We start from the raw sequence: 57,671 nt of genomic DNA, 5'->3' as shown, positions 1-57,671 counted from the left end.
TTCTTCTCCACCTGCCAGCAGACAATTGATGACTCCTTTTTCAATGCCATAAGTGTTGGGAAGTTCAACCTTATCGAGAACAGAAAGACGACCGCCGCTGCCTGCACCAAGATAAAACAGGCGTCCGCCCGATCGTAATTGTTCTTCAATGGCAGTAATAAGCTTACTGATCTGAGGCAGCTCTTTTTCAATAGCCAGGGCTACTTTCTGGTCTTCATGATTGATATTGGTAATCAATTCGTCCACCGTCATATTCTCTAAATGACGATATAAAGATGGTTGTTCGGTAATTTTATTCATACTTGGAATTAACTTGTTTTACTTTTATTTTAGATTTCATAACTTATTCGGATTGAACGTATTTTCATAAATCACCATTGACATCTAAAGCATTATAAATCGGAATCGACGAAAAATCTATTTTAATCACCTCTGCCTTACGAGGACTCTCTTCTTTCGGCTTTTCAGTTCTAATTGATGAGACTTGTTTTGGACGGACTGAATATCCCTATCCACCGTATCCCAAAGCTCTCTACATCCTCTGATAAAGGTTTCCTGTTGATTACAATCAAATAATAAAAAATGCTGAAATCGACTTTTCGTTGGCTACAAAAGTTGAAAGCCCATCATTCATGCTTGTAGCAATTTTTTGGTCGCGTTCCCGAATCACTACATTCATTTCAGACATAAGCTTGTTGAATACATCAAAGACTGTTTTTTTTACAGTATTTAGCCGTATAGACTTCTCCGTATTTTTCTTTTCGTCTTTTGCACTGGAAAATCCGATGTTCTTTTCCGGTTCTGTAAAAATGTCGTTTATGGCTTCGTTTTTAGTTGAAATTATTGAAGCCCTTGAGTGCGAATAGCTTTTAGCGTAACTAATATTAATTTTCCAACTCAGGAAATAATATATCAATCCTATTGATAATAAACCCCGTTTATTATTGCTATTTTTATAGTACATTTGCGATGCTTTTAAGTTAAGATTTCTTAATTTAATTTAAGCTGTCCGATATTAACGGTATCGGGCAGCTTTCTTTTGATTACTACTGTACCTTTTCCATAGGCGTTTAAGTTTATTGTTCTTCTTATTACATATTTTTATGTTGAAAAATAAGACTCAGTAATTTATAGGTTGACACTATAAGATATTCAAATTGTTAAAATTATCTTTGAATGGTTTTAATAATTGATCATCAGGAGACAACTCGGTCACCAAAAAATCCACTGACGATAATTCTGCAACCTGGTATCTTTTTTCCACATTTAGTTTTTCAGAGATCGAAATAAAAACTGTTTTATTGGAAGCGTCGAGCATAGCTCTATTTACTTCAACAACATCAATATCGATATCTGTAAGTCCCCGGTCAACAGATAATGCATTTACGCCCATAAAACACATGTCATATTGCACTCTGCGAAGCACATTGATGGTACGGGTACCTACGTGAATGTTGCTATTTCTATTCAGTTTTCCACCAATGGTATACACATCAATGTTTTTATGCTCCGATAAGGCAATTGCTATTTGAGGACTGATAGTAAAAACAGTGAGGTTAAGGTTATCCGGAATACTTTTTGCCACTTCAAACATAGTTGTCCCCCCTTCAAAGAGCAGAACCATATCGTTTTTTAAAAGTTTTATAGCTTTTGAAGCGATCTTTATTTTTTCTTCCAGCGAGTAAATATTTTGATCTGCAATAAACGGCCTGACCATTGACTTATTTACTGCACCGCCATGGACTCGCTTTATTAACTGGGCATCAGCTAACTCTTTTAAATCCCTTCTGATGGTATCCTCCGATACATTAAGCAATGTGCTAAGATCAACAGATAAAACCTTATTGTGAAGATTTATCTGTCTCATTATTATTTTAAAACGTTCTTCTTTTAACATAATATAATAATTAGCAGCTTAATTTATAACCAATAGCCTGTTGTTTTATGAATAAAACATTCAGCATATCTTCAACTACATCAAAATAACTTTTATATGAACACGCTAAACAGTAAACTGAAATAGTATCCTTAGTGGGCAATGATTCATAATTTCTACTATCCGATTCCATTATTTGCGTATTTGAATATTTTATAAACGCAAAAATACGCAAAAAATTATAAAAACAAAATAAAAACACATAAAATATTGAAATAAAAATACAATATATTTATTTCTAGTTTCTTGTGTAAAAAAATGAAAGATAATTTAGACTCTTTTTAAATTAGTAAAGCACTCAAAATAGGATCAGTAGACCTAAGCTCGAATGGGGCAATTTTATGTCAGTATGGTTTCTGATGATTACTTGATGTGTGATATATTAATGTTCTAAAAAATGAGTAAAATATACGGTTTTTGGAAAACCTGTTTATCCATGTTTTAATGGCTTGAAAAAGCAAAAGGAGATTATCCCGTAAAACCGGGTAACCTCCTTCCTGATAATCTCCTTTCTTATGATCAAATATCAAATGGAATTGACATAGTGAATGACTTTCCAAAAGATGGATCATCGGGGTCAATACACCAATAACGAAAACTTTTTCCTGTGGAAGTGGAGTAGCCTACGTATTTGCCAAATGTTTTTTCATTTTTCCTGACGAACACAATCAATTTGTAGCTACCATCCGGGAAAGCTATTTTTTTGTATACTTCTTCGGTGATTCCGTCGTTGTTTGCCAGAGCTCTTAGATTACTTAAGGATGTAAATACGCTCGAACCCGAAAAGCTTCCGAAATAAGACATGATGATACCCGGGTCATTATCATAATTATACGTATTATTCATAAGCGCTGACAATGCCTGCCGTCCATAATCAATATCTCCCGCCCTGAAAGTTAACATAGGTCGATCGTAGTAATAAATAACTTTATAAACGTAAAGGTAAAAGTAAAGATAATCCATAGTTCCATTAGGATTATAATTAACCCTCACTATTGTTTCTCCCTCTTCATTTTCAATGTACGATGGTTTTAGACCTTTTTTGTACTGTTCAGTTATATTTATGGTATATGCCAGATAATAACCAGCAAGCCTCAGATCATTGTCGGTTTTATGTGGCTCGTCAGGATCACCCGGGTCTGTCTCTGTGATCCACCTGGCATACAGTGTGAAATTTTCTGTAAGGTTGTTTACATTGTAGGGGAAGGTTACTTTGTTGGTTAAAACTGATTCCTTATACCAACCATCAAACGTATAACTGCTTTTTGTCGGTGCGGCAGGTTCGGCAAGTGTTCCACCTTTTACGACTTGTGTAGCGTGGTTGTCGTCTGAGGGCCATGATCCTTCGTTCAGATTCCACGACACCTGCCAGTATTCAACAGTTGTTTCGTCCTGCCATCTGGCAAACAGTGTGATGTCGTTATTTACAGGCGACTGAAAGTTATAGGCAGAGCTTGCACCCTTCAGGTACCAATACATAAAAGCATAACCGGTTTTAGTGGGATTAGTAGCGGGTGCAGTCACTGTACTTCCGGATTTTATCTTTTGGATAGCAGGAACAGGATCTCCTCCATCAGTATCGAAAGTAACAGTATAAACAGTAGTTTCCTTATTGTCATCTTTTGAACAGGATGTGATACCTAATGCAATGCTTATCAAAGTAATCAACCAAATATTCTTCATAATCAATAATTTAAGTTATTAGATTTATTGGGTCATTTTTTTAGTTTTGTTACCTTACAAATCTAACCAGAGTTTAACTTTGAGGATTACCCTATAAGTGGGGTATTTGTGTGAGGAAATAAAAAATCCCACTTATGGGGTATTAAAATATATATATCAATATATAAGTTTGCAAGCACTTTGTGCTATTTATTCTTTTTTAAGTTGCATTGATCAAGATGATTACGTTTATTAATTTATCGGTACATTATTTATATGGATTCCAAAAAAATATTTCATTTACATAATTATTAGCTGATGCTCATGAGATCACTTACGCTAAGTTCATAAAATGAGTGACTTAAAAATATTCAATTATCAATTATCAATTACATATGTACGTAATATTTCTCATCTGTTTTATATGTCTGTTTTCTAATAGTCTTTTTAGTCAGACACAGGATGTTGACTCTCTGCTTCATGTATTGAATACACAAGGGCAGGAGTTGACTTCTGAAAAAAGAATGCAATTATATTGGGATATACTACTTTGTTACTGGAGTACGGATCTGGATAAAAATATTTTATATGCCGAAGAGGCCATACAATTTGCTGAGAAAAACAACAATAACCCGTGGGCAGCCAGATTCTACCGTGCAATATGTATATCTTACTACCGTAAAGACCAATTCGACCTGGCATTGCAAGCAGGTGAAAAAGCGGTCAAATATGCTGTGAAAGCGGGAAATAAGAAAGAGGAAAATGCCGCTTATCTGGAAATTGCGAATACATATATGACTGCCGGAAACAGGGAAATGGCGTTGAAGTCGTATATTGATATACTACCGGCACTTGAAAGTGCACAACAATATGACCTACAGGCATACGCACTCATTAATGTAGCAAATCTTCATTATAACAACGACGAACGTGCATTCAATTACTTAAAAAAAGCCCGGACAATAGCTGAAAAACACAACATAATCGGAGCAATGAATTCGATTTACTCATCCATAGGCGGTATATACAACGAAAGAGGACAACAGGATAGTGCCATCATCAGTATATTGAAATCCTATGAGATCAGCAAAGAGATAAACGATAAAGGAGATATAATTATTTCTACACAAATGCTCGCAGGACTGTACGGCGATATGAATGATCTGGAAAATGCCGGGAAATTTGCCAACGAATGTCTGGATAATGCAATTATATATGGAGATCAACAGAAATTGCGTGTGGCATGGGTGGTAATGGCAAAAGCAAACATGGATATGAAGCGCTATAAAGAAGCAGATACATACGCTTACAAAGCATGGATGGCTGATTCGACAGACCTGCAACAAGCCGGAAATGCAAGTATTTTATTATGCCAATCCAATATATTTTTAGGCAATCATGAAAAAGCCGATTACTTTTTAAGGCAATATAAGTTAATACGTGATCGGCTAAGTGATAAAAGTCTCCACAACAGCTTAGCTGATATGGAAATAAAATATGAAACCGAAAAGAAAGAGATACGTATCCTGAGTTTGGAAAAAGAGAAACAGCTTTATACTTGGTTGAGTATAGCGGGAGGCCTTGCTATACTCATGTCTTTGGGGGTATTATTCTACCGGAAAAGATTGGATATCCAGAAACAAAAAACAATGGAACAGGAACGTGAGATTGCCCGTCAAAAGGTAGAACGATTGGAACAGGAAAAGCAACTCGTTGCTACCCAGGCTATCCTGGATGGAGAAACCGCTGAACGTTCCAGGCTTGCCCGTGACCTGCACGATGGACTGGGCGGGATGTTATCTGTGGTAAAACTTAATTTAGAAAAAGAACTTGATCCTGTTGCTATAAGTGAACAAACCCCGGATCAATATGGTAAGGCTATGAAAATGTTAGACGAATCAATCGTTGAGCTCCGCCGTATAGCCCATCATATGATGCCGGAATCCCTGATGCATTCCGGTCTGAAAGTATCGCTTGAAGATTTTTGCCGGTCCATTCCCAATGCTCATTTCCAGTTTATAGGAGAAGACTCCCGTTTAGATCCACGTTTGGAAGTGGTGCTATACCGTTGTGCGTATGAACTGATCAACAACGCTGTTAAATATGCTAATGCCTCTAATATAAATGTCCAGTTGCTGATAGAAAAAAAAATAATAGCTTTGACTGTAGATGATGACGGGATAGGTTTCGACCCGGATAAGGTGATCACAGGTACAGGTTTGGAAAATATACGGGCACGGGTACTGACTTATCATGGTAAAATGACTGTCCGTTCGGCCTCAGGAGAAGGAACAGAAATCATCTTAGAAATAGAATCGATATGATAAAGGTACATATAACTGACGACCATAGAATGTTTGTAGAAGGTTTAACTGCTTCTATCAATGGATCCGGCATTGCCCAGGTAACAGGTGTTTCTTACTCGCTCGAAGAGTGCCGCAGGCTGTTGTCACCCGAAACAGCAGATGTATTACTTCTTGATATTAGTTTACCGGACGGAAATGGTATTGATTTTTGTGTGGAGATTCATCAGGAATATCCTGATATGAAAATTTTAGTTCTTACTTCCCACGATGAGTATTCTATTGTCAAACGTGTGATGGCGAATGGAGCATCGGGCTATATCCTTAAAAATTCTTTGTCGGAAGAGGTGATTGCCGGTATTGAAACTGTAATGAATAACGAGATCTTTCTTTGTGACGAAGTGGATATCCTTCTGGAAGAACATACGGATAAACCGGTCTGGTTATCTTCCAGAGAGCAGGAACTACTTAAACTTATTGTGGATGGGTATAGTAATCAGGAAATGGCGGAGAAACTTTTTTTAGGTATCGAAACGATAAAAACGTACCGTAAAAACCTTATTCAGAAACTTGGAGCTAAAAACTCCATGATTCTGGTAAAAATGGCTATCGAAAAGAAATTGATTTAAATTTCTAATATATCAATCAAACGGAGCAAATAATTCCCTTATCTTTTTCCGATAAAACGCCCCCAACATATTGTTCATCTCTTACAGTTATATTTTTTTAATTAGATGATCATCCCTTGGAATAGATTAAAATAACTCCATTAAAAGTAGCTAATCTCACGTATCATTGCGGACGCCACACATATGTAGCTAAAGTCTTCATCTAACAGGGGGGCAATTGAAATGCTGTACAAAATGGATGGGGTTATCATTTCACTAAAATCACATGATATTACGCCAAAATTAATAACCAAAAGGTGAATGAGGATATGAAATTGTTGTCGTCCCGTATTAAAAACAAGTATGAGTTACTAAAGGATGATATGCCAGAGTCTTGTCATAATTAATAATAAATTAAAAGGGGTCAACGACATGAACTTATATGTGTTTTTTGTCTAACAGCCAAATTCTTTAGTATCTTTGTAAAAATGTGTCTTTCTGTAAATAGACTGCTGATAATATAAAATTTTAAATAAGGTATGGAAGTTCTTAATTGGGTATTTTTTATTTCTGCATCTTTGGGATGCATCTTTTCTATAATTGGATGTTTGGTAAATGTTAGTGATGACGATGATGGACAAGGTTTGGGGCTTAATATCTTTACTTTTTTGAGTGTAGGGTTGATTTTCTATTCAACAGCAAATTTATTCAATGAAAAAATTGTTTTGATAATATTTTGGATCCTTCTAGGAATTACATTAGCACTTTCTTTATATGTGACCTACAAATGTTTCACTCGAGATGATAAAGAATGGTCTAATATATCTGTTAGTATCCTTTTAAATGCTATTCTAGGATTTTGTATTTATACTTCGTTTAATATTAATACAAATCACACAGTGGTGGGTTCTGAGATCGTATTCAATGGATATAAATCGGTTCTCCCTATTTTTGATATCATACTTGTCTTTTGGATCCCATTATTTATATTATTGTTTTTCTATTGGAAGTTTAAGAATAGAAAAGAAAAACAGATCATTGTCGAGTCTAAAGTACATCATGATAATATGATGGAAGAAATACTTGAAAGGTTATATTTTATGTTTCGAGAATATTATTCTTATAGAAAGAATAATGATTCATGGTATATGTTTATGGATGAAGCCGAGTCTTTATTGCAATTTTCAAAAATAGATGATGAATTGAAATATCGGATAATTAAAAATATTCGCAAGTTAGAAAATCGTAAAATAAATAGTAAAAATATATCAAGAGAAACTTTCCGAGATATATTATTATATGGTTACAATAATGATAGTAATGATATTTATACATCTAGAATTGATAATTCTGAATATTTGATGGAGAATATAACAGAACGAATTCAAAGTATCATAAAACAAGAGCTTAGAGTCTCAAACAAGGGGAATACCGCTGATTTAAAGGACGTTATAGATGGATTGAGTAAGATTAGAGATTCATTAGATAACCATCAACCCCAGAGTTATTCACATCAACAAAATTTTATCAGAGAAATTTTTCATTGCTTAATGACCCCTATTTCTCAAATGGATGCTGCTTTAATGAATGTTGAAGCATCCATTTTGATTAAAGAGCCTATAGTTGAGCGGAATCTTAAATCAATAAAAGCAGGAATAGAGTTGTCAAAATCTTTTTTGGTTGCTTACAGACAGTTGGCGTTTTTCGCATATAACAATCAAGATGAAGATCGTATAAATATTGTGGATGGTATAAACTCAGCAGAATTATTATATCAAGAAGTTAACAAAAAAGAAGTTGAGTATGAGCATATAAATATACCAAAAACTATTGATGGGTATAGTAGTAATTTTATTCTTGCGATTCTTTTACCATTAATTGAAAACGCTATTTGTGCAGCAAAAGATAAAAGCGTTTTAAAGATACAGTTTATTGAGGACAGTAATGAGTGGCTATTAAAAATCACAAATTCTACTGCCATTTCAATTAATAAAGAAAATTTATATAAAGTAGGCTATTCATCTAAAGCAGGTCATACAGGAACTGGACTTTCAATTGTAAGAAATTTGATTGCAAATATTGAAAACTCTTCTGTGAACTTTGATGTGATTGAAGGTTTAGTAATAACAACTTTAATAATTCCCAAAAATGATAAATAATATTGAGATTCTAATAATAGACGATCATATTGAAACAGCTAAAGCATATGCTGATTTGATAGAAATAAAATGCCAATTATCATCAAAAGCAGTTTCAAATATTGAGGAAGCAATAAGTTATGTTACTAAATGCCCTATTAAAGTGATAGTAATTGATCAAGTAATGCCTATACCGGGAACTGATATGTTTGAGAGGTTGAAGAAACTAAATCCATATTTGAAAGCCATTATGGTCAGCGGTGAAGCCACATTTCAAGATTCGATCAAGGCTCAAAAACTAGGTTATATGGATTTTTTACACAAAAAAGATATAAAAGAGTTGCCGGAACGTATTTTTACATTATATACAGAATATGAAGCAGGATTAACTCAAAACAAAACAATCCCTGTAGATAAAATCATTTTTTCAAAGAAAGATTATACTTTATTTAAAGTTATAAAAACAGAATATATTCTTATTGATTACAAAGTGATTAATGAAAATTTTGTTTTTGAAAGTTCTTGGAAAACAAAAGAAAAAATAAATAAAGGAGAAAGTAAAACTACAACTATTGAGCTTCAAACAATTGAAAAATCTATCATATCAGAAGAAGCTTATTCTAAGTCAAAAACTAAATTTGGAACTAATGATAAACTTCTCAGTGGAATTAACATAGTGTTGGAAGACTCTTTATCGACTTCCTATAAAATAGAAATAGAAAAAGAGAAGAAAGAATCTCACTCGCAGTCGATAATATTAGAATTGGATGGAGAAGAAATTGATGGAAAGCCTGTTATCTCAAAAAACTATGAAGTTGCACAAGTTTATATGCAATTATTATTACATATAAAAAAAATATGTAATTCTTGTGGTGATTTTAAGACTTTTCCTATGATTATTTACAAGCCAATCAATAAAATAGCATTTAGACAAATTAATTACACGGAATGTAAATCTCAAAAAGTAGATACTGGCTTTTTGTCTTGGTAAAGCATCAATAAATATTTATTGTTATTTTTGTTATCATTATACAAATTTAGAACAAATGCATCAAGTTTATTTCTGAAAACTTCAACATTTCCGATTCCTTATACAAAATCTTTCCCTTAATCTGAATAAAAGGATTTTTTCGTAACCCGCCAATCCTGTAAAGTACGGGACGAGATATGAAGTATTCGGCAAACATCACGGTTTGATAGGAATTTTTCGCCATTCAGGCGTGGATTCCGATTTCTGAAGGCTTGTTGTATAGTGTCCAGTGCTTTTGGTTATTTATTGTGGGTAAAAGAAAATAATGCTCTAAAAATAGCTTTTCGGACAGTCCGTTTTTCACTGATTCAGGTATTCATCCTGCTTACGCTTGGATAGTTTTTTTATCACCTCATCTACCGAATGTTGGATTAATTCTTTGATCAGATCATCCGGTACATCGCTTTCCAAAGTAACCAGGTTCCATGATGGGGTTTTAAAATCAGTTTCAGTTATTCCCCAAAACCTTTCCCGTAGTTCCATCGACTTTTCAGGATCACACTTGAGATTCACTCTGAATACGCCGTCTTTAGGTTCCAATGTAATATAAGCAAACATTTTATCCATTACCTTAAGGGCTAAGATATTATCTGCCCGGAAGGGAAGCGATTCTGTACTGCCCTTTATGGATAAACAATATTCCCTGAATTCTTCAATATTCATACTTTATTTCATAAAGTCGAACGCTCCTTTGCAGAGATTGATACCGTATTCCATCCATGCTTTCAGGCAGGCAAGGAAATTCGCCCATCCTTCGGTTATATTTTGCAATTCCTGTATCGGTCGGACGGGTAATTTGATTGATCCTAATCCTTCCCAAATCATGTATCATTATCAGATTTAAGTAATATAAAACAATTAATGTCATATTTTCTGAACGTAATCCATTTGATCAATGTGACTTAAGAAAACAATAAATAGCACTGAGTGCTTAAATAACTACCGAAATATTATTTAACCGATATTTTACTATCTACCTTGAAATAATCGAAATCAACATATCCACCCATCTTTTTTGTCGCATAATTGAACAGAGCAAAGCGGTATCCCATAAAATGAGGCATACTATAAGCCATTTTTAAAGGCTTCCCGATCGATCTCCAATTCTTCCCATCAAGGCTGTAATAGAAATACCCGATGTCTGCCATTTCTTTAAAATCGGCTTCCACCTTAAGGTAAATTGTTTTCCCTTGAAAAGGTATAGATGCTACTTCATTGTAATTTTCGTTTTCCTTATCGGCTTCCTGCGAATTTCCTGCAAAGATATACTTTTTCCCATTTATCATTTTCACACCAACCAGTCCGTATTTCCTTTGAAAGAGGCTTAACCCGGCTAAATCCCCATCTTTCATTTTGCTGACATCCATAGCTACTATTCCTGAACATTCGGGACCAAAAGTCCTTTGGGTCAATGTGTTTTTAGCATTCAAGAAACTTTCGTCTATTCTGAATGTGGTAAGCCGAAGGAATCCCGGGCGTTTTTTTACAGACCAATAGTCATTATTAGGATGATGATTCCATTGCCACACCAGTGGCAAATCAGGTTCTCCCGTTTTTCGTGCGAAATCGTCAGAAGCGATGATAGCTGGTATTGCAGGCTGTTTCGCATTAATATCCAAATATTCAGGAACGATGCCGTTATCTCCAAATGCAGGCCAGTCATCTACCCATTTCATTGGTACAAGATATGGTATACGTCCCACTGAGCCGTAATCCCTAAAGAAATAACCATACCATTTGCCATCTGGCGTATCGATGAAACCTCCCTGGGCAACACCTTTATCTTCAAGAACCACTTTACCTTCGTAAGGCCCCATAATATGATCGGCACGGTAGAGCAGTACTGTACGCATGCCCCCTTTCGGCCAGGTTATAAGAAAAATAAAATATTTCCCGTTTACTTTAAACATTTGAGCTCCTTCAGCCGGAAGGCCCCGCTCTTTTCCGGTAACTGCATCAGCATTCTCAACGACTATTGTATTTTCATAGTCTTTGATTCCGCTTAAATCGCTTTTCATTTCACGGATTCCAATATTACCTCCACAACTGACAATATAAATTCTTCCATCATCATCGAAAAAAAGTGAATGGTCATGCACCATAGGCCTGAATGATCGTACTTCCCATGGTGTTTTGTCCGGGTCCTTTGTTGAAAAAATATAATTCATCCCACTGTTATTGGAAAACGTAGAGACATAAAACTTTCCGTTGTGATAACGCAAACTGCTTGCCCATGTACCTCCGGCATAGGCATTTTTACTGTTTTCTAACTCATATGCATCTAATGTTCCAAGAGTTTCGTATGTATAACTTGCCATCTCCCAATCCACTAAATTCTTCGACTTCATAAAGGGAGTACCGGGATTCATATGCATTGTTGTACTGCTCATATAATAGGTATCACCTACCCTTATCATCGACATATCGGGAACATCTGCCCATATAATAGGATTATGGGCCTTTTGGGCATACATATTTATTGCTAAGGCACTTATAGTAAATAATATGCTTGCTGTTTTTATGGATTTTTTTGTTTTCATAGCTCAATATCATTTGACGAAGTTGTATGTAGACCTATCAGATTACCGGTGAATCCTCCTGCAACATTCGTTGAAAGAATGTCTCCTGATACTGTCCCTAAGTTTTTAAAATCCGGGTTATTGATAGAATAATTGAATTTGTAATCGTCACCATTTGCTTCAACCTGTAGTTGTATCGGCTTATTCGTATCTATCTTTTGTTTTGCCAATATTATAGATTTACCATTTTCAGTTCTTTGTAAAACTAAATAATAATCCTTATCCTTTTTCGTTACCCCAAACAAATAATTGAAGCTTTCTTTTTGATAACATACAATGCCTGCTAAATCTTTTTCCGACACAGGTGTATAGTCCATGGTCACTGTGGCGGAGAATATATTGTGCTGTTGGCGGAAAAAAAGTGTCGATGTGGGTTTTATCTCTTTTATATTCGTATCAAACGGTTTTATTTTCAACCCGTTTTTCGTTAAGTCGACAAAGTCTTCGCGAGGACCTCTTATACCAATCCATCTGTAATCTAACTGTTTATTGTTGAAATTGTCGGTATATGTGAAATTTCCATTTGGAATAAATCCCTCTTTACCATTTTTATTTTCTATTCCTTTAGGCATTATCAACTTGGGAGATATCGGAATAAGTCCATTTTCGAATACAGGAAATTCTCCGCTCCAGTCCACAGGCAAAATAAAAGTCTCTCTACCCGTATTCACCCTGTCTTTTTCATTTGGCCGGATGGCTAAAAATACTCCATAGTACTTGCCGTCAGGTCCTTCAATAAGATCAGCATGCCCCGCCCAATCCACTTTATTCTTCCTGTTTGACGAAAAGTATCTTTGAGTAAGTATCGGGTTGTTTGGTGCGGGCATATAAGGTCCTTTGGGATTATCGCTTACAAATATTACCTCGCTGTGCCATCCCCCTGTACCGCCTTCGGCACACATCAGATAATAACGTTCGTTTTTCTTATAGATATGGGGAGCTTCGATCCATATAGGCTTTTGTGTTATATCCACACCTCCATTTACTATTATCTTATCAGTTCCCGCAATTACCTGGTCTTTATATAAATCATATTCCCAGATTTTGATCACCCTATGCCCGTTGTAAAGTTCCTTTCCTGTGTCGGGGGCGTCGTTGTGTACAACATAGGCCTTCCCATCATCATCGAAAAAAAACGCAGGATCTATTCCTCCAAAATTCAACTTGTACGGGTCGCTCCATCCTTTTGCGGGATCTTTTGTCTTTACGGCTATATTTCCGAATCCTCCTGCAAACTGGGTTGTAATCATATAAAAGGTGTCGTTATGAGGGTTGTAGCGTATATCGGGCGCATATACACCTGCGGACATACCCGCGTCATGCACTTTAAGTTGCGAACTGCGATTCAGGACATGCCCTATCTGCTTCCAGTTTACTAGATCATTGGAATGGAAAATAGGTACTCCGGGAAAAAAAGCGAATGATGAACATACCAGATAATAGTCATTCCCCTTGCGTGTGATAGCAGGATCGGGATAACAGCCCTGTAGTATCGGATTATAAAACTCATTTGGTTCTAAGGGATTTTCTTTATATACCTTATCATTACCCTGATAGATAAATCCGCTAAAAATCGGTCCGTTCCCGGATGTTTTATTACCTGCTGTAACATGAGTATCGAAAAATAAGGAAAAGAGAACAGTTAATGCCAGTACGGAAGACATTCGTCGCAAAGCTGAATAAGGTTTAATAATTTTCATGATGGATAGATTTTATTTTTTTAAGCACTCAGTGCTATTAGTCGTTTTCTTAAGTCGCATCGATCAGGTTGATTACGTTCAGAAAGTGTAACATTTACTGTTTTATATTACTTATATCCTGCCAGGTTATTGAAAGATTCTTCTGGCAAAATTATACAATCCGTTTTTCCACACAATAAAATCATGCCCGCCGTCTATCGTATAATAGATGTGTTCCACTCCGTTCTGTCTTAATGTCCTGCTATATTTCAAAGGCCAGTCTTCGACTACACCGTCACTATTCCCTTTCAGTATCATTATTATTGTATTTTTCCTGTATTTGTTTGGAAGGGTTAAGGTTTTCTCGGTGAACAGCCCGTCTTCTAAATTGTAAGGTAAAATACCTACTGCAGGTGTAAATGCTCCGATGTAAGCAAAATCCTCAATCATGTTGATGCCGACATGAAGGGCCGACCTTCCACCCATGGAAAGACCTGCAACTGCCCTGTTGTCCCGGTCGGAAAATACGGAATAGTTCTTTTCTATATAAGGAATAAGATCGACTCGCAAATCATTCAGAAAATTATCGAATTCACGAAAATGTTCCACCGAATAAAATTCGGGAGCAGTCGTCACATTTTTATGTCTTGCCCGTATATTAGGAATAACTATAACCATCTCTTTCGCTTTACCCTCTGCAACCAGATTATAGATGACTTCGTTTGGGTTTCCTCCCAGCCATTCCGATTCATTGCCTCCTATCCCATGAAGAAGAAAGAGTAACGGATACTTTTTACCTTTATTATAGTTGGGAGGTAAAATGATTTTCGCATTTCTATCATTCTCCGTCGTTGTCGAATAATAGTTTATATCTTGAATTTCGCCATATGATACGCCATTTTTTTTCGAATCAAAATTCGCAGGCGTCACGTATTCATTATCTACGAATTTCTTCATCTTAGAGCTCTTACAAGCCATAAGTAAACATGGTGTCAAAAGCAGAAGAAAAAATATTTTTTTCATATCTTTTAGAAGTTGTCTAAAAATAAGATTTCAATAAAGGGATTACGGTGACTATCAGTTGATTAATGGGCCTGTTTTCATATCTTTATGGTTGCCAATCATATAAATCATGAAAATTTTTACAGGCAATCAGTGGAACGCAATAGTAAACATAATTCCTGACAGACGCAAACGCAAACATAATTTGAGATTGATTTTCACTATCCTGATGTATCTGGCAAAGATCTGTTGTTAGTGGCGGATGTTGACCATATGTTATCCTTAATGGAATTTGGTCTATTATTACTTAAACAAATAGAAAAATAGATGGGACATTAGATTTGATAATGAACAATTTAAATAGCAGCCTTTCCAAAACATGTATTATCGACAGTCAATCTGTTAGATCCGCCAACAGGGCCAAAAGAAAGGTTATGAAGGCCATAAGAAGGTAAAAAGAAGAAAACGGCATATCATTGTAAATACAGATGGCCATTTGTTGTGGTGAAAGTAAATAATACCCTTATTGTATTTTTTAAGAGTGGTTTTTTTATTGAGTGACGTTTTAAGTGATTGACATATTTGTACTTTATACAATAAGCAGGCATATACTTATTGTATAAAGTACATCTTGTAATTAATTGTTAATTAATAAATTATGTTAAATAGTTGTGGGTTTTTTGAAAAAATAAATTAACTTGCCTGCGGTTTTTACGAGAAACGTCATAATTATATTAATATAACTATAATTTATTGGCCTGATTTAAAAAATATCTGATCATAGGTCTGATTTACATAAAGATAACAATTAATGGCTGTACACTATCATAAAGAACAATTCATGCGAACCTTCGTTTCCGTGGATTGTGTTATTTACGGGTTCGATGGGAATCAGTTGAATGTCTTGTTGGTACAACGTCAGGATCCTACAAAAAAGAATAATGGCTTGAAATTACCTGGAAGCCTGATCTTCCAGGGAGAAGATGCAGACCTGGCGGCACATCGTGTCTTACATGAGCTGACAGGTATCCGGAAAATGACTTTGAGGCAATATAAAAGTTTTACTTCTCCGAAGAGGGCCGCAGACCCCAATGATGTAAAATGGCTCGAATTTGAATATAAAAAACAGGTCGATCGCCTGATCACGATTTCTTACCTTTCATTATGTAAGATAAACCGGAGATTCAATGTTGTCTCAAAATACAAGACTGTTGAATGGTGTCCGGTAAATAGTTTGCCCGAAATGCCATTTGATCATAACCAGATCGTTGAAGAATCATTGAGGGAAATAACAAGATGGGTAGGTTATGACCAGGCTGTCTTTTTTGAATTGCTTCCTTCAAAATTTACCGCTTCCGAATTACAACGACTGTATGAAGCCATTCATCGGAAAAAGTATGATGTACGGAATTTCCGTAAGAAAATAGCAGGTATGGAATACCTCATTTCACTGGATGAGATGCAGGAAGGTGTGCCTCATCGCGCCGCACGTTTATATAAATTTGATAAAGCTTTGTATAAGAAAAAAATAGCCACTATTTAAAATAATTGATGATGTATTTATTAGGATATGATATAGGTAGTTCTTCGGTAAAAGCATGCCTGGTAGAAGCTGATACCGGACAGATCATAGCATCGGATTTTTTCCCGAAGACAGAGATGCCCATTTTTGCAGAAAAACCGGGATGGGCGGAACAGGACCCTGATTGGTGGTGGAGCAACCTGAAACTGGCCCATCTTTCGGTAATGAAACAATCGGGTGTATCGAACGAAGACATTAAAGCAATCGGTATTTCATGGCAGATGCATGGTCTGGTATTGGTAGATAAAGACCGGCAGGTCCTTCGTCCCGCCATTATATGGTGCGATAGTCGCGCTGTTCCGTATGGGGAAAAGGCCTTCGAGGCTATCGGAAAGGAAAGATGTTTGTCGCACTTATTGAATTCTCCAGGAAATTTTACTGCAGCAAAGCTGGCATGGGTGAAAGAGAACGAACCGCATATCTATGAAAAGATCGATAAGCTGATGCTTCCCGGAGACTATATCGGGATGAAGCTGACCGGTGATGCCGTGGTTACTGTTGAAGGACTGTCGGAAGGAATATTCTGGGATTTCAAAACCAATAGTATATCGGATGATGTGATGAATTATTTCGGGTTTGACAGGTCATTTATACCCCAGGTAAAACCTACTTTCGGTATTCAAGGGATTGTGTCGGCGGCGGCAGCGAAAGAATTGGGGTTAAAAGCCGGTATTCCTGTTGCTTACCGTGCAGGAGACCAGCCGAATAATGCACTTTCCCTGAATGTCTTTAACCCCGGGGAAATAGCATCCACAGCAGGAACATCGGGAGTCGTTTACGGTGTATTGGGAAATGTAAACTATGATCCGCTGTCGCGTGTCAACACTTTTGCCCATGTGAACCATACAGCAGAACAGACAAGGCTGGGTGTATTGTTGTGTATCAACGGTACCGGCATCCTTAATTCATGGGTGCGAAAAAATATCATGCCGGAAAATATCTCTTATGAAGATATGAATGTTCTGGCCGGAAAATCACCGGTCGGGGCCAGGGGGATCTCCATCATTCCTTTCGGAAACGGCGCCGAACGTATTCTTGAAAACAGGGAACCCGGATGTTCTGTCCATGGGATCAATTTTAATATTCATGATCAGCAGGATCTGGTAAGGGCAGCACAGGAGGGGATTGTATATTCTTTCCAGTACGGTATGGAGATTATGAAGGGTATGGGAATGGATATCAGGGTAATTCGTGCAGGGAACGCCAATATGTTCTTAAGTCCGTTATTCCGGCAGGCACTAGCCGATGTAAGTGGTGCAGTTATCGAATTATATGATACGGACGGTGCCGCGGGGGCTGCTAAAGGTGCAGGGATTGGTGCAGGGATATATTCAAATCCTGAAGAAGCGATGTCAAGCCTGAAAAAGATCCGGACCATTGATCCGGACGTATCACAGACAGGAGCATATGGGGAGGCATATTTGAGATGGAAAAATATCTTGCGTAAGTATATCCCATAAGTAATATAAAACAATTAATGCCATGTTTTATGAACATAATCCATTTGATCAATGCGACTTAAGAAAACAATAAATAGCACTGAGTGCTTATATGATTCATAATATTCCAAATCAATTATACCATGAAAAGAAAACAGTTCAACCGCAGCAGACGTGCATTTTTATCTAATGCTGCTGTGATAGGTGCCTCCGGTGCATTAGGAACAGGTGCTATCCTGGCTTCCTGTTCAGGAAGTCAGGAAAATAAATTGATACCGCTACGTCCGGCAAGTGAAGTGTATATTCCCGATCTTCCCGATAAAGCAATCGATGGGAAGCCTATAAAGGCAGCGCTTATCGGGTGCGGTTCAAGGGGAACCGGGGCAGCCTTTAATTTCCTTGATGCAGGTGATGGGCTTTCTATCGTAGCTCTTGCCGATATTTTTGCGGATAGGATGACCGGATGCCGGAACCGGTTGAAAGAAAAAAATAATGAGGTAGCAGACGATATGTGTTTCCTGGGGTTCGATGCTTATAAAAAGGCTTGCGAAGCGCCGGTGGATATGGTCATCATAGCTACTCCTTCCTTGTTTCACCCGGATCAGTTGAAATATGCCATCGATCAGGGAAAACATGTCTTCGTAGAGAAAGCTGCTGCTATTGATGCGGTAGGTTACCGGACATTTATGGTTGCCTTAAAGCAGGCGAAAGCAAAAGGGTTAAACATCGTTACCGGCACACAACGTCACCATAACAGGGCATATGTCGAATCGTACCGGAAAGTACAGGAAGGATATATCGGGCGCATTACTTCCGGTAATGTATACTGGAATCAGGGGCATATGAATTTTGCACGCCGTCGTCCGGAGTGGACCGATATGGAGTATATGTTCCGGGATTTTTTCAGCTGGAACTGGCTTTGCGGCGATCATATCATCGACCAGGGCGTCCATAATATAGATGTGTTCGTATGGTTTTCGCACCTGAAACCCAAGAGGGTCGTTTGTATGGGTTCGCGACTCCGCAGGACCACGGGAGATATTTATGATAATTTTAGTGCGGATATTGAATTCGAAGGCGGGGTTCATCTCCATGCCATGGCCCGTCAGATAGACAATTGCGCCAATTTTGTCGGGGAGATCATCCAGGGAACGAAAGGCTCATGGCACAGTTCGGATATGAGCATCCGCGATCTGGACGGAAATGTCATATGGCAATATGATAACGAAGCTGCGAAAGAGAAATACAAACAACACAATGACTATGTGCTGGAACATCTTAACCTGGTTAACCATATCAGAAGCGGTAAAGTGATCAACATTGCGGAAATTACGGCTATTTCGTCTATGACAGGTATTATGGCCCGCGAGTCGGCATATTCCGGCAAAGCGATCACATGGGATGAAATGACCAATTCGGATCTTAATCTGATGCCGGAACAATTGACTCTGGGAAATGTAGATATGAAAAAGTATGAAGCTATTCCTCTTCCCGGGACACCTGTAAAAGCTTAAATAAATCACTTAATTTTTTGGATCATGGAAAAGAAAAATAATATATCCAGGCGCAGGTTTCTGGGAACAGGCCTGGTTGCCGCAACCGCATTTACCATTATTCCCCGCCATGTATTGGGCGGAGCCGGTTTTACAGCCCCGAGCGATCAGATTACACTAGGGTTTATAGGTACGGGAAAGCAATCGAGGTACCTGATTACCGAGTTTGCCAAACGGGCAAGGGTAATTGCCGGCTGCGACGTCGAATCCCGTAAACTGGAGCGCTTCAAGGCTATTACGGAAGACCTGTATTCCAAAGCCGGTTCTTCAGCGAAAGGCTTTAAAACCTATAAGGATTTCAGGAAATTACTGGCCAATAAAGATATTGATGCGGTAGTTATCGCTACACCCGACCATTGGCACGCCATTAACGTAATTGAAGCAGCAAAAGCCGGGAAAGATGTTTTTTGTGAGAAGCCATATTCGCACAGTATCGAAGAAGGACGGTTAATGGTTGAGGCGATCAACAAATATAATCGTGTAAATCAGACAGGAAATATGCAACGGTCGTGGAAAAATTTCAGGAATGCCTGTCAGCTTGTAAGAAACGGTCATATCGGGGACGTCATAGAAGTGAAGGTGAGTTGCGGGCCACCTCCTAAAAAATATGATCTTCCCACTGAGCCCAAACCCGATCATATTGATTGGGAAATGTGGATAGGACCGGCTGAATATCATGGATTCAATGCTGAACTTTCACCGCCGCTTGAAAAGGATATCTACCCTAACTGGCGGGATTATAAGGAATACGGAAACGGTATGACTGCCGACTGGGGGGCGCATATGTACGATATAGCCCAGTGGGGTCTTGGAAAAGACGACAGTGGCCCGGTAGCTGTTTATCCTCCGGGGAAGGACCACAAATACCTGACCTTTGAATATGACAACGGGGTATTGATGACCCATGAAGACTTCGGACGCGGTTATGCGGTACGGTTCATCGGAACCAAAGGGATCATCGATATAAGCAGGGGATTCTTTGAAGCGTTGCCTGCAAAATTGATCAGCCATGATTTTGGAAGTGATCCTGTCAAACTTTATGAAAGTAATGATCATTACCAAAACTGGCTGGATTGTATCAAATCAAGGCAACAGCCTATCAGTACGGCAGAAATCGGGCATCGTACCGCAACAGTTTGTTTCCTGACCAATATATGTTATGAATTACAACGTCCCCTGAAATGGGATCCGGTAAAGGAAGAATTTGTGAATGACAGCGAGGCCAATAAGTTGCGTTCGGGTTATCTGCGTAAGCCATGGACCATGAAAATTTAAATGAAACTACAAAGACAAATATATTATCAGAAATTATAAATTAAAAAAAGAAATATTATGAGTATCACATTAGGCAACAAGGAATTTTTTCCGGGTATAGGAAAAATTAAATTTGAAGGGAAGGAAAACAAGAATCCCTTAGCTTTCCGTTGGTATGATGAAAACCAAAAGGTAATGGGTAAGAGTATGAAAGACTGGTTCCGCTTTTCCATGGCATACTGGCATACGTTGTGCGCCGAAGGAGGTGACCCGTTTGGTGGAGGAACCAAAACATTCCCATGGAATGCCGGAAATGATGCCATCAGTCGTGCTAAATACAAGATGGATGCAGCTTTTGAATTCATGACCAAAATCGGTATCCCGTTCTATTGTTTTCACGATGTGGATCTGATTGATGAAGGAAATTCTGTTATGGAATATGAAAGCAATCTTTCGAAAATAGTGGATTATGCCAGGGAAAAACAAGCAGCTTCGGGGATCAAACTGCTTTGGGGCACAGCAAATGTATTCGGTCATACCCGTTATATGAACGGAGCTGCCACCAATCCGAATTTCGAATCGGTAGCCTATGCCGGTGCACAGATCAAAAATGCCATTGATGCGACGATCGCATTAGGTGGAGCCAATTATGTATTCTGGGGTGGCCGTGAAGGATATATGACTTTGCTCAATACCAATATGAAGCGGGAAAAAGAACATCTGGCCATGATGTTATCCATAGCCCGCGATTATGCGCGTAAACAAGGATTTAAAGGTACTTTTCTGATCGAGCCTAAACCCATGGAACCGACCAAACATCAATATGATGCGGACACTGAAACGGTTATCGGCTTCCTTCGTCATTTCGGTCTGGATAAGGATTTCAAGATCAATATCGAAGTGAACCATGCCACATTGGCCGGCCATACTTTCGAGCATGAATTGCAGACAGCTGCCGATGCCGGTTTATTGGGATCTATTGATGCAAACCGTGGCGATTACCAGAATGGATGGGATACCGACCAGTTTCCGATCGATATCTATGAACTGGTCCAGGCAATGCTGGTAATTGTGGAAGCCGGAGGCTTAGGTACCGGAGGTACCAATTTCGATGCGAAGACCCGTCGTAATTCTACGGATCTGGAGGATATTTTCATCGCACATATTTCGGGAATGGATGTATTTGCAAGAGCTTTGCTGGTTGCTGCCGATGTACTTGAAAAGTCGGATTACAAGAAAATGCGTGCTGCCCGTTATGCATCCTTTGATAATGGAGATGGTAAAAAGTTTGAAGACGGCAAGCTGACACTTGAAGATTTGCGGGATATTGCTTCCAGGAACGGTGAACCTGCACAGATCAGCGGGAAACAGGAGTTATACGAATCCATTATTAATTTATATATTTAATATTCATAAGGGTCGGTATATCAGCTATTACCGACCCTTCTTACCTATTAATTATGAAGCAATACAATTCAGCTTATGTTTTCGGCATCACCTTGGTAGCTACCATTGGCGGATTACTTTTCGGATATGATACTGCTGTAATCTCCGGTGCGGAAAAATCCATTCAGGAATTCCTGATCAAACCTTTGGAATTAAGTACATTTATTCATGGTGCTACCGTGTCGAGTGCATTGATCGGCTGCATCATCGGTGGGGCATTATCCGGCTTCTTTTCTTCAAGACTGGGAAGAAAGAATTCACTCTCCATTGCAGCCCTGTTGTTTTTTCTTTCGGCGTTGGGATCGGCTTTTCCGGAAACTTTTTTCTTTACAAAAGGAGAGCCGTCCATATCATTGCTGATCACATTCAATATTTACCGTATAATAGGAGGAGTAGGAGTGGGGCTGGCTTCAGCTATCTGTCCTATGTATATCGGGGAAATTGCTCCGGCAGAGATCCGTGGACGTTTGGTCTCATTCAACCAGTTCGCGATCATCTTTGGTATGCTGGTGGTTTATTTTGTAAACTGGGGTATTGCCCGCGGACAATCCATAGAATGGGTCAACTCAACAGGTTGGCGTTATATGTTTGCTTCCGAAGCCATTCCTGCAGCATTATTCGGTATACTATTGTTTCTGGTGCCTGAAACACCGCGTTACCTTGCTTTGTCCAACAGATCCGAAAAGGCATTACAGGTATTGTCGAAGATCAACGGAAAAGAAAGAGCGGGGAAGATCATGGAAGAGATATCCGCTTCTGTAAAACAATCATCGGCCAGGCTATTCTCTTATGGAAAGAAGGTGATCGTTATTGGAATTTTACTTTCCGTATTTCAGCAATTTGTCGGCATAAATGTAGCCTTGTATTATGCACCCCGCATTTTCGAAAGTATGGGAGCGGCAAAAGATGCATCTATGTTACAGACCATCATCATGGGACTGGTCAATGTTATTTTTACAGTGATAGCCATCATAACTGTTGATAAGTGGGGGCGCAAGCCATTACTTATCACAGGATCGATAGGAATGGCGATAGGAATGTTTGCCATATCGGCCCTGGCCTTTAATGATGTTATCGGTATCAGTACATTGGTTTTCATTATTATATATACAGCCTCGTTTATGATGTCATGGGGGCCGATCTGCTGGGTACTGATCGCTGAAATATTCCCGAACAAAATTCGTGGACAAGCCGTGGCTATTGCTGTTGCAGCACAATGGTTTGCCAATTACCTCATTTCATCCACTTATCCGCCTATGATGGAATTCAGTGGAGGAATGACCTACGCTTTCTACGGATCCATGGCGGTACTTTCAGCATTATTTGTCTGGAAGATGATTCCCGAAACGAAAGGAAAGTCATTGGAAGAGATGGAAAAAGTATGGAAGAAAAATTGAAAATGGAGAATTGAGAATGGAGTCATTTTTAATGCCCCATTCTCAATTTTTGTGTTGGATGATGAATTGGGAGTTGGTCTTTAAGATATTTTATCTGGAAAATAGTAGGGATCATTGTCAGGTATGCTTTTTTTATTGATATGATTATGAAAAGAATAGTGGCGATTTGTAGTATTAAGTCTGTTATACGTAGGAAGGTAAGTAATATTAAACAATTAATGTTATATTTTCTGATCGTAATTCGCTTAATCAATGAGACTTAATAAAATAATAAATAGCACTGAATGCTTAATGCGACTGACATGGCGGTTTAATCCATGTATATTGTTCATAAATATTACGATTTTTATTTGTCTTAAATGGCATAAATTGAGGGAGAAAAATCTATTTTTGTCTGGATAAAAATACGAATACGATCATCAATTATGAATATGAATCGCAGATCTTTCATTAAAAAGTCATGTGGCGGGATGATCCTATTGGCCGGTTTAGATTTCTCCGGCAGTGTACCTGAAGAAAATACCCGTTTCGGCCTGCTTACGGATATTCATTTTGCCCGCAGGAAGGTGAACGGAACCCGTTATTTTGACCAATCCATCACTAAACTGACAGAAGCTATTCAGGTATATAACAGGGAACATATGGATTTCCTTATTGAACTGGGCGATCTGAAAGATCAGGGGATCGATCCGGTTAAAACGGAAACATTGTCATTCCTGGATGAAATAGAAAGCACCCTGAAGAAATATAAAGGACCTTTATATCATGTGCTTGGAAACCACGATATGGACAGCATTTCTAAAAAGGATTTTCTTCAGCATACCCGGAATCATGGTAAAGCCAGGAACAAAACATATTATTCTTTTATCCGGAATCATCTGAAATTTATTGTACTGGATGCCAACTATAATGAAGACGGATCAGATTATGATTCCGGAAAATTCAACTGGACCAAAGCTTTTATTCCTGCAGAACAAAAGGATTGGTTGCAAAAAGAATTATCAGGCCATACCTATCCGGTGATCATCTTTCTGCATCAGCTGTTGGATTCTTTTTCAGGGATCAATAAGAATGTGTGTGTAGGCAATGCTGGTGAGATAGTAGATATTCTTGAGCAGAGTAAAAAGGTCATTGCTGTATTTCAGGGACATCATCATGCAGGACACCACAGTTTCCGTAATGGTATTCATTACTATACGATGAAAGGTATGATAGAAGGTAGTTTGCCGGATAACAACAGTTTCGCCATTGTGGAGGTAGATAAAGGGTTGAATATTCATATCCGGGGTTTTTATAATTGTAAGGACCAGAAGATGGATTATGCTAACAATAAATAGAATAAAAATAAACTTATTATGAAATGTCCATGAACATAGCGGTATACACACCGTAATGAACAAAATTGGACATTTAGTTTCACTGAGCCCTTCGGGGTTCATCTAACCATTAATAATAATTTTATACAGATGAAAAACTTATGGATCTTTTTAGTTGTATTTTCTTCGATAGGAGGGAGTATTTTTGCTCAAAATACCTATAAATACAAGGTTGGAGATATGGAAGTGATCTTACTATCGGAAAATCAGTCTGAAGGTAAGCCCGGTATTTTGATCGGGGCTACGCCGGAAATGATTCGGAAAACATTGCCTGATGGGAATTTTTCCAATGCAGTGAATGCTTTTTTAGTAAAGATGCCGGGAAAAAATGTGTTGATCGATGCAGGATTTGGCAACAAATTGTTTGATAACCTCGAGGCTTTCAATGTTACTGCGGAACAGATAGACATCGTACTGCTCACACATATGCATGGCGATCATATTGGGGGTATGATGAAAGACAAGCAGATCAACTTCCCGAATGCAGACATTTACATTGCCCAACAGGAATATGATTACTGGATGAGCGATGACGCCATGAATCGATTACCGGAAAACCGTCGGGGAGGTTTCCATGCTCCACGCAAGGTGATCGCGGCATATAAGGATAAGATACATCTGTTCCCTGCTCCGGATTTGAAAGACGCATCCAAAGAGATACTTCCGGGTATCCGGGGAATCGCGGCATTTGGGCATACACCGGGACATACGATGTTCCTCTTGGAGTCGGGAAAGAAAAAAATGTTGGTGTGGGGAGATCTGACACATGCTATGGCTATACAAATGCCTTATCCGCAGGTAGCGGTCACTTATGATGTGGACCCTGAAACAGCAGTTACCAGCAGGAAGGAAGTTTTGGAATATGTAACCAAAAATAAAATTCCTATTGCAGGAATGCATATCGCTTTTCCCGGCATGGGAGAAGTGAGAAAGGAAAAATCAGGAGGTTACAGGTTTATACCTATGAAATAACAGGGATTTAAATAAATATATAGGCTAAACTATTTGCTGTTGATTCTTTTCTGGATGGAAAGAACCTGACAAAGTTTTATATTTGCAGTTCTTTTTTACAGAAAAACCTAATGAATGCTATTTTCATTGTTCTTCCGATTCTTACGGTATTGATGTTCCAGTTAGGTCTGGAACTTCGGCTGAACGATTTCCGGCAGCTTATTAAACGTCCTAAACCGTTAATAGCGGGGTTGACCGGACAGATGCTGTTATTGCCTGCTTTAGGGTTTTTATGGGCCTGGGTTTTTCAGTTAGACGAATTGTTTTTTATCGGTTTGATACTGATCACCTGTTCACCTGGAGGAAGTTCGTCCAACATATTCTCATTACTGGCAAAAGGTGACGTAGCGCTCTCTGTCGGCTTAACTACCATCAGTAGTATCCTGACTCTTTTTACGATTCCTTTTATTATGTCTTTTACAGTAGGATTATTCGGAGGAGGTGATGGTACAATCAATCTACCGGTCGGTGCACTGATTATTCAGAATGTTTTGTTGATGCTTGTACCTATTTTGTTGGGCCAGCTCTTTAAATTCAGATATCCGGAACAAGCCGGGAAACTAAAAAGAATTTTGGGAAAAATAGCCTTTCCAGCGTTGATACTCTTGGTGTCGATCTTTTTCATTCAACATTATGCCACCATTTTCCGTTATATCGGAAAGCTGGGGTTATGCATTCTCCTGCTCATTATCACTGCTCTTCTGGGAGGATACTTGTTGTCAATGTTATTAAAGCTGCGTGAGAAAAAGAAAAGAACGATTGTTATCGAAGTAGGCATGCAAAATGCAGCCCAGGCAATTGCTGTCGCTTCCGGGCCTTTTATATTCAATAACGATGTAATGGCTATTCCGGCTATTATTTATGCGCTTCTGATGAATGTCATCCTGTTGGTTTATATAAAGATAAAAGGAAAAAAAGATGTGATTGATGAGTAAATTAAAATATTATATTAAAAGTTTCCGGTTAAGGACTTTACCGCTCTCTGTTTCAGGTATTCTGACTGGTATTTTCCTGGCTTCTGCTTCAGGTAATTTCAATATATGGATCTTTGTAACAGCCATTACAACAACTCTTTGTTTACAAATATTGTCCAATGTGTCCAATGAATACGGGGATAGTATGAATGGGGTGGATAATGATTCCCGCATCGGTCCGGTAAGGGCACTGCAGCCTGGGGGATTGACGCTGAAAAACCTGAAACAGATGATCATATTATTCATAATATTGTCTCTGGTATCCGGTATCTGTTTGATCATATCGTCCTTTGGTACATTGTTTTGTGTTGGAGGATGGACCATGCTGGCACTTGGTATTTTGGCCATCATCGCCGCCGTCAAATATACGGTTGGAAAGAATAACTACGGGTATAAAGGGTTGGGTGATATCGCTGTTTTTATCTTTTTTGGTTGGGTAAGTACAGCCGGAGTCTATTATTTGGCGACCCATACATTGGTATTGAGTGTATTTCTGCCTGCCTCAGCGATAGGCATGTTAAGTATGGGGGTACTAAATGTGAATAATATCCGGGACAGGGAAAATGATAAAGAATACGGGAAGAACACATTGGTTGTAAAAATGGGTGAACATAAAGCCAAAATCTATCACCTTTTTCTCATATCAGGAGCCTGGTGTCTTCTGTTTTTGTATTCATTACTACACAATAAGGGTGTTACCAGTTGGATTTATTTACTGGTACTACCTATGTTTGTGTTTCATTTGATTGCTGTGTATCGTTCATCCGGACGTAAGCTGGATGTACAACTACGTAATCTGTCTCTGATGACCCTGCTATTAACCGTCCTTTTCGGAATATCCCTGATTATTTAAAACCGGTATATATCCTGGCAATACCGAATGTAAGGCTTTTCATAGATGTGTTGTTATAACCGCACCTGTGCATGATCTGAAGAAAATCTTTTCCCTGTGGAAAATGTGCTACCGAATCGGGTAAATATTGATATGCCTGCTTGTTTTTTGATACGGTGCCCCCTATTACCGGAAGGATATGTTTGAAATAGAAAGCGTATAACTGTTTCATAGGAAAAGTAGAAGGTGTCGAAAATTCAAGGATGACAACTTTTCCCTCCTTTTTTAGTACCCGGTTCATTTCTTTAAGTCCTGTTTCCAGATGTTCGAAATTACGGACGCCGAAAGCGACAGTTACCGCATCAAATATGTTATCATCGAAGCTTATATTTTCACTATCTCCTTTTTGTAAATGTATTTTTTCCTGCCAGCCTGATTTTATTATTTTTTCTTTTCCGATTTCCAGCATCTTTTCAGAAATGTCAATGCCATATACTTCAGATATTCCCCTTTTTACAGCTGCGATAGCCAGATCACCTGTGCCGCAGGCAACATCAAGAACCTTTTTAGTATGTTTATCAAGTTGTTTTATCGCTTTTTTCCGCCATGTCTTATCGATATTAAACGAAAGCAGGTGGTTTAATTTATCATAATTGGGGGCTATATCGTCGAATAAGTCCCTGACATCTTCCTTATCAGCCATATTGTTTATGTAATTAACTTTAAGGATACAAAGTTAATTTATATTTTTGTTACGGATCAGCTGTGTTTGGATTTATATCCCTGATCAGGAAGGATGTGACCGGAAAGGCTCATTCATTCGAATTATACCTGTAATTATTTGGTAAGTAGCGGGGTTAAAAGGGTTGCTTTTTGGGATGTCACCTAAAGTAAGTTGCTGTTATAGCAAATGATATGTATGTGCCACAGCAGATGTGGAAAAATATTCGTAAAAAATAAATGTTGGTAAGAAATGAAGAAAATTGAGATAGCTTTAGGATGTATATTTGTTTTGGCCAGGATATTTCAGATTTGTAGTATTCCTGGTTATGCTCTTTTACAGTTAGCAGTGATAACAGGATTATTCATCATATACATACTATACCCATTATTGAAGGTAAAACGTACAGGATGGGCAACAGCACTTGCAGCTATAGGTATAGGAATGGCTATAACCACTTACATAATAGGTGTGGTATTTATAGCATTGCATTACGGAGTGAGCGGATGGAATATCTTTTTTGGAGGATTAGTATTCATGTTACTTGCCTTGGCTCTTTTATGGCGTAAACGTAATAAAATACCCAATTTTACAAAGGAAAATCTTATTCGTATCGGGATTGTTTTTGGGATAGGATTATTGTCCGTAATGTTGCCTTAATAGTGTAGGTTAGTTGTATAGTAATTTGATATAATTCAAAGACATCCGGCAAGGCCGGATGTCTTTTCTACCTAAATTTATTTAAATGATAAAGAGACTCTCTGCGAAGTGCTGACATTGATGCTTGGTCCACCGTCGAGGACGGTTCCTTCAAGGCTTTTTGTTTCCATACTGCCGTTGAAATTCCTAAGATTATTCGTTTCAATTTTTGATCCTCTTATTTTTAACTGATACCCTGTACCCGAAGGAAGAGAAACTTCTATTCTTCCACTGTTTGATAGTTGTACATATTCGCTGACCAACGACATTTCTACCGTCATACTCCCTCCTGATGTACGGGCATCCAGATTGCCGGATATACTTTTCAGGTTCATGCTTCCGCCGGATGTCCCGGCTTTTAAAGTCCCGGTAATATCATTTGCCGTAACGCTTCCTCCGCTGGTAGCCGCATTGATTTTTCCATTAAGGTTTTTTAAGTTGAGACTGCCTCCTGAGGTATTCAGGGATATATCACCTGTACAATCGGTAGCTGTAATGCTTCCTCCACTGGTCGAGAGATCAATTTTATCACTTGATCCTGAAACCTGGATGCTTCCTCCTGATGTTCTTCCTGATGTAGTACCCGACAGATTCTTGATATTCAAAGAGCCTCCGCTGGTTCTGAAATTTTGAGTTCCTGATAAATCGCTGATCCGGATACTTCCTCCACTGGTGCTTAATTCACAATTTGTATTTCCGGGAACCTTGATTCTAAACGAAATACTCAATGAAGAGCCAAATGACGGGCCTTTTCTTTTGGCGATAACATATAATTTTCCGTTTTTTACCTCCAGTTCCAAAGTGTGATTTTTTTCAAATTCGTCCTTTATTTTCTCTTCCGACCAGTTACTATGGGTGACAAATACATCAACGACAGCTTCGCCGGAAGCATTACCATCTACGGTGATACTTCCCCCTGCTGTGGATGCTTCTACATTTTTAATACTTGAGGCCGGAAAGGTACGGGTCAGGTATGGGTCTTTCTGTTCAATATCCGATGTAGCGGAGACATTTGCACTCAACAGGATACTTATCAGAACAATATATATTCTTTTCATGATGGATTGATTTAATGGATTAGTTTATTTTTTTTATCTTGGAAGAATTACCGGTATTGAATTCGGTGATAGAAGGCGAACCTTTATAATTGATTTTGGAAAACCCGGATGAATTGACTTTCAGTGAATTGGAGCTGTAAATCGTAGCCTTGCTTACGCCGGAAGCTTCCACCACCATTGATTTAACCATAAAATCCGGTGCATCGACATTAGATGTTCCTGAAATATCAATCTCTACATTATCGGCAGATCCGGTCAATTCCGTATTACTTGCTCCACTGATATGGAAAGTACTTTTGGGAGTATTCAATTGTATTTTCAGTTTTGATGCTCCGGAGATATCTATATTGGCTTGTTCGCTCGCTTTCGTATTTAAGTTGATATTACTGGCGCCACTTGCATTGATTTCCAATTGCTTGGTATTTATCTGTAAATTCAATCCTGAGGCGCCACTGAGATCAGCATTAAAGCGATCAGGGGCAAATCGGTCATTGGATGATATTTTACATGCACCCGACAGGTTCACTGCATCCAGGTTTTTCATGACAATATAAGCTCTCGGTGCTTTTATATTCTTGATATCATTATCAGCAATGTATAAATGCAATACATTACCTCTTACTTCACTGACGATATAGGGCATAATTTTTTCATCAGCTTCTATACTCAATGTTGTCCGGTTCCCTTTTGTAATGGAAATATCGAAAGCACCGGATGCTTCAATACCGGTAAAGTCCGATACTGTGCGTATTTCTTTCTGCTGGCCGGATACTGTGCAAAGGATATAGATGCTCAATAATAATAGGCATATCTTTTTCATGGTAATAAAAATTTATTTTGATGGTATAATGGCTTCCTTTTCTTTCAAAACATTAGCTATGGTGTATAAACTTTCCAGATTGTGCTGATAATAGTCTGATAGAATAGATTTTACAGCTTCATCAGGAAGATCTTCCGGGATTTCTTTTTCAAAATTCTGGTTGGCTTCAATGATGCCTTTTACATCTTCCATGACCAGTTCCTGATCCCATTGGTCTTTAGAAAGTTCGAATATTTTTTCTGCAACATCATTCATCTTGTCCAGGTAACAAAGCTTCATATCATCTGCATTGTCACAGATAGCCAGGGTATTGGATGGCTGGTGGGTATACCACCATAGTAACCCTGCAGAAAGCACTAATGTAACCGACGCGGCAATACCAACGATAAGCCGGGATAATGAGACTGGATGTTGTTTTGCCTGTATTTTCTGCTGCAGACGTTCAAAGTGTCCTGAAGCAGGCTCTTCTTCAAACAGGTTTTTATGGTTTCGGATATATTGCTCTAACTTTTTCATGATTCACGAATAATTTGAATTTACGGCGGCCTTTACATTCCGGGCCAGCTTATCGCGTCCCCTGATGTATTGGGAACGCACGGTTGATTCCTTGATATGTAACATTTGTGCGATCTCTTCGAAATCGTAATTTTCAAATAAACGCATGGATAGTACCATACGATAACCATCCGGTAGGAGGTTCAATTCTTTTTTGATGATCTCTGCAGAAAATGTGACTTCTTCCTCGTTTTCTTCCTCGTATGCCGTTTGTTCGTCTATCTGTTCAAAAATTATCCGTTTCTTCCGGATTTTATCTATTGAAGTACGAACTGCTATACGCTGGCTCCATGAGAAGAAAGCTTTTTCATCGTGGAGATCATCAATATGGTCAAATATTTTTAAGAACGCGTCGTGCATAGCTTCTTCCGCTTCCATTGTATCCCCGATTATCCGGAGACAGGAGTTATAAATCCTTTTATAATGAAGGCGATATAATTCCCGTTGATAAGAAGGGGATTTTTTATCTACTCGAAATAAAGAAACAATGCCCATGAGATTTTTGTTCTACTTATAATAACGAGGCATTTTTATTTTTGCTGCATGATCTCATTTATAAAAATGAAGATATTTTATAAATCATTCAAATATAGTGAAAGGTGAGAGCAATTGTAGAAAGCTTGCTTTCAAAAAATTGCCGATCCGCATCCTATATTCTTCAAATATAGTGAAAGCTGAGAAGGTAAGCCGAGCTTGCTTGAGCTTACCCTAGTCGCGTCCTGTATTGTTCAAATATACAGAAATACCCGGATATATCTTTTACCCGTTGAACAAGGTTGTTTACCTATTGATGGTGGATCTATTCCTTGATAAGAGTTAATATTGATCAATAAAAATAATACTAAAGTTAGAAGCCATATGAAATATCTGTTTTTTTCTGTTTTAATTTGTCTAGGCTGTATATCGAAGGATAAGGAAGAAAAATATAAAATTACTTCCAGGGAAGAAAAGATCTTGTGTGAAGCGATCGGGAAAATTCCTGACACCACTCAGTTAAGATTTCAGGTACTGTTTGATCAATGGAGCAAACATTGGAAAAACGGTATTTTGATATTCAGCAGCAACACATACGATGTGATGAAAATGAAAGAATATCCGGAATTAGTAGCTATGGGAGATACAATTATTCCATTGGTGATTGAAAAATTATTGTATCGCTCTAATTTTTGGTCGGTTCATCTATACAATGCTTTGCAGAAAGATGTCCGGTTAAAAGGGCATAATGATTTGGATGTCCATGGGGGAGTGCATAAAACCATACAGCTTTGGCTGAACAATAGCTCACAAAAAAAACTACAAGCTTTTGACTTGTAGTTTTTTAAGGAATTCAAAGAGAATTAAATCAATTGCTGAATTTTCCTTCTAATTCTTCGATCTGTGTTTTGAAGCGCCGGTCGGTTTCTATCAGGTTATTTACCGTGCGACATGCATGCAAGACAGTAGCATGATCCTTATTACCCAATTGTGCCCCAATGCTTTTCAGGGATGTTTTAGTAAATTGTTTGGACAGGTACATGGCTACTTGCCGCGCCTGTACTATTTCTCTTTTCCGGGTATTAGACAGGATATTTTCTTCATCAAGGTGGAAATAATCAGATACTACCTGGAGAATATAATCAATGGATATTTCAGGGCGGGTATGCTTGATTAATTTATTGATGGTGGATTGTGCCAGATCTAGCGTAATGGCTTTCTTATTAAGCGTTGCCTGTGCCAGCAATCCGACCAGTACTCCTTCCAGTTCACGAACATTATTTACAATGTTTTTGGCGACATATTCAAGTACTTCTTCCGGCAATTCGATTCCATCCCGGTATGCACGCTGTTTTAGTATGGCCAATCGGGTCTGATAGCCCGGTACCTGTAATTCGGTAGATAAACCCCATTTAAACCGGGACAACAAACGTTTATCTATCAATCCCTGAAGATCTACCGGAGCCCTGTCTGATGTAAGGATCAATTGTTTTCCTCTCTGATGCAGATGATTGAAGATATCGAAAAAAGTTCGTTGGGTACCTTCTTTATTCCCGAATTCCTGTACATCGTCAATGATCAATACATCAATACATTGGTAAAAGTGAAGGAAATTGTTGATATCATTCTTCAATCTGGCATCAACAAATTGAGTTTTAAATTTGGTGGCATTAACGTATAATACGGTCTTTTCCGGCATCTCTTCCTTTACCTTGATCCCGATTGCTTGTGCCAGATGGGTTTTTCCCAATCCGGAATCACCATAAATAAAAAAAGGATTGAATGCGGTACCTCCCGGTTTTTCGGCAATAGCTAATCCTGCTGACCGTGCCAGACGATTACAGTCGCCTTCAACAAAATTTGTAAAAGAATACTCGGCATTGAGTTGCGGGTCAATCTTTATGTTTTTTAACCCGGGAAGTATAAACGGATTATGTTTTTCGGAAACAGGAATAGGAGCGGGGGGATTTGAAAAATTTCGTTGACCGCTGTTTCCAGGTATGATGGTCCGGTTATTGGAAGATATAGTATTTCCAACCGGTATGCTATATTCCAGTCTTGCTCCGGGACCTAATTCCCGTCTGATGGTTTTTCTTAACAGGTCAATATAATGTTCTTCAAGATACTCATAATAGAATTGGCTGGGTACCTGAATAGTTAAAACATTTTGTTTAACGCCAATGGGAATTATTGGCTCAAAAAATGTTTTATATTTACTTACTTCAAGATTGTCTTTAAAAACTCGTAGACAATTGTTCCAAATTTGTTGGTGCATTCTCCTAATCGTTTTGTAAATTAATGTGTTAATGAGAAAAATACGGATCGAAAAACCTTAGCAATATGGGACAAAAAAATCAATAAAAAAAATAAAAAAAGCTTGGTTTTTTAAAAATCATACTATCCGATTTAAAGTCAGCAGATTATTTTTTCATTTTTTTTGAACTTTTTATATGTCTCTGTTTTTCAAGATGTTAAACATAAAAACTTGGCGTATAAATGTTTATTATTTTATCAGGTAAACTTCCTGAAAGATGTGTTAAGCTATTCTTTCGCCTTAAATATTTTTTAAGCCATTTTGTTTATAAAATTAAATTTAATTTTTAAACAAAAATTGATCAAGTTTATCAGTGATGACCTGGATAATGTATTAATTCAGAGAGTGGAAGGCATGAAAATATGTCTGTCCTTCATTTGCTGTAATAGGCAATTCATGTTTAAGAATTCGCCCGTCTCTCATCCGTACATTTAAAAATAACTGATTATCCCCTTTTTTTAATGGAATACGTGCGTATGAAATGCCGTAAGGAAGCGTTTGCCAGTTACGTGTATCGGCTTTTTCTGTAGCAGCATTAACAAGACTAACCACAGCTCCGACACCTTTATTTTGTTCCCTGGTAACCTCTTCCACAGCTTGCTTGGTGGCAACCCTTAACAACGACGATCCCATTTCCCGTAAAAAACGGTCATGCAGAGTTTTAAAGGCTATTGCATTAATATTTTCAGCTAATTCCAATGGGTAATCATTACTATTCAGGGATAGAGACGCTGAGAGGGAGAGTGGGGGACGTTCAACATACTTAGGGAACGCTACGCGTACGAATTTTAGGTCGGATAAAGAACTTTCATCATTTGAAGAACCTAAAAAGAAAGGGAAAGAAAAACCTAACTCATCATTTGCAAAGGTGACCATCCCTCCACTTCCTTTGATGATAGAAAAATTGACACTCCACTCATCCTTATAAGGTCCGAAACCATTCATCCAGATAAATATTAATTCTGCATGGGACTTCGGTTGTGGTTGGTGTTTCATTCCGAATTTACGTTCATAAAAATCCAGTTCTTCATGAAATCCCATAATATAAGCCGTACGAAGAAGATCTATTTTTAATTGCCTGGGAACAGGTACATCAAAATTTTGTATATAATCATTTTCATATATCTCTAATGCATTGCGGTATGCAATAAAAGCATTATTATAATCTTTATCTGATTCATACAGTAATCCCATCATATTGGTTGCAAAAGCATCCCTTTGATAACGGTTCTTATGGTCTTTGTATTTATCGTTTAAATTATTGAGCTTAAGGTTGATTCGCCGACATTCCACCATGGCATCTTCTGAATTATCCAACTGCATATAATTAATGGCTTTAAAACAATTAACCATTACTACCTCGAAATCTTCAGCTTTATAAGGTTTCATCATAGGATTAGAAATCAGTGCCAATGCTTCGGATGCGATCTGGACACTATAATCATCTATGACATTTTCTGCCGTATTAAAAAAATCGACGGATTTTTTCTGATCATTTAACATCCATGATACATATCCCCTGTTCAGATAATAAAGTAACCGGTTCCTATTAGTGGGGCTTTTGGTATCTTTTTCCAGGATTTTATCCGCTTTCTCAAATTGTCCGGTATCAATGGCATCATACAACTTTTGGTTTTTCATCCGGTATGTGGCACAACCGACCAAAAATACGATCAAGAGCAAATACAATATCCAACCATTCCAACGTCTCAACATGATATCATTTCAAAATAAAGATCCGTAAAATTAATACAAATGAACCGGATAATTTCAAACTGATAAGATCAAAATTATCCGGTTTCGTTATATCTAATTAGAATACGTATGCTTAATTGCGAATCATCTTTTTGATTTTATGATCGCCCATCCAAACAATTTCCGTTGTTTCTATGTTGGTTAATTCTAAATCGGTTTGATAATAAACAGACTGGTCTTTTTTATAGCTATCAACAATAGCATTGACCACTCCCTGCAACATAAAGTCGGCACCTAATTCGCGACCCCATTTCTTAGTGGTTTCCGGAGATGCAAATTCCTGCTGCCCTGCACGTTCACGACGTAATTCTTCACGCTTTTCTCCAGCCTGGACCAGACGTATCGATCCGTTTTTTACAATGGCTTTTTCCAGATCTTTGATATATGTTTCCGTACTGATATGTTCATGGGTTTTGTTATTAACCAGTCCCACTACGATGACAGGTTTACGTTTATGTTGCTGTTCGAAAGCAACTGCCCATGAATTACCAAACATTTCTTCAATTAATGCTTCCGCAGTAACTCGGGAATCTGTATCATTCCACCGGCCACTAAGATCGGACTGGGTACTTGGATCAACACGTTTGATTGAACGGGAACAACCTCCTAAAATCAAAACAGCAACTAAAGCTATCGTACTAAATCTTGCAATACTTTTCATATGGTTATTAATAATTGGTGAACCTTCTTACGGGAATTCAAAAACTATGCCAACAAAATTGAGTATTTTACTCAGATGAATAGGCCGAAAATGTATGATCAGTATAGAATACAACAATGCGTTCAATCCTTTTTTCTTTTAATTCTTTTAAGGGAGATATTTCGACCTTATTCTCGGCTGAGGTACTTTCGTCGCCTTCTCCGGAAGATGATTCCTTGTTTTGAATTGGAGGAGTGGGAGATAGGGGAGTTTTATCGTTTCCGGAAATGGAAGAAAATAGATCCGGTACTTCTTCCGGCATGTTTTTATACATGGCTCCTTTCCCTAAAATCAACCATTCTGCATTTAGTTTGGGAAAACGAGTAAGAATTTTTTGTATAAAATCAAAACTGGGATTATTTCGTCCGGATAAGATATGGGATATACCAGATCTTTGTATACCCATTTCGTCTGCTAGTAGAGAAGGGGTGAGTCCTTCCGATGAGATTACTTTATTTAACCGGTCTTTCATTATTCAGTTTTATATGGTGATACAAATGTGATACACAAAGGTAAACAAATCACAAAAACATAGCATTACAAATGTAACGATTTTCGAGTTACATTTGTAATGCTGTAAATTCCATAAAGAATACACTGATGACAATAAAGATGTTGATAATAAATAATTTAAATATTTTAAAAGTATTTAAATTATTTGTTTAATTGATAATACATAAAATACAGAATATTAGATAGATAAGATCTATTTTACGACTTAATTTTAATTGATTTTACAAATGTGGCAACAATGGATGAAAAGAATTAAACCAATACTTTATGCAATTGGCACTAATCAACTGATATGCAAAATTTTAATCTATTGCAATAAGTGTAGTTTAAAATATTGTAAATAAATTCAATATCTAACTACATTATTGATCATATCTTTATGTTACACATGTATCATGTTCGTAATTATTACAAAAGTAACAAGCTGATAGTGTACGAAAACGATTTTACTTATTGAGGTAAAAATTGTATTATTACATTGTATTTGCTCCAATCTCTTTTGTGTATAATATGAGATACAAGAATATGCTTATTTCCGGTATAAGGCGCAAGATCAAAATAGAAGAAGATCAGCGGCGTAGTGCTTCTTTTACCAAACATGTCATAAAGTTCCTGACGACTTTTGCATATCTGGGAACCATATTTTCTGTTTTAATCATAACAGACTTCTTTTTAAGGCCATATATAGAGTATGATGTAGTTACATATAAAAACAGAAGGCAATATATTGGAACTTATGAATACTATTTTAAAACAGAAACAAAGCGTTTTGAAGCCAATGAGGAGTTTTACATACATACAGACCCGGGTGACCAAGTGGCATTTTTTTATGCTCCCATATTTGACACACTTAAAAAAATCCAACATCAAAAAGATACTGTAATTTACATTTGTAAACCAATGAGTATATATGGATGGCCTATTATAACTGTGGTCCTTACTTTGATCTGCTCTTTGATAGTATTGACCAATAAAGGATGGGCGAGTGAAGATTTACTGGTTACTGTAGGTTTACTCAATATTTTTTTCTACATATTTACCCTGGCTTTTCTATTATCAAAATAAAAACAACCTTAAAAAATCTGAGATCGTTTCTATTAAGTACCGCCTGATATTGGAATTTTTACTGCACAGGCCTGATTATGTAAGCGTAGGAGTAACTGTCATCCAGCATCCGGTATTGTTTCAGTGGTCTTGCTCCCCAACTCTTATCACCTCCTAATCCCAACTGCTTCAAATCAATATTCACATAAAGTAAATTACGCGGATCTATATCGACAGGGTGTTGTTGCTTTTTGGTAAGTCCGGGATCTAAATCTTCATCTGTATTGTACCGCGCATTAAAAAATACAGGTTCCTGATAGCCTTCGAACCCGTTGTCATCGGTAAATGAAACCCTTCTGATATCCGTCCGGTAGCCGTTTTCCTGAGGACGGATATAGTCAAATTTTAGGTCTTCCACATGGCATTTATATAGTCCGATAAAAGAAGAACGGTTGCAGTCATTTTAGTTTTCCCAGGGTCCCCTTCCGTAGTATTCTACATTCCTAAAAGTAACAGGAAGCTGCATTTTCATACCGAAGCGGAAAAGTTCCGGATGTTCATTCCCGGTAAAACCGATTTTACCGGATACAATAACAGATCCATCTTTACGAAGTACATAAATAGTCGTATAAGGAACATTAATGAATTTCAGGTGTCACCTCTGTACTCTCTTCCGAATACTTGATATCTACTTTAGTTACAGAATAATCGTCGCCTGGTGTGCGCCATATATTGGACGGTCCTACTTTATCCACAAAGTTAAACTTCCCGGTACCGTCCAGAGGGTCTACATAAGGAGATGCGAATTTGTAATCTTCAATCAATTGATATTCATTTTAATATGGGGGAAAGCATTCCTGAGGAGTTTCTTTCCTTTTATCCACGATTTCCGGATTTTCCCAAAAATTTGTTTGTGCCAGCAATAGGTTGGAATACATGAATAGAAGCATGAGAAAAGAATGTTTCATAATATAATCTATTTTGTTGATGGTGTGTTTTGCACAAAACTTAAAAAATATGATCAATAAAAGAAGCTTTTATTACCGTTTTCCATTGCATGATGAGTATGTTCCACTGGATGGTATTCTAAGTATTCGCTACGGCAGATATTTCATTCTTACCATATTAACCTTAGGAATGTTATTTATTATTTGAAACCCGTCACCAGGCAAAACCAAAATCTACTTAGGATTATTTACAGTATAAAACCGATTAGTCTTATTCTTCTTAATAGTTTGTGTTATGTTTCTTTACATCCAATCACATAAACATTTTTACCAAAGCAACCTGAACAAAATAAGTCTCCGAACCGGCTTATCGGAAATATAAATCTATCATAAAAAGAGAGTGAGTTTCTTCCAATTTTGCCTTCTCCGTTATCAATCCATTTATAAACTAACGAAGTAAAAAAACCTATACTATCGGCATATTTTGCCTTTACTATCTGTAAACCGGCATTACTAACTTTATTTTTAAGCATTTTTTTCCGGTATCTTCTGAAGTGTCCTACCGCTTTATCAAACGATGAATAAAGCACATTAAATGCGGGTACATAAATCAGAATTAAACCACCCGGCTTTAACTTTTTTGCCCATTCAACTAATATTTCATCATCATTTTCTATATGTTCCAATACATTTAAAGAATAGATAAAATCTACAGAGTTATCTTCAATATCACTTACAGATAAGCTTGCAGATAACCCTCCTTTCTGAATTTCTCCGGCTTGTTTTGGATCGGGCTCTATACAATGGACACTATATCCTTTTGATGCAATTTTTTTTGCAAAAGTTCCGATTCCTGCTCCAATATCCAATACCTTAGCATCTTTGGGCACATATTTTATTATAAGGGATTCTAGATACCTGTTGTATTTTACAGCATTAGCCATAATTTCCAATGTATCTGTCCCCGTATAATTAAAATTCTCCATTGATATTTTTTAGCAATCCTATTTTCTTTTAAAGATATTGTATTTGACTATGCAGTAAATTGCACGTAAACCGTCTTTCCAGTTTATTTTTTTACCCTCGGCATAAGTTCGTCCGTAATAAGATATTCCCACTTCATATATCCTGACACCTTTCACCCGCGATATTTTTGCAGTAACTTCAGGCTCAAAACCAAAGCGGTTTTCATATAAATGTATTCCCTTTATTATATCGGCCCGAAACATTTTATAACACGTTTCCATATCGCTTAAATTGAGATTGGTAAACAAATTAGAGAAAAAGGTGAGCATCTTATTTCCGATTGTATGCCAGAAAAATAAAATGCGGTGAGGTTTTCCGCCTATAAACCGCGAACCGTAAACCACATCTGCAATGCCTTCAAGTAAAGGCTCCAAAAGCAGATTGTATTCAAAAGGGTTGTATTCCAGATCAGCATCCTGTATAATAATAAAATCGCCTTGTGCTAATTCTATTCCTTTGTGCAGTGCAGCACCTTTACCTTTATTAACCGGCTGATTATATAATGTTATGTTAAAGGAGGGATGATTAATAATATATTCTTCAATAACTTCTTTTGTTTTATCTTTTGAACAATCGTTTATAATAACAATCTCTTTATTGATATTTTCAGATAATTCTACCTTTTCAATTTTATCAAGCATTGAATGAATAGTTGCAGCTTCATTATAAGCGGGAATGATAATAGAAAGTGTTTGATTACGGTTTGCCATCTTTTCAATTTAAGTTGAAATAAAGATAAGTATCAATGTTTCACTTGACTTTGGAAATAACAAAGATATAGAAAAAACAGCTCGTTATACTTTCCAGGCATTCGTATAGCAATGATTTATCCTGTCTTTCTGATCAATTACTTTATAGGTAACTGTAAGGAATTCATTGTTTTATCTTTTATAGTAGCCATTGGTAAATGCCTTCATATATAGGGGCAAAATCGTCTTCATTGTCAGGACCTTTTATTGTTCACCATGGAAAAACGAGAACAGTTTTATAAAAACTTTGCTTCTTTATTATTGCAGACAATGCGAAGAGGATTTTTTGTGAATTTTCCTATCTTTCAATATTTTCATAAAAAGTGAAATACCAGTACCATATTGGGATATAGATCGAATTATATGATAACAAGTTTTATCCATAAAATGTTCTGAAATGGTTTATATAAACACTTCAAATAATACAATGAATATGAGAACGATTGTTTCAATTCCAATATGTTATTTGTCTTACTATAAGTCAGGAAGTGTAATTGACTATGGGGCAACCGGACTATCAGTAGAGGTAAGCTGCATAAAGTATCGTATTATATGATCAGGTATAAATACTTTAAATACAATTAATTAATGATTTTTATTTATTGATATTCAAATGCATTTGTCAACGATGAAATATTCTCTAAACCATTTTTTATCTATTTAATACATAAAGATCATAATATCTCCGGGTAATATGGTTATTGTTCCCGTATAGCTATCTGCCGGAACAATAGAACCATCCTTGAGCACCTGCTTCATACTGTCGTGGGCGGCAAATGTGAACCTCATATTGTGTTTATAGTCCCTGTTGACTATGACGATATATTTACTCCCTTCATTTTCCAATATCGATATGATAGCTCCGGATCCATGCGTATCCAATACTTTTACTTTTTCGGGAAGTATGGTAAGCCTTTTCGTTTTCTAGGGATAATATTTCCCGTATGTTGTACAGATAATACCTTAGCGCCCAGGAATACTCCTGATATACGGTTTAATTCCTCATTCATTTCTTTTACCAGGTCATATACCTCCGTACGTTTTCCGTCCAATCCGATAGGACCATGTTGGAAATCCCAGTAAGTGTTATTCCGCGGGGTCCAGTAAGTAAAATATTGTAGTCCCTGTGCTCCATAAGCGAGATTACTATACATCTGAAGTCGGAGCATCGCTAAGGTAGGAACGGGATATTTTCCATTCGGTACCTTATGTTCGGTAGCAAGGGCGAAGGCCCAGAACTTTTTACCAACCTTTCTGGCTTCGTCGGAGAATTCTTCCAGGTTTTCATACCATTCGGCTTTAAGCGTATCGTTGATGATTGGATAGTGGTCAAATGAAAGGAAAGGCAGGGGTACTTCCTTGTCAAATCGTGATATATACTCTCTGTAGTCTTTTACCCCAAGTGCATTGATATGTCCCTGTTCACCTGTAGGAAAAAGATTAAGATAACAGAATTTTTGGTTGTCTACTGCCTGAATCCTTCTTGCCCATGCTCCAAGTTCGGCAAATTCAGAAGCGGTTGGTTCGTCTTTTAAAAAATAACCGGCTACTGCAGGATGGTTCATAAAACGTTTGACGGTTTTTTCAGGTTCATTACGTAATTCGGGTGTAGATATAATCAATTGGATCCCTGCTTTATGAGCAGCATCAAGAACTTTCGGTAATTCGTTGTTGCTCCGGCAAACACTAAAATTGAGGTTGAATCCTGCCGCTTTCTGTTCCTTAAATCTTTCCACAGTCATTTCCTGGCAAGGAATACCATGCCATGCCAATATGGGTATTTGTCCGGTAGATTTGATTTTATCCTGAGCATACGAATTGAAAAAGATCGTAAAAAACAGCAATGTAACTATTATTCTGGCCATAAGAGGGATATTTACTTGTTTATCATGATTATATCATTAGCAGGCTAAGAAATAGTATTTATCCGGGTTTTATAAAAATACAACAACTACTTTATTATTGCATCATATAGTATTTCTATCGGATGAAGTGCTTTCCGTCCTGTTCCATGTTCAATGTGCTGGCGGCAACTTGTCCCCGGAGCAGCAATCAGTGTTGATTCCGGTGTTTCTCTCACCATCGGAAAAAGAAGCATTTCACCTATTTTCATCGACAGGTCATAATGTTTTTTCTCATACCCGAATGATCCGGCCATTCCGCAACATCCGGTATTCATTTCATGGACCGAATAGTTGATGGGGATGCTTAACATATCTTTGGTAGCCTGGGTAGTGATCAATGATTTTTGCTGACAATGCCCATGGAAAGAAATTTGTACAGAAGCATCGGTAAAAGAAAGAGGGGATATTTTACCTTGTTTAAATTCACTAACAATAAATTCTTCAATTGTAAAAGTATTTTCAGCTAATTTCCGGGCTTTTTCACGTAAGCTTTCCGAAACCAGTTCAGGATACTCATCTTTGAATGAAAGGATACAGGAAGGCTCTATACCAACCAAAGGAATATTGTCGCTAACATGCTGACTAATAGAATGAATGTTTTTTTCTGCAATTTTTCTGGCCTTTCTCAGTAGCCCTTTTGAAATACTGGCTCGTCCGCTTTCACTATGTGTTATTACCTCTACTATATAACCCAGATGATTGAGCAAAATGACAGTTTTTATCCCAATCTTTACATCATAGTAATTGGTAAACTCATCAATGAACAATATTACTTTTTTAATAGGTTGAATATGTGATATTTTTGATGATGATAAATATGTTTTTACCCATTTGCGAAGAGTATGTCTAAAAATGTTTGGTATGGGTCTTCTTATATCAAAATGCATGATTTTTTTGATCACCGGCCAATTCAACATAGTGTTGTATATTTTTGGCCAAAGAATACCAATTCTGTTTATTGATTCTAAATTTGATATTAACATCGCACGAAAGGGAATTCCTTTTTTATCATAATAATGTTGCAAAAATTCTGCCTTTATTTTGGCCATATCTACATTAGAAGGACATTCACTTTTACAACCTTTACAAGACAGGCAATCGTCAAGAATATCGAATATTTCTTTATTTCCAAAGAACTCTCCCGCAGCATAAAAGCTTTCCCGCATGATATTGGCCCTTGCACGGGTACTCATTCGTTCATCGAGGGTTGCCATATAACTGGGACACATGATCCCACCCGATGTATGACGTTTCCGGCAGTCTGCTGACCCGTTGCAGTTTTCAATAGCTCTTATGATACCCAAAGTAGATGAAAAGTCAAAGAGGGTTTTTATGTCTTTAGCAATTCTGCCGGGCACATACCTTAGTGATGTGTCCATCGGTGGTGTATCGACTATTTTTCCAGGATTAAAAAGCTGGTATGGGTCAAAACAATGCTTTATTTCTTTAAATAAACCATAAATTACTTCTCCGTACATTAAGGGAATGAACTCACCGCGTAATCGTCCGTCACCATGTTCTCCACTGAGTGATCCTTTGTACTTTTTGACCAGTACGGCCATTTCTTCAGCGATGATCCTGAATAAACGCACACCATCTTTTTCCTTTAAATTAAGAACTGGCCGAAGATGTAATTCCCCTGTTGCGATATGTGCATGGTAAACACAGTTAAGATGATATTTGCCTAATATTTGTTTGAAATCCCTAATGAATCCGGGTAGGTCTTCCGGTGAAATTGCAGTATCCTCTATGACCGATACAGGTTTCGCATCGCCTTTCATGTTAGACAGGATACCTAATCCGGCCTTACGCAAAGCCCATACTTTACCGATATCAGCACCGGTGATCAAGGGATAATGGTAACCATATCCGGAATTTTTCATGTCCTGCTCCAGTTTCCCCGCCCGGGACCGGATATTTTCTTCGCTGTGATCAGCTAATTCGACAATCAGTATTGCTCCGGGATCCCCCTTTACAAAAAAACGGTTCCTTTGTTGTAACAGGTTATCCCTGGTTAGTTCCAGTATGACATGATCCATTAACTCCACAGCGGTAGGGGCATGATGTAATGCGATAAGATTGGCATATAAAGCTTCCTCAACCGAAGTGAGATGAATACATAAAAGTGCTTTTACAGGAGGGGGAAGAGGTTCAATACGCAGTTTAACTGAAGTTATAAAAACCAATGTACCCTCGGAACCGGCAATAAGCGAACAAATATTGAACGGAGCACTGCCACCAAACGGTTGTGTATTCAATAAAGAATCAAGGGCATATCCATTATTTCGCCTTTTTATAGTGGGTTTGGGAAACTGTTTACGGATTTCACTTTGATTCCCAGGGTGGGAGAGAAGCGTTTTTAAATTTTGATAGATACGGTTTTCTAATAATCCCCCTTCGGTTTTTATGTTTAGTTCTTCCGGATCGAGTCCGGAAAAGGTAATTTCATTGCCATCGCTTAATAATGCTGTAATAGCCAGGATATGGTCTCTTGTGCTTCCATAGATCAAGGAATGGGAACCGCAGGAGTTATTGCCAACCATGCCGCCGATGGTACAACGGTTAGAAGTGGATGTTTCAGGGGCAAAAAATACACCATGGGGAAACAGGTACCGGTTCAGTTCATCCGGAATAACACCCGGTTCTACCATAACCCAGCCTTCTTTTAGATTTAATTCCAGTATGCGGGTCATATATCTGGACACATCTACGACCAAACCATTTCCTACAACCTGTCCGGCAAGGGAAGTCCCTCCCGCACGGGGAATCAATCCGATTTTATTCTCCCGTGCATGATCAATAAGTATACGAACATCCGAAGAATTTTTTGGAAATGCAACTGCCAAAGGTTTCTCACGATATGCGGAAGCATCAGTCGCATAGGCGGTGATACTGCTATGATCGCATTGTATATCACCCTGAAACCCGGAAGATAATATATCGGAAAAAGAAAAAGACAACTTGAAAGATTTATACTTGTCGCAAGGTAAAAATATTTTTGAAATTTCTGTCTTACCTAAAACGAATTATGGCTATATATTGTATTCCTGCTGAAATATCTTGAACATTGATATTTTCAACAGGAATAAAAACAGTTTCATGACAATCATTTATCTAAACATTTAAAGGTCTAAACAGTTTGGCTTTTATGAAAAAATCATATATTTGCAGCACTATCAGGAACAGAAAATAATAACAGAGGAGTAACTAAATTAAGTAATACTAATAAAATAATGACATATTTTATAATCGTAATTAATTTGATCAATGCGATTTAAGAAAACAATAGATAGCACTGTGTGCTTATTTTTTTAATTCTAATATTTTTATTCTCAAATGGATGTGTTTTTCTTTTGTGAAAACAGAGTAAAAAGAAGACTTTGATTGATGTTTGGAATAATTTTTGATAACCATTAAATAAATGAATATTCACTCATTAATAATAATGGCAAGAATCACCGACCCCAGCAAACTGGAAAAAATTAAAGAAGCAACCATATCATTGATTGTGGAAAAAGGATACGGAGGAGCATCCGTATCTGCTATTGCTGCGAAAGCAGGGGTTGCTGAAGGGTATTTATACCGGCACTATACCGGAAAAAATGAATTGGTACATCAGCTATTTAATGAAAATATTCATGTGTTTATTGAGCATGTACGGAAAGTAATGGATGAATACATCAATTTTGAATCTTTTCTCCGGAAATATATTTTAGGACTGGTGGAACTGATCAACAGGAGTCCCGACAAAACAAAGTTTTTTGTACAATTGATCAACGATTTCACTTTTGAAGTATCAGATAAAACAAAAAAACAAGTATTCAGTATCTGTAATACCTTATTAAAGTTAGGCAAAAAAAAACATGAAATATCCGATTCATGTACTATCATAGATATATATACGGTCATTGTGATCATTCCCTTACAGGTCTTCAGTCTTTACCTGAAAGGTTTTTTCGGTAAAGTAAAACTTGATAAGGAGAGTGCTTCAATGGTGGCCACTACCTGTTTAAAAATAGTGAGGAAATAACCATGAAAAAAATCATTATCAGATGAAACCAGAAAATATGAAAGCAAAATTTTGTTTTATGCTCTTGTTGTATGGGCTTAGCGTATCGGCTCAAACCCGTCTGACGCTGGAACAATGTCGCCAGATGGCATTGGATCACGATAAATCGCTCGCCATAGCCAACGAACAAATTACCCAGGCAGAAGCACAACGAAAAGTAGCACGTAGTGCATACTTCCCAAAACTGGATGCTAATGCAGGGTATATGTACAGTTACAAAAATATTTCCCTCTTATCGGAAGATAAATTCATTCCTGTCGGATCAAGGGCTGCCGATGGAAGTTTTTCCTTTACACAGGAACAGGTAAATAATCAATGGACATTGGTCAACGGACAACCGGCGCCCTTGGATGCCAACGGACAGCCGTTCGACCCGAAGGCGAATCCGGAGCTGATCCAATGGAAAAATTATGCATATATCCCCAAAGACGAATTCAAGATCGACGCTAACCATATACTTTTCGGAATGGTGGGGCTTACCCAGCCTATTTTCATGGGAGGGAAGATCAGAGGCTACAACCGGATGGCTCATTTTGCCGACTCTATTGCCAGGACACAATTGACAAGCGGACAGGCTGATGCTATTTATAGTACGGAAGAGACATATTGGCAGGTAATATCATTAGGTCATAAAGTAAAAATTGCTGAAGAATATAAAGCACTGATGAGTAAGCTGGACGCAAATCTCACCGCCATGCATGATGAAGGGATGGCTACCAAAAATGATATGCTGAAAGTAAAAGTCAGGTTGAATGAAGTAGATATGACATTGACCAAGGCCAATAACGGCCTGAGGTTATCAAAAATGGCTTTGTGCCGCCTTATCGGATTACCTTTGGATAGTGATATTGTGCTCGCGGAAGAAATCGAAGCGGAGAACAGTGAAACCAATGAGGTACCGGAAACTACCGATGTGTGGAAAAATCGGTCGGAATTAAAAAGCCTGGATTTTCTTTCAAAGATAGCCGACTCTAAAGTATCCATTGCAAGAAGTGAATATATGCCTACGATTGGACTTACGGCAGGTTATCTGCTGTCTAATCCTAATCCATACAATGGTTTTAAGCATGACTTTGCAGGAAATTTCACTGTGGGTATTGCCATGAAAGTACCCATATTTCATTGGGGAGAAAAACGCCAGACAGTTAATGTAGCAAAAAGTGAACGCCGGATTGCTGAAATAAAACGGCAGGAAGCGGCTGAAATGATAGAGTTACAGTACACTCAGGCTCATTTGCGTATTGAAGAAGCCAATAAACGGATGGAAAGTGCCCAGAAACATATGGAACAGGCCAAAGAAAACATGCGTTTTGCCAATATGGGATTTGAAGAAGGGGTAGTACCTGTAACAGGAGTTATGGAAGCTCAGGCTGCCTGGTATTCTGCTTATTCCGAAGCTATAGATGCACATATTGACGTTAAGTTGAGTAAAGTGTACCTGGATAAAGTCAGTGGACAATTACATGCAGAACTATCGGAAAATCAGGATAAAAAATAACATTCACGTCGGAAAAAATATCAAATAGAAAACAATATGAAAAAGTACAATCTTTTAGTCGGATTTATAGGCCTGATCGTATTGATCGCCGCACTGTTTATCATAGGATGGATTGCTTTACGTCCCGGACCGCTAGTTTTACAGGGTGAAGTGGAAGTAACCGAAGTAAGAGTGTCGGGAAAAGTACCGGGACGGATCAGCGAACTTTATGTAAAGGAGGGCAGTCAGGTTAATAAAGGAGATACCTTGTTATTGCTGGATAGTCCGGAAGTAGCAGCTAAAATGGAACAGGCCCAGGCTGCTGTTGCTGCTGCCGAAGCACAAAATCAGAAAGCCATACGGGGAACACGCAGTGAACAGATCGCTTCTGCTTATGAAATGTGGCAGAAAGCGGAAGCCGGAGTTGACATTGCGAAGAAAACCTATGATCGTATAAAAGCACTTTATGACAAAGAAGTAGTCACAGCCCAGCAACGGGATGAGGCCGAAGCTCAATACAAAGCTGCCGTGGCTACCGCCAAAGCTGCAAAATCACAATATGATATGGCCATGAATGGTGCTCAGGCAGAAGACAAACAAGCTGCAATGGCACTGGTCAACCAGGCAAAAGGTGCTGTAGATGAAGTAAAATCTTATGTGAAAGAAACCACGCTTACCGCTCCTTTGTCCGGGGAAATCACTGAAGTCTACCCCAATGTCGGCGAACTGGTCGGTACCGGATCCCCGTTAATGAGCATTGCTGACCTCAATGATATGTGGATCACTTTCAATATCCGTGAAGACCTTCTGCAAGGTATTGAAATGGGTAAAGAGCTGAAAATAAACATTCCGGCTTTAGGTAATCAGGAAGTTACCGCTAAGGTAAATTATATCAAAGCACTGGGAACTTATGCTACCTGGAAAGCAACCAAGGTAACCGGTGAGTTTGATGCCAAAACTTTTGAAGTGAGGGCTCAACCTACACAAAAAATAGAAGGACTACGTCCGGGGATGTCCGCACTTTTAAAATACAAATCAAACAGCAAATAAACCGGAACCGGTATACAATTCTCTATCTTTAAAGCATCATTGATGGATCATTCTTCACTAGATAATCAACCGTCCCGAAAGCAGGATAAACCTTTGATGAAGGTCATCAGACGCGAATGCAGCAGGATGCTCAGCCGTCCGATATACCTGATCGTTACCCTGATCATGCCTTTATTTTGTTATGTGTTCTTTGCTTCGATGATGTCGGAAGGAATGCCTAAAGAATTACCTGTGGCTGTGGTTGATATGGATAACAGTAATCTATCCCGAACTTTTACCCGTAATCTGGATGCTTCGCCACAAACCAGGGTCGTGGCTCATCTGACCAGCTTCCATGAAGGAAAAAGCGCCATGCAGAAAGGCGATATACTCGGATTCATCGTATTACCTTCGAACCTGCAAATCGATGCTATGTCGGGAAAACAACCGCAGATCGTTTTTTATACCAATAATAGTTACCTGATTACCGGATCATTGCTGATGCGTGATTTTTCCACCATCACTGCTTTATCCTCGGCAGCAGTCAATGTAGGTATACGTACCCAAAAAGGAGAACCCATGCAAACCATTATGGCTAATGTTCAGCCTATCGCACTGGATTTTCATGCTTTGGGTAATCCCTGGACCAATTATTCCATGTATTTGTCCACTATACTGTCTCACGGATTGGTACAAATACTGATCCTGTTGATCACGGTTTTTATTGTCGGGCATGAAATAAAGCATGGTACTATCTGTGATTGGCTGGCAGCAGCCAACGGATCGTTTTTTACCGCCCTGATAGGCAAATTATTACCTTATACCATATTGTTTTCACTGGTGACGGTCTTTGGGAATACCTTATTTTTCAAGTATCTTCATTTTACCTATGAGGGTAATTTTTTCGCTATTCTGGTGGCTGTAATATTACTGGTCATTGCTTATCAATCTATGGCACTATTCATACTCTCGTTATTGTTTGATTTCAGGGTAGCACTTACCATAGCCGGAGTTTATGGGGTTCTTGGAATTTCTTTATCCGGATTGACTTTCCCGATAGAGATCATGGATGCTCCATTACAAGGGTTCTCTTATTTATTTCCTATACGTCATTATTTTCACATATACGTAGATCTGGCCATACGGGGATTACCTGTTGTACAAACACTGCCTTATTTTGCCACATTGCTTGTTTTCTTGATTTTCCCGTTGGCATTATATCATCGGTTGAAGAGATTCGTTTTAACATCAGAGTGTATTGTGAAGCCCGACAATGTAGAAGATTTAGTTCATCATCATACATCATCCATATCATGAAGCGTGCAATTTTTGATTTGTTCCTGGTCTATCGGGATGAGCTCCGTCATATTTTTTCCGATGCTACGGTGATCGTGTTGTTTTTTGCCGGAACATTGATATATCCTTTGATATACAGTTGGATATACAACAATGAAAATATACATGATATGCCTGTTGCTGTTGTCGATATGGACCATAGCGCACAAAGCCGGGAATTTATCCGTATGCTGGATGCTACCCAGGAAACAGCTGTCACACATCGTTGTGCTTCAATGACTGAAGCCAAGCATCTTCTGGAAGATAAGAAGATCCATGGAGTTGTCTTGGTGCCTTCTAAATTTGGCGATGATATTATGCGGCAGCAACAAACTACAGTTTCTGTATATGCAGATATGAGCAGTTTCTTGTATTATAAAGCATTACTGGCAGCAAATAATTATGTAAGCCAGACAATGGGAGGGGGGATTCAGGCAAAAAGGCTCATGGCTGCAGGAGCTACAGAAACAGAGGCTATGGCTACCGTTACACCTATTTCCTCTTATTTTATTCCCTTATACAACATAGGTGGCGGTTATGCGGGTTTCCTGATCCCTGCTGTATTGCTGTTGGTCATTCATCAGACATTATTATTGGGTATTTGCATCCTTGCTGGTATCAACCGGGAAAAAAATGGTTTCCGGTTGCTTATCCCAATGAGTGAACGATACCATGGGACACTGCGTATTGTCGGAGGAAAGGCATTGGCTTATTTTTCCATTTATATTGTATTGGTATTTTATGTATTGATGATTGTACCCCGTTGGTTCGGACTGCCGCACATCGGAAGGCCTTTAGATCTATACCTCTTTTTCCTGCCATTTCTGCTGGCTACCATTTTCTTTGCGATGACAATATCTGTGTTTTTCCGTGACCGGGAAACACCGATCTTAATTTTATTGTTTCTTTCCGTTCCCCTGTTGTTTTTATCGGGTGTTGCGTGGCCAATAGATCAGATGCCTTTTTTCTGGCGCCTTTTATCATTCATCTTTCCATCTACTCATGGTGTGCAGGGTTTCGTAAAAATCAATTCAATGGGGGCTGATCTGTCCCAGGTTCGCATGGAATACTTGATCCTATCCATTCAGGCTGTTGTTTATTTTATTACGGCATTCTTGCTGTATCGTAAGCAAATTATTCGTACAGAAAAATTTAAGGTGGCCCATAATATTGCTGATTAATAGCCTTTCTAATCATTGTGGACTTGAATCGTTCTTGAAAAAGACAGGTATTTTTCGTGTTATTTTATGCATGTAGGTTATGGTTTGTGGAGCCTGTTCAGGCTCCACAAAAGATTTGATCAGGCATACTGATTTACGGTCGGGTGAAAAGAGATCATTAACGGTTCAAAAAAAATCCATAGGAGGTTTTTATATTGGATATAAACAACAGATCAATATTACATCAAAAGAAGGTTTTGGTATAACATTTCATTATGAGCGTACCTTTTCCGATGCCTTTTTGGATGAAACAAACATCAGGATTTTTGTTTTATAATTTTTAAAAGATTGGTTTTTAGTATTGTCGGAATTAGTATCATTAATAGTAGGTTCTAATCATTTTATAAACCTTTACACAGATAAATTGTTATATTTGCCATAGAATAATTTAACACAGTATAATTAATCATAAATTAACTAAAATTTTTTATCATGGAAAATCTTATTCATTCAGTGAAACAAGCTGTAAAATACTGGTGGGTTTCCTTACTGGTCGGTATTTTAGCATTGATATTGGGTATCTGGAGTATCGCCACACCGGATGTTACGTTGGTAGCCCTGACTTATGTTTTCATATTCGCTTTTTTTATCAGTGGTATTCTTGAAATTGTATTTGCCATATCGAATAGGGAGATTCATAGCGGATGGGGCTGGACGCTGGCTAGCGGAATTATTGACCTGTTGTTCGGTATTTTACTTCTGGCGCTTCCATTACCATTAATCACTACTATCCTGATCTATTTTGTAGGTTTTTGGATATTGTTCCGTTCTATATGGGCGATAGGTGATTCGGTCCAATTGCAGCGTTTTGGCGTTAAAGGCTGGGGATGGCTGTTGGCCTTTGCCATTTTAAGCATTATCTTTTCATTCTTCTTCCTGATCAGTCCGATGTTTGGCGGCGTATTCATTGTAGCTTTTGTTTCTGTAGCCTTTATTTCTTATGGGATCTTCAGGATATATCTCTCCATTAAATTAAGATCTTTACATAAGGATGTGGAAAAAATAACCCATCACAAATAATGATATTATAATTGAAATGAAAATGCCGGACAGTATCCGGCATTTTTTTGTATCTGTAACAATGTGAGAGTGAAAATTCCAAAGCATCTCAATAAATCAAAGAGATATTTTTGTTTGTGTGATAACAAAAATGGTATACCTTTGATAGGGTTAAAAGCATAAATTTCTTAAGTCTGTAATGAAAACTGCAATTTTGAAAAGAAGCATCATCTGTCTGCAGAACCTGTCTGCCATATGTGTCATTATACTTACAGTAAACCTTTCATCATGCTCGGGCAGTTCTTCCTCAAACAGCCTGCGTATAGTGTTCTGGAATATCCAGAATGGTATGTGGTCAGGGCAAGATGATAACTATGATGCTTTTGTGAAATGGGTCAGCGAACAGCAACCCGACATCTGTATTTGGTGCGAGGCCCAGTCTATTTTCTTATCCGGAACAGCCGACAGGATGCCGAACAAGGATCGTTATCTAGTCGATGGTTGGGGTGAATTGGCGGCACGTTACGGACATCAGTATTGCTACACGGGCGGACACCGCGATAGTTATCCGCAGGTAATCACGTCTAAATATCCCATCGAGAATATCGAACGCATCGTAGGTACCGAACCGGACAGTGTCGTCACCCACGGCGCAGGATGGGCCCGTATCAAGGTGAACGGACATATGCTCAACCTGGTGAGCCTGCACTTGTGGCCCCAGAGGTTTGCTTATGGAGCGGAGGATAAGGATGCAAGTATTGCCGGAAATGGAGGTGACCATTACCGTCGTATGGAGATGGAATATATCTGTAAACATACCATTGGGACAGTTTCCGCCAGTGCAGATCAGATGTGGTTCATGGCAGGCGATTTTAATGCCCGTTCGCGCCATGACAACTGGTTCTATAAATACCCGGAAAACGACACCCGATTGCTGGTTCATGACTATATAAAGCAGAATACACCTTATTTGGATATTATTGCAGATAAGTATCCAGGCGAGTTCAAAACCACCACCCATGGGAAAGCGCGTATCGACTTCGTCTATTGCACTGTTCCGCTTTATGACCGCATAGTGCTGGCCAACGTGCTACTGGACGAATATACTACTCCTGTCCGTGACTCAAAAGGACTCAGTAACTTCTGGCACCCGTCGGATCATCTTCCGATCATGGTGGAGTTCGATATGGGAAAGAAATAGATAAAGTCTAAGTCATTTTGTAATTAATTGGATGTAATAAATGGCCTCTATCTGGAATCCATGGCACGGTTGCCATAAATTGAGTGCAGGATGCAAACATTGCTATGTTTATCGTGGAGACCAGAAACTGGGGATCGATAGTCGCATAGTTACCCAGACCAAGAATTTTGATTTGCCTGTCAGGAAAAAGAAAAACGGAGATTATAAGCTGACATCAGGGACAGAGGTATTTACCTGTTTTACTTCCGATTTTTTTGTGGAGGATGCAGATCAGTGGAGGAAAGAAGCATGGCAGATGATCCGGGAACGTAATGACTTGAAATTTACAATGATTACCAAGCGGATCGATCGTCTCCATGTTGAATTACCGGCAGATTGGGAAACCGGTTATGAGCATGTAACAATTTGCTGTACTGTTGAGAACCAGGCTATGGCAGACTACAGGCTTCCACTGTATGTTACAGCTCCCATAAAACATAAAATAATCATCTGTGAACCTATCCTTGAAAGGATCAATTTAAGACCTCATATTGGCCCCTGGATAGAACAGGTGGTGGTAGGGGGCGAATCGGGAAATGAAGCCCGGATATGTGACTTTGATTGGGTAATGGAGATCCGGCAATTGTGCTTGGAGCATGATATTTCTTTTTGGTTCAAACAGACCGGATCAAAACTTGTGAAAGACGGATCATTGTATCATATAAAACGTCATCTTCAGCATTCACAAGCAAGAAAGGCCGGTATCAATCACAGGAAATAGTTTTTAGCTTTTTTTAACTTTTTGCTTCTTCATTTTTGAAGTTTTCATTTGTTTATGTCACAAAAAATGGTGAATATTGTATTTCAGTAGGGATGTAAAAAATCGTATTTTTTTTATTTAAAATTCTGTTACTTTGAGGATATAAGTTCAACTTATGTTTTCGGGTCTTGTGTTATGAAGAGGGATTTGTTTTTTTTATGTTTTGTAGTTTTTGCGTTAGTCATTGTCATTTCCGGAGTGGTTATTAAGGTACGGTACTTCCAAAATACAAAGGCGCCACATTTATCTTTAACGGAAAAAAATGCACAGGTATTACCTGATCGGAATTCTTTTTCTGCTTCTTTTCTTTTTAAGAAAGTAAAGAATTTGTTTGTTCATCAAAAAGAACAAAATCCGGATGAAGAAAAGTTTCTGTCTTTTTTTAACGATAGTGTCACCAAAGAATTTTTATTGGGAAAAATAAGACCTGCAAAAGATTCCATGTTTATAAAGGTAACAACGCTTCATACGGAGCGAAACATATATCTTTTACGTCCTGTTTATGCATCTTTTATTAAAATGTTTGAGGCTGCCCAGGAAGATGGGATACAGTTGTTAATCACATCAGGCCATCGATCTTTTGTTGATCAGGTATGCGAGTGGGAGTTAAAATTTAATAACCAGGAAAATATAGAAAAGTTCAGTGATGATCTGGAAAGAGCCAAACATGTTCTGAAATACAGGTCTATGCCAGGGACATCACGTCATCATTGGGGAACGGATATCGATTTAAACAGTATCAAAACTGAATATTTTGAGACAGAAAAGGGACAAATGGTATATAATTGGTTGAAAGAAAATGCTCATTTATATGGCTTTTACCAACCCTATACGATTCAGGATGAGAACAGGCCGGTTGGATATTGTGAAGAAAAATGGCATTGGAGCTATATACCGATTGCAGGTACTTTGCTTGACAAATATCTTGAAATGATTTCCAAAGACGATATCAAAGGATTTAGGGGTGACAAAACAGTAGGGAGTCTGGATTTGATTACCAATTGGGTATGTGGTATTGATAAGAAATTACTAGAAAAAAAAGAAGATCAGCAGAATCCTTATCAGAACTGGCAGTTAAAGCTGTATGGTCATTGGGATGACAGGTTACAACAAGGAAACTGGTATTACATGGATACTTACGGAAATATCAATAAAATTGCTTACGAATCGGGAGTTGTCGTTGAAGAGGCCAAAAATATTGGTTTGTCATCCGGATTGGAAAGTCTTTTTTATGAAGTGTTCCAAAGCAGATTTACCGACCGGTTGTTATCTTTAAAATAAGATACTTTAAAATCAACTAATGAATAGATCTGGATGTGAAAATACATCCGACTTTAAAAATTTTAACAGATGAAAAATAGTTTTCTTATTATTCTTTTCGTAGTCCTTCCTATATCAGCTATTTCCCAAGGTATAAAGATCACTCATGGTCCTTACCTGCAGGCCGTTGGGGAAAATGAGGTCACGATTGTATGGACTACTGATAAAAATGCTGTATCATGGGTTGAGCTGGCACCTTCGGGAAGTGAAAGTTTTTATTCGGAAGAACGTTCTCCATATTATCAGACAAGTAATGGTAACCGTGTAGTGGGACAATTACACAAAATAACCATTTCCGGGTTGGAAAAAGGAACTGAATACCGTTACCGCATATTTTCGAAAGAAGTATTGAGTTATGAAGGACAACACAAGGTACTATACGGCAATGTCGTCTCTTCGAACGTTTATTCACGCAAGCCGTTTTGTTTTACAACGCTCGATCATAACAAGCAAGATATATCTTTTGTTGTGATCAATGATATACACAGTCGTGTAGATGACCTGCAGGCATTGACAAAAGACGTTAAGTACGGGAAAACTGATATGGTGATATTGAATGGAGATATGGTGTCATCCATGAATGATGAACAACAGTTTTTTTCCGGCTTCATGGATGATGCTGTAAAGCTCTTTGCAAGCGAAGTTCCTGTTTTTTTTGCACGTGGAAACCATGAAACGCGCGGAAAATTCAGTGTCTATTTCCCTGAATATTTTCCTACCAATACCGGAAAACTGTATTATTCATTCCGTCAGGGACCTGTTCATTTTATTGTCCTGGATGCCGGGGAAGATAAACCGGATTCGGATATTGAATATTCCGGCCTTGCCCAGTTTGATGCCTATCGTACGGAACAGCAAGAGTGGTTGAAAAAAGAATTGGAAAACGAATTATTCAAAACAGCTAAATACCGGATTGTGGTGATCCATATCCCTCCGCTTGGATCGGATTGGCATGGACCTCTCGATGTGAAAAAGAAATTTCTTCCTATCCTGGATAATGCAGGTATTACAGCCATGTTGTGTGGCCATACCCACCGCTATGCTTATATTGACCCGGATCAAACACATGATTTTCCTATTTTAATTAATGCACATACGACAGGGCTTACCATATATGCCACTCAAAATGAAATGGTTGTAAA

51 protein-coding genes and 1 pseudogene (1 of these 52 running past the window's edge) are annotated in these 57,671 nt (G+C 38.1%); 27 read left to right on the top strand and 25 right to left on the bottom strand.

What is annotated here, in order from left to right; translation table 11 throughout:
- The 4 genes from LBQ60_18760 to LBQ60_18745 form a co-directional block, all read right to left on the bottom strand.
- Window positions 1-300 carry the 5' portion of an N-acetylmuramic acid 6-phosphate etherase gene (locus LBQ60_18760; GenBank protein ID MDR2039968.1) on the bottom strand. 522 nt of this gene lie to the left of the window's left edge, so the window shows 300 of its 822 coding nt (coding positions 1-300); it begins with the start codon at window positions 298-300; its stop codon lies beyond the left edge, outside the window.
- Window positions 301-568: 268 nt separating this feature from the next.
- Window positions 569-964 (bottom strand): hypothetical protein, encoded by a 396-nt coding sequence (locus LBQ60_18755; GenBank protein MDR2039967.1) that lies wholly within the window; start codon window positions 962-964, stop codon window positions 569-571.
- A gap of 177 nt (window positions 965-1,141) precedes the next feature.
- Entirely contained in the window at window positions 1,142-1,867 is a 726-nt protein-coding gene (locus LBQ60_18750; protein MDR2039966.1) for a DeoR/GlpR family DNA-binding transcription regulator, read from the bottom strand.
- 588 nt (window positions 1,868-2,455) lie between these two features.
- Window positions 2,456-3,619 (bottom strand): InlB B-repeat-containing protein, encoded by a 1,164-nt coding sequence (locus tag LBQ60_18745; protein ID MDR2039965.1) that lies wholly within the window; start codon window positions 3,617-3,619, stop codon window positions 2,456-2,458.
- 374 nt (window positions 3,620-3,993) lie between these two features.
- On the opposite strand from LBQ60_18745, the gene LBQ60_18740 reads away from it, so the two are divergent.
- The 4 genes from LBQ60_18740 (at window position 3,994) to LBQ60_18725 (ending at window position 9,638) form a co-directional block, all read left to right on the top strand.
- The gene (locus tag LBQ60_18740) at window positions 3,994-5,922 is read left to right on the top strand and encodes a sensor histidine kinase (GenBank protein MDR2039964.1); all 1,929 of its coding nucleotides are present in this window, start codon (window positions 3,994-3,996) and stop codon (window positions 5,920-5,922) included.
- Entirely contained in the window at window positions 5,919-6,530 is a 612-nt protein-coding gene (locus LBQ60_18735) for a response regulator transcription factor (protein MDR2039963.1), read from the top strand. The genes LBQ60_18740 and LBQ60_18735 overlap by 4 nt, the downstream gene beginning before the upstream one ends.
- A 518-nt stretch (window positions 6,531-7,048) precedes the next feature.
- Window positions 7,049-8,668 carry a GHKL domain-containing protein gene (locus LBQ60_18730; protein ID MDR2039962.1) on the top strand — a complete coding sequence of 540 codons (1,620 nt, stop codon included), beginning with the start codon at window positions 7,049-7,051 and terminating at the stop codon, window positions 8,666-8,668.
- Window positions 8,658-9,638, top strand: coding sequence for a response regulator (locus LBQ60_18725; protein ID MDR2039961.1), 981 nt, complete (start codon window positions 8,658-8,660; stop codon window positions 9,636-9,638). The genes LBQ60_18730 and LBQ60_18725 overlap by 11 nt, the downstream gene beginning before the upstream one ends.
- 339 nt (window positions 9,639-9,977) lie before the next feature.
- Here the strand turns inward: LBQ60_18725 and LBQ60_18720 are convergent, their stop codons facing one another.
- From LBQ60_18720 to LBQ60_18700, 5 genes are all read right to left on the bottom strand, one after another.
- Window positions 9,978-10,340, bottom strand: a complete 363-nt coding sequence (locus LBQ60_18720; GenBank protein MDR2039960.1) for an MmcQ/YjbR family DNA-binding protein — start codon at window positions 10,338-10,340, stop codon at window positions 9,978-9,980.
- A gap of 3 nt (window positions 10,341-10,343) precedes the next feature.
- Window positions 10,344-10,502 (bottom strand): hypothetical protein, encoded by a 159-nt coding sequence (locus tag LBQ60_18715; protein MDR2039959.1) that lies wholly within the window; start codon window positions 10,500-10,502, stop codon window positions 10,344-10,346.
- Window positions 10,503-10,627: 125 nt separating this feature from the next.
- On the bottom strand, window positions 10,628-12,217 hold the full coding sequence (locus LBQ60_18710; GenBank protein ID MDR2039958.1) for a glycoside hydrolase 43 family protein: 1,590 nt from the start codon (window positions 12,215-12,217) through the stop codon (window positions 10,628-10,630).
- Window positions 12,214-13,920, bottom strand: a complete 1,707-nt coding sequence (locus LBQ60_18705; protein ID MDR2039957.1) for a glycoside hydrolase family 43 protein — start codon at window positions 13,918-13,920, stop codon at window positions 12,214-12,216. Before LBQ60_18705 ends, LBQ60_18710 begins: the two co-directional genes overlap by 4 nt.
- Window positions 13,921-14,082: 162 nt before the next feature.
- The gene (locus LBQ60_18700) at window positions 14,083-14,892 is read right to left on the bottom strand and encodes a hypothetical protein (protein MDR2039956.1); all 810 of its coding nucleotides are present in this window, start codon (window positions 14,890-14,892) and stop codon (window positions 14,083-14,085) included.
- Window positions 14,893-15,748: 856 nt separating this feature from the next.
- Between LBQ60_18700 and LBQ60_18695 the strand changes: the two genes are divergently transcribed.
- The 10 genes from LBQ60_18695 to menA all read left to right on the top strand — a co-directional run bounded on the left by LBQ60_18695 (window position 15,749) and on the right by menA (window position 27,822).
- Complete coding sequence (locus LBQ60_18695; protein MDR2039955.1) at window positions 15,749-16,480, top strand: NUDIX hydrolase; 732 nt, start codon at window positions 15,749-15,751, stop codon at window positions 16,478-16,480.
- An 11-nt stretch (window positions 16,481-16,491) separates the two neighbouring features.
- Window positions 16,492-17,979, top strand: coding sequence for a carbohydrate kinase (locus tag LBQ60_18690; GenBank protein MDR2039954.1), 1,488 nt, complete (start codon window positions 16,492-16,494; stop codon window positions 17,977-17,979).
- A gap of 122 nt (window positions 17,980-18,101) precedes the next feature.
- Entirely contained in the window at window positions 18,102-19,472 is a 1,371-nt protein-coding gene (locus tag LBQ60_18685; protein MDR2039953.1) for a Gfo/Idh/MocA family oxidoreductase, read from the top strand.
- Between the two features lie 24 nt (window positions 19,473-19,496).
- The gene (locus LBQ60_18680; GenBank protein ID MDR2039952.1) at window positions 19,497-20,786 is read left to right on the top strand and encodes a Gfo/Idh/MocA family oxidoreductase; all 1,290 of its coding nucleotides are present in this window, start codon (window positions 19,497-19,499) and stop codon (window positions 20,784-20,786) included.
- A gap of 57 nt (window positions 20,787-20,843) precedes the next feature.
- Window positions 20,844-22,172, top strand: coding sequence for a xylose isomerase (gene xylA, locus LBQ60_18675; GenBank protein MDR2039951.1), 1,329 nt, complete (start codon window positions 20,844-20,846; stop codon window positions 22,170-22,172).
- Between the two features lie 53 nt (window positions 22,173-22,225).
- Complete coding sequence (gene xylE / locus LBQ60_18670; protein MDR2039950.1) at window positions 22,226-23,608, top strand: D-xylose transporter XylE; 1,383 nt, start codon at window positions 22,226-22,228, stop codon at window positions 23,606-23,608.
- A 431-nt stretch (window positions 23,609-24,039) separates the two neighbouring features.
- Window positions 24,040-24,945, top strand: a complete 906-nt coding sequence (locus LBQ60_18665; protein MDR2039949.1) for a metallophosphoesterase — start codon at window positions 24,040-24,042, stop codon at window positions 24,943-24,945.
- Window positions 24,946-25,074: 129 nt separating this feature from the next.
- Window positions 25,075-25,956 (top strand): MBL fold metallo-hydrolase, encoded by an 882-nt coding sequence (locus LBQ60_18660; protein ID MDR2039948.1) that lies wholly within the window; start codon window positions 25,075-25,077, stop codon window positions 25,954-25,956.
- A gap of 110 nt (window positions 25,957-26,066) precedes the next feature.
- Window positions 26,067-26,930, top strand: coding sequence for a bile acid:sodium symporter family protein (locus LBQ60_18655; GenBank protein MDR2039947.1), 864 nt, complete (start codon window positions 26,067-26,069; stop codon window positions 26,928-26,930).
- On the top strand, window positions 26,923-27,822 hold the full coding sequence (gene menA / locus LBQ60_18650) for a 1,4-dihydroxy-2-naphthoate octaprenyltransferase (protein ID MDR2039946.1): 900 nt from the start codon (window positions 26,923-26,925) through the stop codon (window positions 27,820-27,822). The genes LBQ60_18655 and menA overlap by 8 nt, the downstream gene beginning before the upstream one ends.
- On the opposite strand, the gene ubiE is transcribed toward menA, so the two are convergent.
- Complete coding sequence (gene ubiE / locus LBQ60_18645; GenBank protein ID MDR2039945.1) at window positions 27,815-28,504, bottom strand: bifunctional demethylmenaquinone methyltransferase/2-methoxy-6-polyprenyl-1,4-benzoquinol methylase UbiE; 690 nt, start codon at window positions 28,502-28,504, stop codon at window positions 27,815-27,817. The two genes, menA and ubiE, sit on opposite strands and share 8 nt — an antisense overlap.
- Window positions 28,505-28,774: 270 nt before the next feature.
- Between ubiE and LBQ60_18640 the strand changes: the two genes are divergently transcribed.
- Window positions 28,775-29,182, top strand: coding sequence for a hypothetical protein (locus LBQ60_18640; GenBank protein MDR2039944.1), 408 nt, complete (start codon window positions 28,775-28,777; stop codon window positions 29,180-29,182).
- A 77-nt stretch (window positions 29,183-29,259) separates the two neighbouring features.
- On the opposite strand, the gene LBQ60_18635 is transcribed toward LBQ60_18640, so the two are convergent.
- Genes LBQ60_18635 through LBQ60_18620 form a run of 4 tightly spaced genes read right to left on the bottom strand, consistent with a single transcriptional unit; the run spans window position 29,260 to window position 32,149 of the window.
- On the bottom strand, window positions 29,260-30,279 hold the full coding sequence (locus tag LBQ60_18635; GenBank protein MDR2039943.1) for a hypothetical protein: 1,020 nt from the start codon (window positions 30,277-30,279) through the stop codon (window positions 29,260-29,262).
- Window positions 30,280-30,298: 19 nt separating this feature from the next.
- Window positions 30,299-31,099 (bottom strand): DUF2807 domain-containing protein, encoded by an 801-nt coding sequence (locus tag LBQ60_18630; GenBank protein ID MDR2039942.1) that lies wholly within the window; start codon window positions 31,097-31,099, stop codon window positions 30,299-30,301.
- Window positions 31,100-31,111: 12 nt separating this feature from the next.
- Window positions 31,112-31,615: a hypothetical protein gene (locus tag LBQ60_18625; protein MDR2039941.1), complete on the bottom strand. Its 504-nt coding sequence runs from the start codon at window positions 31,613-31,615 to the stop codon at window positions 31,112-31,114.
- A gap of 3 nt (window positions 31,616-31,618) precedes the next feature.
- Complete coding sequence (locus LBQ60_18620) at window positions 31,619-32,149, bottom strand: RNA polymerase sigma factor (protein MDR2039940.1); 531 nt, start codon at window positions 32,147-32,149, stop codon at window positions 31,619-31,621.
- Between the two features lie 363 nt (window positions 32,150-32,512).
- On the opposite strand from LBQ60_18620, the gene LBQ60_18615 reads away from it, so the two are divergent.
- Complete coding sequence (locus LBQ60_18615; protein MDR2039939.1) at window positions 32,513-32,968, top strand: hypothetical protein; 456 nt, start codon at window positions 32,513-32,515, stop codon at window positions 32,966-32,968.
- A gap of 28 nt (window positions 32,969-32,996) precedes the next feature.
- On the opposite strand, the gene dnaA is transcribed toward LBQ60_18615, so the two are convergent.
- The 4 genes from dnaA to LBQ60_18595 all read right to left on the bottom strand — a co-directional run bounded on the left by dnaA (window position 32,997) and on the right by LBQ60_18595 (window position 37,369).
- Window positions 32,997-34,403 (bottom strand): chromosomal replication initiator protein DnaA, encoded by a 1,407-nt coding sequence (gene dnaA / locus LBQ60_18610; protein ID MDR2039938.1) that lies wholly within the window; start codon window positions 34,401-34,403, stop codon window positions 32,997-32,999.
- 372 nt (window positions 34,404-34,775) lie between these two features.
- Entirely contained in the window at window positions 34,776-36,158 is a 1,383-nt protein-coding gene (locus tag LBQ60_18605; protein ID MDR2039937.1) for a hypothetical protein, read from the bottom strand.
- A gap of 112 nt (window positions 36,159-36,270) precedes the next feature.
- Window positions 36,271-36,858, bottom strand: a complete 588-nt coding sequence (gene lpoB / locus LBQ60_18600) for a penicillin-binding protein activator LpoB (GenBank protein ID MDR2039936.1) — start codon at window positions 36,856-36,858, stop codon at window positions 36,271-36,273.
- 67 nt (window positions 36,859-36,925) lie between these two features.
- Complete coding sequence (locus tag LBQ60_18595; protein MDR2039935.1) at window positions 36,926-37,369, bottom strand: helix-turn-helix domain-containing protein; 444 nt, start codon at window positions 37,367-37,369, stop codon at window positions 36,926-36,928.
- A gap of 551 nt (window positions 37,370-37,920) precedes the next feature.
- On the opposite strand from LBQ60_18595, the gene LBQ60_18590 reads away from it, so the two are divergent.
- Window positions 37,921-38,475: a hypothetical protein gene (locus LBQ60_18590; GenBank protein MDR2039934.1), complete on the top strand. Its 555-nt coding sequence runs from the start codon at window positions 37,921-37,923 to the stop codon at window positions 38,473-38,475.
- Between the two features lie 58 nt (window positions 38,476-38,533).
- Here LBQ60_18590 and LBQ60_18585 read toward each other — a convergent pair.
- From LBQ60_18585 to LBQ60_18555, 7 genes and pseudogenes are all read right to left on the bottom strand, one after another.
- Window positions 38,534-39,076, bottom strand: a pseudogene (locus LBQ60_18585) (hypothetical protein).
- A gap of 16 nt (window positions 39,077-39,092) precedes the next feature.
- Window positions 39,093-39,278, bottom strand: a complete 186-nt coding sequence (locus LBQ60_18580) for a hypothetical protein (GenBank protein ID MDR2039933.1) — start codon at window positions 39,276-39,278, stop codon at window positions 39,093-39,095.
- A 416-nt stretch (window positions 39,279-39,694) separates the two neighbouring features.
- Window positions 39,695-40,387: a class I SAM-dependent methyltransferase gene (locus LBQ60_18575; protein ID MDR2039932.1), complete on the bottom strand. Its 693-nt coding sequence runs from the start codon at window positions 40,385-40,387 to the stop codon at window positions 39,695-39,697.
- An 18-nt stretch (window positions 40,388-40,405) separates the two neighbouring features.
- On the bottom strand, window positions 40,406-41,137 hold the full coding sequence (locus tag LBQ60_18570) for a glycosyltransferase family 2 protein (GenBank protein MDR2039931.1): 732 nt from the start codon (window positions 41,135-41,137) through the stop codon (window positions 40,406-40,408).
- A 699-nt stretch (window positions 41,138-41,836) separates the two neighbouring features.
- Complete coding sequence (locus tag LBQ60_18565; protein MDR2039930.1) at window positions 41,837-42,058, bottom strand: hypothetical protein; 222 nt, start codon at window positions 42,056-42,058, stop codon at window positions 41,837-41,839.
- A gap of 5 nt (window positions 42,059-42,063) precedes the next feature.
- Window positions 42,064-43,041 (bottom strand): hypothetical protein, encoded by a 978-nt coding sequence (locus tag LBQ60_18560; protein ID MDR2039929.1) that lies wholly within the window; start codon window positions 43,039-43,041, stop codon window positions 42,064-42,066.
- Window positions 43,042-43,127: 86 nt separating this feature from the next.
- On the bottom strand, window positions 43,128-46,040 hold the full coding sequence (locus LBQ60_18555) for an FAD-binding protein (protein MDR2039928.1): 2,913 nt from the start codon (window positions 46,038-46,040) through the stop codon (window positions 43,128-43,130).
- Between the two features lie 485 nt (window positions 46,041-46,525).
- Between LBQ60_18555 and LBQ60_18550 the strand changes: the two genes are divergently transcribed.
- The 10 genes from LBQ60_18550 to LBQ60_18505 form a co-directional block, all read left to right on the top strand.
- The gene (locus tag LBQ60_18550) at window positions 46,526-47,110 is read left to right on the top strand and encodes a TetR/AcrR family transcriptional regulator (protein MDR2039927.1); all 585 of its coding nucleotides are present in this window, start codon (window positions 46,526-46,528) and stop codon (window positions 47,108-47,110) included.
- Between the two features lie 22 nt (window positions 47,111-47,132).
- Window positions 47,133-48,647 carry a TolC family protein gene (locus LBQ60_18545; GenBank protein MDR2039926.1) on the top strand — a complete coding sequence of 505 codons (1,515 nt, stop codon included), beginning with the start codon at window positions 47,133-47,135 and terminating at the stop codon, window positions 48,645-48,647.
- A 36-nt stretch (window positions 48,648-48,683) separates the two neighbouring features.
- A complete protein-coding gene (locus tag LBQ60_18540; protein ID MDR2039925.1) occupies window positions 48,684-49,676 on the top strand; it encodes an efflux RND transporter periplasmic adaptor subunit in 993 nt (330 codons plus the stop codon).
- A gap of 42 nt (window positions 49,677-49,718) precedes the next feature.
- On the top strand, window positions 49,719-50,972 hold the full coding sequence (locus tag LBQ60_18535; GenBank protein ID MDR2039924.1) for an ABC transporter permease: 1,254 nt from the start codon (window positions 49,719-49,721) through the stop codon (window positions 50,970-50,972).
- A complete protein-coding gene (locus LBQ60_18530) occupies window positions 50,969-52,171 on the top strand; it encodes an ABC transporter permease (GenBank protein MDR2039923.1) in 1,203 nt (400 codons plus the stop codon). The genes LBQ60_18535 and LBQ60_18530 overlap by 4 nt, the downstream gene beginning before the upstream one ends.
- 471 nt (window positions 52,172-52,642) lie before the next feature.
- Entirely contained in the window at window positions 52,643-53,230 is a 588-nt protein-coding gene (locus tag LBQ60_18525) for a DUF308 domain-containing protein (protein MDR2039922.1), read from the top strand.
- Between the two features lie 178 nt (window positions 53,231-53,408).
- Window positions 53,409-54,410 (top strand): endonuclease/exonuclease/phosphatase family protein, encoded by a 1,002-nt coding sequence (locus LBQ60_18520; protein MDR2039921.1) that lies wholly within the window; start codon window positions 53,409-53,411, stop codon window positions 54,408-54,410.
- Between the two features lie 40 nt (window positions 54,411-54,450).
- A complete protein-coding gene (locus LBQ60_18515; GenBank protein MDR2039920.1) occupies window positions 54,451-55,170 on the top strand; it encodes a phage Gp37/Gp68 family protein in 720 nt (239 codons plus the stop codon).
- 366 nt (window positions 55,171-55,536) lie between these two features.
- On the top strand, window positions 55,537-56,490 hold the full coding sequence (locus LBQ60_18510; GenBank protein ID MDR2039919.1) for a M15 family metallopeptidase: 954 nt from the start codon (window positions 55,537-55,539) through the stop codon (window positions 56,488-56,490).
- 69 nt (window positions 56,491-56,559) lie between these two features.
- The coding region (locus LBQ60_18505; GenBank protein ID MDR2039918.1) for a metallophosphoesterase at window positions 56,560-57,671 on the top strand (1,112 nt) is incomplete at its 3' end.

Source organism: Bacteroidales bacterium (assembly GCA_031275285.1).
GTDB lineage: Bacteria > Bacteroidota > Bacteroidia > Bacteroidales > UBA4181 > JAIRLS01.
Note: the sequence above shows the minus strand (reverse complement) of the source record. Positions and strands in the feature narration are given on the sequence as shown.

Bases quoted from the DNA above. Each gene is read 5' to 3' on its own strand.
- LBQ60_18755 (MDR2039967.1), bottom strand. From the start codon at position 964: ATGTACTATAAAAATAGCAATAATAAACGGGGTTTATTATCAATAGGA.
- LBQ60_18750 (MDR2039966.1), bottom strand. From the start codon at position 1,867: ATGAGACAGATAAATCTTCACAATAAGGTTTTATCTGTTGATCTTAGC.
- LBQ60_18745 (MDR2039965.1), bottom strand. From the start codon at position 3,619: ATGAAGAATATTTGGTTGATTACTTTGATAAGCATTGCATTAGGTATC.
- LBQ60_18740 (MDR2039964.1), top strand. From the start codon at position 3,994: ATGTACGTAATATTTCTCATCTGTTTTATATGTCTGTTTTCTAATAGT.
- LBQ60_18735 (MDR2039963.1), top strand. From the start codon at position 5,919: ATGATAAAGGTACATATAACTGACGACCATAGAATGTTTGTAGAAGGT.
- LBQ60_18730 (MDR2039962.1), top strand. From the start codon at position 7,049: ATGGAAGTTCTTAATTGGGTATTTTTTATTTCTGCATCTTTGGGATGC.
- LBQ60_18725 (MDR2039961.1), top strand. From the start codon at position 8,658: ATGATAAATAATATTGAGATTCTAATAATAGACGATCATATTGAAACA.
- LBQ60_18720 (MDR2039960.1), bottom strand. From the start codon at position 10,340: ATGAATATTGAAGAATTCAGGGAATATTGTTTATCCATAAAGGGCAGT.
- LBQ60_18715 (MDR2039959.1), bottom strand. From the start codon at position 10,502: ATGATTTGGGAAGGATTAGGATCAATCAAATTACCCGTCCGACCGATA.
- LBQ60_18710 (MDR2039958.1), bottom strand. From the start codon at position 12,217: ATGAAAACAAAAAAATCCATAAAAACAGCAAGCATATTATTTACTATA.
- LBQ60_18705 (MDR2039957.1), bottom strand. From the start codon at position 13,920: ATGTCTTCCGTACTGGCATTAACTGTTCTCTTTTCCTTATTTTTCGAT.
- LBQ60_18700 (MDR2039956.1), bottom strand. From the start codon at position 14,892: ATGAAGAAATTCGTAGATAATGAATACGTGACGCCTGCGAATTTTGAT.
- LBQ60_18695 (MDR2039955.1), top strand. From the start codon at position 15,749: ATGGCTGTACACTATCATAAAGAACAATTCATGCGAACCTTCGTTTCC.
- LBQ60_18690 (MDR2039954.1), top strand. From the start codon at position 16,492: ATGTATTTATTAGGATATGATATAGGTAGTTCTTCGGTAAAAGCATGC.
- LBQ60_18685 (MDR2039953.1), top strand. From the start codon at position 18,102: ATGAAAAGAAAACAGTTCAACCGCAGCAGACGTGCATTTTTATCTAAT.
- LBQ60_18680 (MDR2039952.1), top strand. From the start codon at position 19,497: ATGGAAAAGAAAAATAATATATCCAGGCGCAGGTTTCTGGGAACAGGC.
- xylA (MDR2039951.1), top strand. From the start codon at position 20,844: ATGAGTATCACATTAGGCAACAAGGAATTTTTTCCGGGTATAGGAAAA.
- xylE (MDR2039950.1), top strand. From the start codon at position 22,226: ATGAAGCAATACAATTCAGCTTATGTTTTCGGCATCACCTTGGTAGCT.
- LBQ60_18665 (MDR2039949.1), top strand. From the start codon at position 24,040: ATGAATCGCAGATCTTTCATTAAAAAGTCATGTGGCGGGATGATCCTA.
- LBQ60_18660 (MDR2039948.1), top strand. From the start codon at position 25,075: ATGAAAAACTTATGGATCTTTTTAGTTGTATTTTCTTCGATAGGAGGG.
- LBQ60_18655 (MDR2039947.1), top strand. From the start codon at position 26,067: ATGAATGCTATTTTCATTGTTCTTCCGATTCTTACGGTATTGATGTTC.
- menA (MDR2039946.1), top strand. From the start codon at position 26,923: ATGAGTAAATTAAAATATTATATTAAAAGTTTCCGGTTAAGGACTTTA.
- ubiE (MDR2039945.1), bottom strand. From the start codon at position 28,504: ATGGCTGATAAGGAAGATGTCAGGGACTTATTCGACGATATAGCCCCC.
- LBQ60_18640 (MDR2039944.1), top strand. From the start codon at position 28,775: ATGAAGAAAATTGAGATAGCTTTAGGATGTATATTTGTTTTGGCCAGG.
- LBQ60_18635 (MDR2039943.1), bottom strand. From the start codon at position 30,279: ATGAAAAGAATATATATTGTTCTGATAAGTATCCTGTTGAGTGCAAAT.
- LBQ60_18630 (MDR2039942.1), bottom strand. From the start codon at position 31,099: ATGAAAAAGATATGCCTATTATTATTGAGCATCTATATCCTTTGCACA.
- LBQ60_18625 (MDR2039941.1), bottom strand. From the start codon at position 31,615: ATGAAAAAGTTAGAGCAATATATCCGAAACCATAAAAACCTGTTTGAA.
- LBQ60_18620 (MDR2039940.1), bottom strand. From the start codon at position 32,149: ATGGGCATTGTTTCTTTATTTCGAGTAGATAAAAAATCCCCTTCTTAT.
- LBQ60_18615 (MDR2039939.1), top strand. From the start codon at position 32,513: ATGAAATATCTGTTTTTTTCTGTTTTAATTTGTCTAGGCTGTATATCG.
- dnaA (MDR2039938.1), bottom strand. From the start codon at position 34,403: ATGCACCAACAAATTTGGAACAATTGTCTACGAGTTTTTAAAGACAAT.
- LBQ60_18605 (MDR2039937.1), bottom strand. From the start codon at position 36,158: ATGTTGAGACGTTGGAATGGTTGGATATTGTATTTGCTCTTGATCGTA.
- lpoB (MDR2039936.1), bottom strand. From the start codon at position 36,858: ATGAAAAGTATTGCAAGATTTAGTACGATAGCTTTAGTTGCTGTTTTG.
- LBQ60_18595 (MDR2039935.1), bottom strand. From the start codon at position 37,369: ATGAAAGACCGGTTAAATAAAGTAATCTCATCGGAAGGACTCACCCCT.
- LBQ60_18590 (MDR2039934.1), top strand. From the start codon at position 37,921: ATGAGATACAAGAATATGCTTATTTCCGGTATAAGGCGCAAGATCAAA.
- LBQ60_18575 (MDR2039932.1), bottom strand. From the start codon at position 40,387: ATGGAGAATTTTAATTATACGGGGACAGATACATTGGAAATTATGGCT.
- LBQ60_18570 (MDR2039931.1), bottom strand. From the start codon at position 41,137: ATGGCAAACCGTAATCAAACACTTTCTATTATCATTCCCGCTTATAAT.
- LBQ60_18560 (MDR2039929.1), bottom strand. From the start codon at position 43,041: ATGGCCAGAATAATAGTTACATTGCTGTTTTTTACGATCTTTTTCAAT.
- LBQ60_18550 (MDR2039927.1), top strand. From the start codon at position 46,526: ATGGCAAGAATCACCGACCCCAGCAAACTGGAAAAAATTAAAGAAGCA.
- LBQ60_18545 (MDR2039926.1), top strand. From the start codon at position 47,133: ATGAAACCAGAAAATATGAAAGCAAAATTTTGTTTTATGCTCTTGTTG.
- LBQ60_18540 (MDR2039925.1), top strand. From the start codon at position 48,684: ATGAAAAAGTACAATCTTTTAGTCGGATTTATAGGCCTGATCGTATTG.
- LBQ60_18535 (MDR2039924.1), top strand. From the start codon at position 49,719: ATGGATCATTCTTCACTAGATAATCAACCGTCCCGAAAGCAGGATAAA.
- LBQ60_18530 (MDR2039923.1), top strand. From the start codon at position 50,969: ATGAAGCGTGCAATTTTTGATTTGTTCCTGGTCTATCGGGATGAGCTC.
- LBQ60_18525 (MDR2039922.1), top strand. From the start codon at position 52,643: ATGGAAAATCTTATTCATTCAGTGAAACAAGCTGTAAAATACTGGTGG.
- LBQ60_18520 (MDR2039921.1), top strand. From the start codon at position 53,409: ATGAAAACTGCAATTTTGAAAAGAAGCATCATCTGTCTGCAGAACCTG.
- LBQ60_18515 (MDR2039920.1), top strand. From the start codon at position 54,451: ATGGCCTCTATCTGGAATCCATGGCACGGTTGCCATAAATTGAGTGCA.